Raw genomic sequence first — 57,671 nt, forward strand, 5'->3', positions numbered from 1 at the left:
GTAATTTTCCCCCTTGCCCCCCTGCCCTTCTGCCCCTCTGCCTCTTCTGCCTAATCCCTAATCCCCAATACAGATGCATCTTGTGGAAGTTCCTCAAATATCGATATCCATAGGAGACTAGAGAAAGAAGAAGAAAATTTATCTGACACGTTTTCAAGCAGTTAAGGAGAATTTATGCGTGCAGTACTGATGGCAGGGGGTTCGGGAACGCGGCTTCGCCCGTTAACTTGCGATGTGCCCAAACCGATGGTACCGATTCTAAATCGACCAATTGCCGAACATATAATCAATCTCCTCAAAAGACATCAAATTACAGAAGTTATTGCGACACTACATTATTTACCTGATGTCTTGCGAGATTATTTTCAAGATGGCAGCGATTTTGGTGTTCAGATGACTTATGCAGTCGAAGAAGATCAGCCTTTGGGTACAGCAGGCTGTGTGAAAAACATTGCCGAACTTCTGGATGAAACTTTTTTAGTCATTAGCGGTGATAGCATAACAGATTTTGACCTCACGGCTGCGATCGCATTTCATAAACAAAATAAGTCAAAAGCTACTTTGATTTTGACGAGAGTTCCCAACCCAATTGAGTTTGGGGTGGTGATTACCGACGAGGAATCACGAATTCGGCGATTTTTAGAAAAGCCCTCTAGTAGTGAAATTTTTTCCGATACCGTCAACACTGGCACTTACATTCTCGAACCAGAAGTTTTGGAATATCTGCCAGCAAACATTGAATGCGACTTTTCCAAAGACTTATTCCCCTTACTGCTAGCAAAAGATGAGCCAATGTACGGTTACATTGCTCAAGGTTACTGGTGTGATGTTGGTCACTTAGATGCTTACCGCGAAGCTCAATATGACGCATTAGATCGGAAAGTGCAACTGGATTTTCCCTACAAAGAAGTTTCTCATGAGTTATGGGTAGGTCAAAATACTTACATAGACCAGACGGCTGTGATTGGAAGCCCAGTAGTGATTGGTGACAATTGTCGCATCGGTGCAAGAGTCCAGATTGAGGCAGGAACCGTAATTGGAGATAATGTCACCATTGGCGCTGATGCGAATCTCAAACGTCCGATTGTGTGGAATGGGGCATTTATTGGCGATGAAGCGGCTCTTTCTGCCTGTGTGATTTCCCGTGGCGCTCGTGTAGACCGCCGCGCTCAAGTATTAGAAGCTGCTGTTGTCGGTTCCCTTTCCACGGTAGGAGAAGAAGCTCAAATTAGTCCAGGTGTGCGCGTTTGGCCCAGTAAAAAGATTGAGTCAGGGGCAGTTTTAAACATTAACTTGATTTGGGGAAACACCGCCCAGCGAAATTTATTTGGACAACGCGGTGTTCAAGGATTAGCGAATATCGACATCACCCCAGAATTCGCCGTGAAATTGGGATCTGCTTACGGATCTACCTTAAAACCTGGTTCTAAGGTAACGGTTTCTCGTGACCAACGTAATATTTCTCGAATGGTGACGCGATCGCTCATTGCTGGTTTAATGTCAGTAGGTATTGATATTCAAAACCTCGATGCTACAGCTATCCCCATCGCCCGCACGGTTATACCCACAATGTCGGTAGTTGGTGGTATACATGTGCGCGTCCACCCCGATCGCCCTGATTACATTCTGATTGAATTTATGGATGTTAAGGGCATTAATATCTCCAAAGCCCTGGAAAAGAAAATTGAAGGGGCTTACTTTAAAGAAGATATGCGGCGGGCGCTAATTCATGAAATTGGCGATGTGTCTTACCCCAGCCAAGTGATGGATCGCTACTGCACTGCTTTTGAGAAGCTTTTGCATGTTCATACACTCCGTAACAGTCGGGCAAAAGTAGTGATTGACTATGTTTATGCCGTATCAGGGGCAGTTTTACCCCAAATGTTGGATAAATTTGGTGCTGATGCAGTCGTATTGAATGCCAGTGTCAATAAAACAGCTATGTCCGTAGCTGACCGCGAAGGATTGTTGACTCAATTAGGTCATGTTGTGGAAGCATTGAAAGCTAACTTTGGTGTGCAAGTATCAGCTAATGGTGAACAGCTGATTTTAGTTGATGAATCAGGCTACCCAATTCGTGGGGAAACTTTAACAGCACTGATGGTAGACATGATTTTGACGGCTAACCCCAGAGGAACGGTAGTAGTCCCAGTTCATGCTTCTAGCGCTATTGAACAAGTCGCTCGTCGCCACGATGGTAGAGTGATTCGCACCAAAGCCAACCCGACAGCTTTAATGGAAGCTTGTCAAAAAAATCCCAATGTGGTGCTGGGAGGTAGTGGAGAAACTGGTTTTATTTTCCCACAACTGCATCCAGGCTTTGATTCCATGTTCTGCATTGCAAAGATAATTGAGATGTTGACTATACAGGAGCGGAGTCTCGCTGCTGCGCGAGCGGAATTGCCCCGTGTAATTCATAAAACTTATACAGTCCGTTGTCCGTGGACAGCCAAGGGTGCTTTGATGCGTTACTTGGTGGAAACTCACCCAGCCCAAAATCTAGAATTAATTGATGGAGTGAAAATTTGTCAACCTTATGATGATAGTTGGCTATTAGTTTTACCAGATGCTAGCGAACCACTGGTGCATTTGTATGCAAACAGCAACGATCGCGAATGGGTAGATGAAACTGTAAGAAATTACCGCGCCCGTGTGCAGTCGTTTGTGGAAAGACAACAAGAATATCAACCCGCCGAAGTGTAATTCGTAATTCGTAATTAATCAGTCGTGAAAAATTAGATCCCCGACTTCTTAAAGAAGTCGGGGATCTGGACACCGCGAATTTTCACAAATTAAATATAATTCCTATGGCTAACCCTCCTAGAATGCTTTGATAAAGGTTCAAATTTATTCTTGAACATTCGGACATTCTGGTAAATTTTTCTTATCGTATTTGCAATCAAAATAAATTAAAGCTTCACTAGTAGAGGTGAATGCTCTAGTTGTGGTGTATGGATTACTTTTTGGACTTGCTTCAGATGACCAAACTTTCAAATAGTAATAACTATTATCATCGGTAGACCATAATTCATAACGGAAATTACCTCCTATCCCCTCACTAGTTAAATAGTCAGCTAGTGCTGTATTTGATGTAGACACAAAGCTCAATACAGTCAAAACAGGAATTACGGCTAGTTTTAGTATTTGGATTAATTTCATAAATGCACACAAAACTTACTTCCTCTAGCTTGCTTTACCGAAGTGATTTTTGAAACCAGTAATTATCTGGAATCTTTTGTGAGGCGATCGTAAGGCACTTACAATAACTTGTCTTTTAGCCCACTCATTGTTTGGGTGAAATGAATCACCGCCCACCTTTTCGGTTTGTTTTCTGAAATCCTTTACAAAAGTTAACCTCTACTAATTGCTATATATTATCAATAAGTCTGATAGGATATCTTCAGGCTTTTTGAGATAGATATTCATTAAGCCACAGTAAATTTCAGCTATTTCATGTTGCGATCGCCTCTGGCGGGTGCTTTGCACCATCTCTAAGGAAAATTGCAAATCTATATACCAGGTGACAATATGTCGAAAAAAATTGGTCTGTTCTACGGTACTCAAACTGGCAACACTGAATCTGATGCTGAAAAAATTCGGGATGAGTTTGGTGGTGATGTTGTAACATTACATCCCATTTACGAAGCGGATACTAGCACTTTTGATGAGTATGAATTGCTGATTATTGGCTCTCCAACTTGGGATATTGGTCAACTTCAGAGCGATTGGGAAGGCTTTTTATCTGATCTGGATGAAATAGATTTTAAAGGTAAGCTAGTTGCCTATTTTGGTGATGGAGATCAATATGGCTATGCCGATAACTTCCAGGATGCAATAGGAATTCTGGAAGAAAAAATTTCCCAGCGCGGTGGTAAAACTGTTGGCTACTGGCCAACTGAGGGATATGACTTTGAGCAATCTAGAGCTTTAAAAAATGGCAAGTTTGTCGGATTGGCACTCGATCAAGGTAGTCAATCTGATTTAACAGATGAGCGAATTAAAACTTGGGTTGCTCAGTTGAAGACAGAATTTGGTTTGTAGAAAGTTAAGGCAATAGAATTCGCGTCTACACAAACAAAGTTTGCCTTTAAATCAAGGTTTTTTAACCCATGTAGACGCGGTTTCTAACCACCCTTTTAGCTGAAATTGATAATTTAGAATTTATAGGTTATTTATGTCTGATTCATTTGATGTTCTGTGGTTAAATGCTAGTCCTGTTTTGAAGCGTTTTGATGAACCATTACTCGATTACTTATGTGGGTATATGAGAATCGCCCAGTGGGAATACCAGCAAACCAAAGATGAAGCTAGTTCTATAGATAAAGCTGTGGAGTTGCTGTATGAGTTTTTAGAATGCCGCGATCGCCCCGTGCATTTAGCGGGACATGGCATGAGTGGTGCGATCGCCTTAACCTTTGCTCGGCGATTTCCTCAAAAAGTGCGATCGCTCACCTTGCTGGCTGTAGCTGCTCAACCTGCAAACAATTGGCAAGCTCACTATTACTTTCAACGACAACTTTTTAATATCAGCCGTGAGCTAGTTTTGGCAAGCAGTGTTCGCAGTCTTTTTGGAAATCAACCACCTCAAACCACAAAGAAATTAGTAGCCGCCTTAGATAAAGATTTAGAACAATCTCCATCATCACACTCTTTATTTAAGTTGGTTTATTTACCCAAGGGTGGAGTTTCTATGCCAATGATGGTATGTGGTAGCAAGAGCGATCCGGTAGTCAATCCAACTGCATTGCATGACTGGTTTAATTGGTTGAAGCCAGAAGATAAACTCTGGGAATGCCCAGAAGGATATCATTTTTTTCACTACTTCTATCCTCAACAGGTTGGTGAAGAGATTTTGAGTTTTTGGCAACGCCACCATCCGCATTTGGTAGAAGCATCTGCACTATCATTAACCACTTCTACAAATTAGTAACTTTGAGAGTGCGATGTCTGAAGACAAGCCTTACGGCTACGCACTTGTGAAATTTGGGTGTATTGAGTGCGTAGCTTGCCGCCGTAGGCATCGCTACTTTATAGTTGAAAGCACTTTTTTAGCAAATTGATTAATAAACTATTTTTACTAAAAATTAAGAATTTTAAACTTTTTTCTCAAAGTCGATTTTTGGTACATTCATACTATAATATTCACCAGATAAGCGTAAGTCTTCAAAACTAGCGATATGGCTGAATTAAAATTTTTGGGTTATAAGATAAGTCTTACAAACTCAGAATTCATTCTACCAGCTTACTCTGTTGGCTGCTGTTTAAGCGCCTCAATCTTCCAGGGTAAGTCACAAAATTGAAATATTTATAAACAGTGGTTGCATCATGACATCAAGACATTCTATTGAGGAAAGCTCAAATCCATTAGTAAAATTAGATTACATTCCATCACTAGACAGAGTTTTAGAATTAATTAAACAAAAACCACTATTTAAATTTTCTCCAGATAGAAAGAAACTCAGGATATCAGCTTATGATATTGCCTATGAAATTGCTACCAATCCCGAACTACGTCCACAAAGTCCTTTAACCCAGAATATAGGTGTTAAAGCAGCAACCGTAAATTTTATTTCGGATACAGAGTTTTATTCTAAAATCCAAGCTATTAGAGATGAATTGAGAAAACAACTTGATACTGCTTGTGGAGAAAACCAAACTCAATCTTCCTTAGATAATCTTTGCACACCATTATCTAATTTTATTAGTACTCAAGCTGAGTTACCATTTAACTATCCTTTTAACAAGCCTTATAGTTTTACATCTCAGCGATTAGTTATTGAGAATAGGTTGGCTCAAGAGAGGCGTAAGGGTACAGATTCAGTCATAAAAGCTCATCACTTGAACATCAAATTTGAAGGCATATCTAATTTTAATAGCAGGTTTTTAGATAGCCTGAAAAGCTACATAGATAGTATAACTAAACCCGATTCGCAAGATTGGCAACAACTGACAGAAATTTTAGATAATATATCAGATAAAGACGAATCTGAACTTACTGAATTCCAAAAAATAGTAGATACTGAATCTCTTCCGAGACTACTACGAGATATCAAAATAGATTATTTGGATTATTTGAGGATAGAATGTGCAAAAACTAATCCAGATAATTCCAATAAACAAGGTTTTGAATGTCTAGAAACGTTGATTAATCGGCTGAGATTATTGATAAATTACATCAACGATCCAAATTTAGATGACCCCCATTATGAAGTAAGTTATTTACTTGATAAGCCTCTTAATCTGCGGACAGCCTTTTCTCAAGCAAATGCCTTTGATATCTTGCCTATTATTCCTGAGTATGAAGGAATGATAGGAGAAAGCATAGATAAAGATAGAGGTATCAAAGAATTCAACTTGGGTGTGAGGTTAAAGCTCAATGGTTCTGTAAATTCTTATCATAAAAATTCAGTCCTAAATTATTATATGACTGAACTTGACCCCAACAGTCTGCGTCATATCGACCAACTAAAAGAGCCAGTCCAAGCCAAGAACTTTAAAGAGAAGGTTTTGAGAATTGCTTGTCTTTATTATTTTGTTTTCGCTGTCGATGAAGAAGGTAAGATACCTGATAAAGATTATAATCCTATTCCCAAATTTGAGACGGATGTTTTGAATAAATTGAAAGGGGGTGAAACTTCTGATGAGGAAGTCAAAAATTTATTAATCAAAATTAAAAGTTTGATATGTAATAAGGATATTAAGGATGTTTGGCAAGTCGAACGGAAATTAGCAGCTTTAAGAAATCTGTTGCAAACATTTCTTAATAAAAAAGAAATATTGCCATCTTTTTCTAAAAGAGTACAATTATGTATTAATAAAGAAATTTTGCAAAAAAGCGTCTCAAAAATTATCAATAATCGTAGTTTTTTGAAACTTGATTTAAATCAACAAAACCAATCACAGTTGAAAGCTAGAGCTAAAGAAGCTTTGGCTTATGTGGAGGTTTTACCACCTACAGTAAATGAACAATCTCTTAGTTCATTATCTGTCAGTTTTACTTTTGATGATGTTCGCTATTTTACAGATAGCGATAAGCAAAATTTGTCGATGGAGTATGATATCACAAGTATTAAAGGATTACCTGTAATATTTTCTCCAATCGGAGAGAAAGATGGTAAACCTATATCTCATGGAATATATGATAACTACTTTGCGAAAGAAAAAATCATAGTTATTTATTATAAATCCAAAGAAGTAAGAGAAGAAATATTTAAAAACACTCAATCATCAGAAGCTACTATATATCAGCAAGTCTTCACTTTATTAAGTTACTTGTGTATTAGTATTTGTCGAGAGCAAATTAGTCTAGATAGCGAAAAGCAAGAAAAACTCTTTTTTCCAATTTTTAGATTTCATCTCCAAGATACTCAGGAAACAACAGAAGATGAAGTTTTTCTCAATTCTTTATCAAAAGCATTAGCACATATTCTTCGTCGAGATTGCATGGCTGATGCTCAAGGACTAAATGTAAAAAATATAAAAAAAATAGATAAGTATAAAGAACAAAATGCCTTATCATCCTTGTACGCTTTGATTCCTAAAACTTTCGAGTTGAAAGAAGGTTATCAAGCTCAACTGGATAAACTGGCAATTATTGTTGTTTCTAGCTGGTTGAGTGATGCAGTTTGGGATGAGAAAGATAAACCTGTCACAATTTCAAATATATATGGCGAAATTATTGTTATTAATCAGGTATCTGACACAGCAGTAAAGGTTGAACCTATCAAAACATTTGCAGATAATCAACCTCATTCTAAAATATCTACAGAATCAGAGGTTGTTAGAGATGAAATCAGCAAACTTTACCAACAAGGTTATCGCCATTTTCTATACATAGCAAAAGCTCCTCATACCAGAAGTTTGGGTATAACTAAATTAGACTCAGACCCAGATTCATTATTTTTCATGTCTCAGGATGTAGTTCAGTATCTTAAAGCAGGTAAGCCAGATATCAAGCTGTATCCAATATTTATGGATAACTATCCTGCTATCAACTTGGTTGAAGGTAAAGCTGATTCCTTTTATATTCCTGATATTGAAGAATTAGAGAAGTTATCTTTGGATAAAAGCCAACAAACCAGAGTTTTTCTCAACCTGTTTACAGGACGTTCTGTAGATAAAAAACGTACTATATTTAATAATGTAGTTTGTTACAGTACTTTATTAAATATTTATGACGTAGGTGATACTAAAGATATTATAGAAGGGTTATTAGATAAAGATTCGCCTTTACAAAAAACTATTTTACAATACATTGCTTTATTTCATTTTTCTCGATACGAAGTAAATATAAACATTGCTCTCAAGCTGAACCCTTACAGTAAGCTAATTGGTGACGAAGGTATTGGTAAAATATCTACTTATACTTACTCGGTGAAGAATGTTAAGTTTAATAATTTAGCCTTTTTGACTGAAATTAGGAGTGCACTTTATGGCAAATGATTTAGGCATTAACTTAGGACGAGTATTTGAAATAAGTTTTAATATAGGAATTTTAACTTACTTTCAGCATTCCAAATTAAAACATTCCTACGGCGATGTTTATCTTCAGCCTTTAAGTAAGTTATCTTTGCATAATATCCAAAAGGCTATAGCTAATAATTTCATAGATAAATCTCATCAAGAAATTATTGGAGACTGGGTAAAATTATTTATTCAAAAAGGATGGACTTCAGGCTACAGCTTTGTGCGAGAATATATAGAAGCATCTGGCTGGCTAATTAAAAGCAAAATAGAAATTATCTATTTTCAGTGTGATTTTCACAATGAAAATGCCTTTGGCATCAAAAATTTAGAGAGATATCCTCATGACTGCTACAAGGAAATTTTAGAAATTCAGGGATTTGAAAATGTCGATATAAGTCGTTATATGGATGGTGGGGAATTTCTGAAAGCAGATACTCTCTTATTGCTGCGGTATATGGGTAAGTATCGAATTTTGGTTGTAGACTTATCCACTTTTACAACTTCAGCTATTCATTCTGTAACTGACTTAAATAACATTCAAAGTCTGGTAGAATCATTAAATACTGAGTTAAATTATGTGCGTTCCAAGTCTAGTTTTTGTGGACTCGGTATCGATACCGGAAATAGTAGCGACAATAACAATAAACTTAACGAGATATATTCTAAAGAATTGACTCGCTTCTTCTGTGCTTTCAAGACTAAAGACAAAGAAGCTGTCAAGGTTATCCAAGCTTGTAGTTATGCTTGGAGTTTTTATAAATTTTTGTTGTCGTCGGGTAAAATATTACCAACTGATGCAGTTAAGTTTAATTGCTTTGGCTATAGTGACAGAATGATTAACGGCATTGCTTTGACTAAAGAAAAAGACAATGCTCAAAATAGCCTGGAAATCTTAAAAAATTGTTATGAAATATATAAAAATAAGAGTGACAAAGATATAAACGATAGCCGCAACACGTTACTTGAAGTCATTAAAAGTAATGCAGCTAGAAATTTTCAGGATGGCAGCAGATTTGTCAAAGATATAGTTGAAATCAAAAAAGATACAATAAATTATATCCAAACTACTGAAGTATTTGAAGCGGGAAAGCATTTTTTTAATACAGCAGGTATTGTACCTGAATCTATTAAGCGATCGCTAGACCTCAAAGCAACAGAATTTAGAGACGCTCATGCAGAGTTGATACAACGAACCCTTGCAGACTCTAGAATACCATTGCTATTTTTGACTGGCAATCCTGGAATTGGTAAAACTACAGGAGTTGCAAACCAAATTATTGACAACTTACATGAGGGTTCACTCCTAATATATGTCAGTCCTAGAATTCAGGTGAACCGAGATATTATTGACAAGTTTACACAAAAAAATAGCTTAAATTTAGTTTCTGATAATTTAATCTGTATTAATACCAATAAAAGAATAGTTGATGAAGCCAATGGAGGTTATGTTGTTGAGTACTATAATAATAACCTGACTGAGGAACATCAAATAGGGCAAGTAAAATTTTTAGATGCTAGAACTTTAAAAGACAAAATATCTCACTCTCCCAGTCGCTTTGCTAGACGCACAGATAACTTGGTACAAGTAGAAAAAGGCCATGAGGTTGGAGTCCTAGCAAGTTTGTGTGAAGCAATTCACACCTGTATCATTAATCCTGACTTACCTAATAATATTATTGCTACAGCCTCAATGCAATCTTTAAAGGAAACTCGGTACGGTAATACTTTAAAACATCTGAACAGAATATTTAGTAGTGCTTATAATTCCTCCAAAAAGCCTCCTGGAGTTATTTCAAAGAAAATGAAAGAAATCGCCAGTCGGATGAAAAATATTTTCATTATGATTGACGAAATTACAGGTTCCCAAGAGGGAGTTGCTTTTTTACATGGCGTTTTAGATTTTGTTGATGAATATGATTTGTTAAACCCTGAATACGGCTTTAATTTGAAAGTGATTACTGCTGACGCATCACTGACAATACAAGACGTAGTTGAAAATCATCTTTCTTTCAATCAAATTCAGGGAGATAAAATATTTGTTAGACAAGTTTCAGATTCCATTGGTCAATCTTTATCGTTTAATGAATTTGAATTTTTGAGTAAGTCTGCAACTCTGATAAATGCAAATTCTTACCCAGCTGACAAGCTAATATTTAATTATCACGTATTTATCCAGTCATTAAGCTCAGACAATATTACAGATGAAACTTTTACTTTAGATACTAAAGTAGCTGAAAAAATTGAAGAAGATATTTTAAAACTGCTAGATGGCAATGATGGACAAATTATAGTTTATATCCAAAATAAAGATACTCTCAAGCAATTAATTAATAAAATTTCTCAGCGAAGATCCAACTTTACTCTGCATCAAGAATATTTAGAAATACATGCTAGTTTATCAGATAAAGAAGAAGCTGAAATTCAGAAATACCAAAATACAGTCAAAGTAGTTTTTATGACTGCTTCGGCATCACGAGGTTTATCTTTCCCCCAAACAAAGCATATTCTTGTACAGATACCTGGCTTTCAAATTGAGCAAAATTTGATGGAAATTATACAAGTAATTTATCGTGGGCGAGGTGGCGAACTAGACCACGGTAGTAAATATTTAAATTTTTACTTGTCTGACAAAGCGATATACTACCCAAAACAAGTAGATGAAAATGGCAAAAGTTTAAGTGCTGCTGAATCAGAAAATCTTGCAAAACTTTCATTACAAGAAGCTTGCCTGAATGTATTAAATATTTTGATTATCCTGAAGGCATCTATTATGACCCGGATTATGGGGTCAGGGGAAATTGGTAGAAAACGATACGTCATTATTCCTATTGGTGGTAAAGCTATTAGCCAAGCAGGGGAGACATTTATTGGTACGTTGGCTACTTTATTACGGCACATTCAGAAAGAGGTCAAAAAACAACCTGGAGATAATATATTAAAAAATATAGAACAAAATTTATACGAATTACTTTCGGTTCAAAAAATTCAAATCAGCCCTCATTCTCAAAATAAATCACTTTCGGAGGTCGGAAACGTATCCTATCTTTCAATAGGATTTAATTTCTTATCAAAAATAGAGACTAGCCTTGATAACTTACTGAGTCTGCCACCAATTGAAAAAACCTATGTTAGGGGTAGTTTACTTATTGTACCTTTATCAGAAAAAGTAATTAAAGAAACTAATTATATTGACTTAGAAAAAATTATCGATAAGGAGCGAAATGAAGAGTTTATTAAACAAGTTCAATTATTAGTAAAATCAGGAAAATATCCACAACAAATTATTAGTTCCGCTTATTCTTTAATAGATTTAACTAAAACGCTTTTTAGTGAATTAGAACGTTCACAAAAATTAACACAAACTTCTCTTTCGCCAGAACGTTATTATGCTTTACCTATACAGACATTTTTATCTTTCCAGGCTTTTGAAGACTATTTTGAAAATGAGAGAAGAATTGATAATGTGTCTTTACGGGATATTTTAGCTCGGTACGTTTCTACGCTTGCTTTAGCATATAATATTTTACCCATTGACTCGAATTATCAAAATATTCCTTATCTGGTTTTCAATAGTGGCGCAATGGATAAACTAGGAAAAAACCTATTTAATGAAAATCAAATATTTCAATCCAAAGAAATGAGTATTTTGAATTTAATTCTTTCTCAAGAAGATTGATTTACAATGAAATGCGATCGCATTTATGATGAGGTATTGTGGGAGCGATCGCTTTAAACTTCGGTTCCCTACTAGCTGCGACAGGTGTCGATACTCCCAGCGTCAGGTTCACACCCAGGATGTTTTGCCAAACAGTATCGAAAATCTAGTCATTTCAGCCCTGAATGAGTTTGAGTCTTCACTAGAGACAGGCGCATTGGTCACTGTTGATCAAACCCAATCCAGAGTTCGTATTTTACCAATTAGACGTGGATAGTTTTAGGGAAATATCGCTAACTCAGTTTCCGGGTCGAAAAAGTGAATTTTCTCTGGAGTTAGCGATAACCATAGTTGCTCACCAGGTTGGACAAATCGGTCTGGTGGGATTCGCACTTGTAGGTAATTGGCTGTAGTGGCAGGTTGAGAACCAGGTTCGGCAATCTTAACAGCGAGAAAGGAATCGTTGCCGAGATTCTCTACCAAATCTACTTGTACTGGTAGATTTTTGGTAGCAGGCATACTCAAGTTTAAGTGTTCTGGACGAATACCTAAAATTAGAGTTTTCCCATCATATTTTTGTAAAGCTTTTGCCCAGACTTCTGGGAGGGTGAAACGCAACTGGGAATGAGTAATCAACTGTGGGGCATGAAATTCTACAGGAATAAAATTCATCGGTGGTGAACCAATGAACTCTGCGACAAAAAGATTGGCAGGGCGGTTGTAAAGTTCTAAAGGAGAAGCAACTTGCTGAATTTTACCCTCAGACATAATTGCAATGCGATCGCCCATTGTCATCGCTTCTGTTTGATCGTGGGTAACGTAAATCGTCGTTGTCCCCAGTTGGCGCTGCAATTTGACAATTTGAGCGCGGGTTTCCGCCCGCAGTTTGGCATCTAAGTTAGAAAGCGGCTCATCCATTAAGAATACTTGGGGGTCACGCGCGATCGCTCGTCCCAATGCAACTCGTTGTCTTTGTCCCCCAGATAGCTGTTTGGGTAAGCGATTCAACAATGTTTCCATTTGTAACAGTTGAGCAACACTACGCACCTGTTGATCCACTGCCCGTTCTTTGTCAGAAATGTAGCGCAGTCCTTTAGGTAACTTTTTTGTCGCCCCCACAAAAAGATTTTCTGCCCACGCCCGAAGATATTGAGATGAGGGAGTACTTTCTCCTCTGCTCCCCTGCTCCTCTGCTCCCCTACGGCGTAACCCAAAGGCGATGTTGTCATATACCGTCATGTGAGGATAGAGGGCGTAATTTTGAAACACCATTGCGATGTCGCGTTCTTTGGGTGGTAGGTCATTGATTAAGCGATCGCCTACCCAGATATTACCGCCAGTCATCGTTTCTAACCCAGCGATTAATCTCAGCAGAGTGCTTTTACCACAACCAGAAGGGCCTACCAGCACCATAAATTCGCCATCTGCGATCGTCAGGTTAATCCGTCGCAAGACATTAACACTTCCCGCACGTTCTTGCACTACATCAGTTTTATCCTCAGACATGAGAGAAGATTGGGTTTGTGAACTTACACCTTCCCCTTTCCGCGCGGAAAAACTTTTATAAACGTTTTCTAAAATAACTTGGGACACAATTAATTATTGTCATTAGGAATTGGGGATTGGGCATGGGGCATTAGACTAATGACCAATGACCAATGACAGTTTAGCGCCAATCATAATACACCTTCTATGTAAATACGAAAAGTTAAAAAAACAGATTGGAGTATAAAAAGCAAACTATCCTGAATTTTAGGGCTGTCAGGAGGTGTTGTGATAACTACCGATGTACCTAAAAATCTTTCCCAAGACCCAAGGGTTAACCCTATCCATGACATTGTAGACCTACAAACCACAGATTGTTGCATTGTGTGTGGGGGGGACAGCAGGAGCAGTTATGGCGCTGTTGTTGGCGCGTCAAGGCATTTCTGTGATGCTGCTGGAAGCACACAAAGACTTCGATCGCGACTTTCGCGGCGATCCGATTCATCCGTCGGTAATGGAAATTATTGCACCTTTGTCCCACCTGCGTTTTTGCGCTTACCCATCTTGCGCGACCTCCCAGGAAGGTTAATCGCCTTGGGTGTTTTTCCAGTTCACGTCAAGACTTAATTTTTGCAAGAATTTTTGATATTTTTTCAATGAGTGGTACAATTATACTACTCAATGCAGAATTCAATGCTCATTTAGTCAAGCGAAGGTGGCGGGCGGCATACACAATGCTGTTCAAAGCGATCGCTTGGCTTTTATGCTAGAAATAACTAAAAACTCAGGCATTATTAAAAAATGCGAACAATTAAACATATCTAGATATTAATTGGCACTACATAGAAAAACCCCCTCTTTCTCAATCAGTACTTTTTGCAGTCAGGAGTAATTTTAATGAACAGCTGCGTTTTGATGGTGGAAATTATTAATGAGCCGCAACTCCGCTATACAGCCGATAATCTGGGAGTTACGGAAATGCTGGTGCAGTTTCCCAATTCCCTAAAACCAGAAGATCCGCCAGCCACGCTGAAAGTTGTCGGCTGGGGGAATTTAGCGACAGAAATTCAGCAAAACTACCACCAAGGCGATCGCGTCATCTTGGTAGGACGTTTAACTATGAATACTGTTGAACGTCAAGAAGGTTTTAAAGAAAAACGTGCTGAATTGACGGTGCAACAGATTCAACCTGTTGGAGGTAGTTTTAATACCGATCCATTGCCTTCAGCAAACATAACCCCATCATTCACTGAAACTGCTTCCCAACAACCATCTTCAGCATCTCGTCCTCCACAAAAAGACGTTCCTAATTACGAGTCACCACGTCCAGCACCTACCCCGGTTACAAATCCTGTTGGCGTGGCTCCCCAAGCGACAAGTTACGAACCCATACCCCAATCCACAAATTATGAGCGAACTACTTATCCAGCAGTGAAAGCGGAAGAACCAGATCCAGATGATATTCCCTTCTAAAGTTGGTAGTTGAGCATGTATTCAAGAAGATAACTAACAATTACGATTAGACAATTTCTACAAATAGCCATCCTTTAGGATGTGCTATTTTTTTGTCTGTGTTGACGCTTTACGTCTTGTCGTAAACATCATTGACTTCAGTGGGAAGTCAAGGATAGAGAACGATATACTTTTTTTGAACAGCATTTCAGTTTATAGTAAATGACTACATCTGACGAATTAGTTGGCATATTTGACCGTATCCGCGATGGGATTCAAGATGATAAAGATATTTTACTATTAGGACAATTGCTGAAAAATAGCAATAATCAGAAAGTCCTACAAGTCGGCAAAAATATTATAAATATTGCTGATGGTAAGGATATTCATATTGGCGATCGCACTTACTATAATACAGATGCCCAAACGATCAAAGCTGTTATTCAAGAAGTATTAACGGAGCTAATTCATGGTATTAATCCAGAAAAAATTCTTCAAGAAAATTATGTTAAAACTAATTTTCTATCTCAAACTGGAAATGAAGATTTACTAGAAAAAAGCAATTTACAAAAACAACAATCTACTCCTTCAATCCTACCAGCTATTACACAATTCGAGTTTGAAGTCATAACTGTAGACATTCAAGGAATAGAAACTAAGCGTTGTCTTAAACAAGCTGAGTATTTTATAGAAAATTTATTAGATGGCATTGTATTGGAAATGGTTTCTATAGCTGGTGGTAAATTTCAAATGGGCGCACCTCAAGGTGAATATCAATCACTTGAAGATGAACGTCCCCAGCATATAGTCACTTTAAATCCCTTTTTTATGGGTAAATATCCCATTACTCAAGCACAGTGGAGAGTTATTGCAAAGCTGCCAAAAATTAAACGCTGTCTTAAACTGGAACCATCTTGTTTTAAGGGAGATAACTTCCCTGTAGAAAGAGTTTCTTGGTATGATGCACAAGAATTTTGTGAGCGACTTTCACGAGAAACAGGAAGAAAATATCACTTACCTAGTGAAGCTAAATGGGAATATGCTTGTCGCGCCCAAACATCAACTCCATTTCATTTTGGCAAAATAATTACACCGAATTTAGCAAACCATTTTGTACAAAGTGAAAATATTAATAGTATTTTTCAGCAGCAGACAACAGAGGTTGGTAGTTTTCTACCCAATGCATTTGGAATCTGTGATATGCACGGGTTAGTCTGGGAGTGGTGCGCTGACTGTGAACACGAAGACTATCAAGGCGCACCATTAGATGGTAGTTCTTGGCTGAATGATGGAAATTCAGAATACCGAATTTTGCGGGGAGGTTCCTGGGATTCTCCGCCTAACTTGTGTCGTTCTGCATCTCGCTTTTCTGAAAATTCGAGTGTGAGTGATAAAGAATTTGGTTTTAGGGTTGTCTGTTCTTAGATGTAAATATAGTTAATTTTAAGTAGGGTGTGTTATTGCTAAAGCCTAACGCACCCTCGACAAAATGGTGTGTTAAGCGCTTGAAACAATATTTTTAATAACGAAATGTATATCGAAAATATATGCTTAACATACCCTACAATAATTCTCAAAATATTATGTAATTAATTGAAAAACTCTCGCTTTTATCTCCTCGATAGACAATGAATCAGAAAGTTGTATGCTTGTCTCTCTGCGGATTTGAACCTTGGAATTTATTGATGCTCTACTACACTGCTTTCTATAAGGATGAGAAAGCCAATTCCAGCTTCCGACAATAGCAAATTTAGTGTCGCAAACCAATATTTTTTCATTAGTTCCCCTACTTTCTATATGTATTTTTTTGCCTAAACAAGTTAAATGCGAACCTGGATATTGAGAAAACAATTTATCCAAATCTTTTTCAATTTGAGCATCATTTCCATCATTCTCTTCACTACCTTTACTACCATAGATTAATCTGACTTTCACTCCTTTTTCCAAAGCTGAAACAATATCATTCACAAACAGTTTTGATTCATTACCCCAGATCCAAGGCGTGACAATTGCCAATTCTTCTTCAGCTTGCTCAAGAGCTTCTCTAAAAACTTTTAAATGCTCACAATCATAAACTAGAGTAGCTCCAGGCTCCTGCGGAGGTATTTCAGCTTCAGTTTTGTAATCTAAAATATCTCCATACTCTCCAATGTGTTCAATAAGCTGACGAGTAAGCTTACCTTTTTCTAATCTGTGAAGATTTCCAACTAAAATAAATAGTTCTTTTGCTCTGGATACTGCAACATTAAGTAGGTTTGGGCGCTTATTAAGCCAGTTAACATTATCTTGTCTTTCGCACACTTTTGTAGATAAAATAATTACCTTTTTCTCAGAACCTTGAAAAGTGTGAATTGTCCCAACAGATTTTTTGTCTAATCCAGAGAATTTTTGAGTTAGCTCCTCTCTTAAAGCCCTAGCATGAACATTGAAAGGAGAAATAACACCGATATCTTGTAATGAATAACCTTGCTTTTGCAAGTGATGGATTACATCTATTACAGCCGAAATTTCTTCATCATTAACATTATTTCTAATATTTCCTTCAACATGGTAAGCAACTAAGTGTGAGTTTAATAAAGAAGTAACTGATTCTGTTTTTACTTCTAATCCATAGTTAGCAATAGTATTGCAATATTCAATAATGCTAGGTTGACAACGGTAATGCTCAATCAAACAAATCCCTTGACCTTTATCATTGTCTTCTCCAGTTGCTCCAGCAGCACGATGATAGCTAGTAGCGCTATGTTCTTCCTCTGGGCTGTAACGATGGTAATCAATTTCAGTTAATCCCCTGCCAATAAACGCTGTTTGGCAATAATCATCGCGTCTTTGGTTACTGAGAGTGATTACAGGCTCTATTTGTAGAGGATCACCTACAATAATAGCTTTGCGCGATCGCACCAATAAGGGAAATGTTTGATGCAGAGGAATCATTCCCGCTTCATCTACAATTGTGCGGTCAACACATTCCTTAACCCAAGGGAGTATATTTCTGATGGAAAGCAATGTGCCAGTAATGACAGGAAAAAATAAACTCACATTTTTAAGATGCTCATTTAGATTTTCTGCCATTTTATTTTTATCTTTCCAATTTCCAGAAAGAACATTTGAATATAATTCCAAAGAAGGTTTTACACGATCTTTATAGCATAGTGCTTGTTGAGTAAGCAATTTCTGCGATAACTTAAATAGCTCCTGCTGCTGCTTATGAAACTTTTTATTAAAGTAATCATAAAAATCTTCTAGTTGAGTAGTCAATTTATTTCTTAAAAAAACTAACTCTTGATTTGCCTCATCTCTTTTTTGCTCTGTAGTTACAATATCTCCAGAAATGTTTTGTAATCTTCCTGCTACAGTCTTTAACTCATCCGCTTTTACTAGTCGTTCATTAACTAACCATGATTGTTGAATTAAATCATTGCGAGTTTCAATAACTTTGATAGGAAATATAGTGTTAACAGTGTTTAAAATTGCTGGTTGACAGATTTCAGCCGTTTTTGTCAAAATCTGTCTTTCTGTTCTGCCAGAAAACCAAAGTAATATCTTCTTCCACCAAGATATTTTTCCTTCCGGTAGTCGCATTTTAGCATTATTTAGTATGACCTCAAGTTGTCTATAAGCTTCTACTGGAAGTTTGTCATAGTCGGATAATTGTGCTGCTCGTCTCTGAAAGCTCGTTCTGGCATCTAATATTTCTTCTAAATACTGTTGAAATGTTTGTATTTTTTCTAAAATTTCAGTAAGTCTTTTTTCATCTAAGATTCTTTGGCGACGTTTTTCTAAAAAATTAGATTCTTCAGCCTTTAACTCATTTTTAATTTGTTTTATTTGCTTTTTTAGAGTATCAAAACAGCTTCTGTCAAAATTATTCTTTTGTAAATAGTCTAGTGCTTGCTGTAAATGTTCTAAAGCGCCACCAGTAGATTGGATATTAACTTTACTTCCTCCTTTAAGATAGAGAAAATCATGTTCTAAAGATTCATCTTTTAACCAATCATCTAACTTGTCAATGACATTTTCAACAGCTTTGTTATTAGTACTACTAATAACAGTTAAGTTATTAATGTCTTGGTCGGTTTCAATCAGACCGAGTGCGCGTTGGACTACCTGTTGAGCAATGAGATGAAGGATAAGAGTGGTTTTCCCAGAACCTGGTGGCCCTTGGACAGCCGTCATCGGTTCGGTTTGGGCGTGTTTGAGTGCTGTTGATTGCGATTTAGTTGGTGCGTGGGTTGGGAAAGCACCCATATAAGTAACTTCGTGTTTTGGGATTTGAGGCAAACCGAACAAATATTCATAAGCTGGATGTCTTAGTTTTAACCAATTTTTGGAACCTGATTTAATTTCTTTCAAGTCTTGCTTGAGATTCCTAGAATATATTGCTCCTGTAAACGCAAACAAGTATGGCTGTCGTTGAATTTGGTAGCGACGAGGTATCGTAACGTGTTGCATCCACTCCTCATATATCTGAAATTCTTGCCCAAATGTGGTTTCAAGAAATCGTCGTAGTCCATCTTGGGTAATCAACTGTTCACGTTGTTCATCATCCAATCCAAGAAAGGTGGCTAGGTTATCTCCTGCTTCCATTAGTTTTAACTCATCAAGACTCCACCCAGTTTCTCGGTACTCTCCTTTGAGGATAGATGTTACATCCAAACTAAACAGAGGACAGAAAAAAGATTTTCCCTTGTCTACATCAATAAATTGGGGGAAAGACAATGCCCACACCGTTTCCTGTTGACCTTGTTGCACTTTGGAAACTTTTTGTTGCAGTTCTAAAAAAATGGTTGACTCAATCAATACATGGTCGTTCGCTAGCTTGACACCACGCTGTTTTACCGTATCCTGATTAGCTGCTTCAATCCTAGCGTTGCTGTAATCATCCAAAGCAATGTAATCGAACCACGCATTGATAATTGCATCTACTTTGCTAGCTGCGTTCAAAATTACCTCCAGATTGCCTTACTGATTTAAGTTTTCTATGTATTATTAATTAACTGGGATACTAATAAAAATTACGCCAAATATATATTTTACGCAGCAGTTATTTGTTGTACACATCACCAATATGCAGATCATGAGCTTCATTAATATTCGTGATAAACTTTCCATACTGGTTTATCGTCTCGGCAATTTTATTAATCTTTTGTGTAGCTTGGGGTTTTACTTCATCCCATCCCTTATCAGGTAAACCTTTACCACCCCAAAGTTTGGCAATTACAAAATCTCCTGCATCCATATCAAAATGCGGAATTTGTTCTGCATTGAACAGCTTACGCGCACTTTCAGGCACAGTTTTACCTAAATAATTCATTAAATTAGAAACCCGAACTTCTGTATCACCGGGCTGATTTCCAGCACCTTGCAAAGCTTCGAGAAAGTGATAAGTATAGATGCTGCTTGATTCATCTTTTACCCAAGATTGTTGCTCACCTTCAGAAGAAGTAAAAACTACTCTACCTTTGCCTTGTTTCAAATCATCAATCAAACTTTTAGATGGAGCAACGCGAATAAAATCTTCAAATTCTTCTTCTAGTTCTAAATCAGCCTCTTTAGAAGTTGCCATTCCTGCTGCATGACAACTATCAATCACAACTAATAAACGTTCTGCTTTTATTTGCCTTAATGCATTAGTGAAAGTTTCGGCTGCAAGTGCAGAACTAGAAAGTTTATTTGGTCTAACATCATGTTGTAGTAAATAATAATGTTGTGTATTTTTATCTATCCAGCCATGTCCTGAATAATAAACAAATACCGTTGCATTTGGGTCTGTGGCTGATTTTTCTTTTAACCAATTCAATCCATCTAGAATAGCTGCTTTATTTGCTTCTTGATTATTTAGCACCCGAATATGATCTTTATCATCTTGATAGGCACATAGTTGCGGGTCAATTAAAGCAGCATAAATTGCTTGAGTATCTTTTACTGTTACTGGCAGTGAAAGCTTACTATATTTAGACTCCCCTACACCAATTAATAGTGCATAACCGTGAGTAAATTTATCGCTCACTTTCATTTAACTCCATGTATACAAGTAATACTTAAGTGATTTTACAGAGGATATCTGCTATTTATCTAAATGTAACAAAGTATTAACTAAATCACTGGCATTTACAACATAAACACCGCCAACCTCATTGCTAGGAATATCGACATTACCTTTTGTAAAACAAAGCAGTGCAGTTACCCACCGTGCAGTTTTTAAGTGTTTTACTTCTGTTGCTTGGCCTTTAACTTTGCCTATCAAATCACCTTCGTCAAAATCAAAGGTATTTCTGCCGTAGCGTTTACGCAGACGACCACTTTCATAAACTTTAGTGCCGCTATGAGATTTAACATCGATTACATACCAGTTATTTTGAGGAGAATGCAGCACCACATCTGCATCTCCCCATCTCTTAATTCGGAGGTTGTATTCTAATTGCCATCCTCGATGTTCCAAAGGGCGCAATAATATAGCTACTTCAGTTTCGGCTTTAGCACCGCGTTGAGCATCACCCGCTCTTTTCATCAAGTATTGCCCATTACGATACAGCTTGTATGAGCCTACCAATGCCCCCAGCGAGAGCAACATCCCCACAAAAGAAGTTCTGAAGATGCTGAATAACAGTACCGCCCCCATTAGAACAACCACTGCAAAAGCATAACTCAGCATTGCAGACTGGCGACGCTCCTTAAGCAATTTACGGATTTGCTCTCCTGGCTGTTTTGTTCGTGGTGGCAATTTTATGTAGTTAATGCTGTTATTTAAAGACTGGAACTCTGAAAAAAGAGGATACCATAAGCCAATGACGATTTGGAAAAATTACAACCCGTTCTACATCGCAAATGTGTGTATATTGTGGAAGTATGTGATGTCAGTTGTGGGTGAAAAACTGCCAAGGAGCGTAAAAACCAAATTTACCGACATAACACATCAAAACTATTGTTAAAATCGAATAATTTTAAGTTAATATTTCTACCCAACTCCTATGAGAGAAACTGTCCTAGAGGTTTGCAATTTACAAGTTGAATTTCCCGGTGATGGCAACACAGTCAGAGCTTTGGATGGTATTTCCTTTGGGCTGCATCGGGGTGAAACTCTAGGAATAGTAGGAGAATCGGGGAGTGGTAAATCAGTGACAGCCCTAGCTGTAATGGGTTTGTTGCAAACTCCCGGTATAGTTACTGGCGGTGAAATCTGGTTTCGTCCGCAGGAGAATGGCAGCCCCATCGATTTGGTAAAATTGCCTCCTGAGCAAATGCAGTTACACCGGGGTGGCGACATTGCGATGATTTTTCAAGAGCCGATGAGTTCGCTTAATCCGGTTTATAACATCGGGTTTCAGCTAACAGAAGCGATTATGCGACATCAAAATGTGTCAGCAGCCCAATCACGACAAGTTGCGATCGCAGGTCTACAAGAGGTAAAACTTCTACCTAGTGATGAGGAGATCCAGCAGCAGTATACCGAAACTTCACCGAAACCAGAGCCATCAAAGTTGGCACGGTTGGTTAAAGAACACAAAGAAGCCATGCTGGAACGCTACCCTCATGAACTTTCTGGGGGACAGTTGCAACGGGTGATGATTGCAATGGCAATTTCTTGCAACCCTTTAATCTTAATTGCCGATGAACCAACCACAGCTTTAGATGTGACGGTGCAAGCGACTATTTTGGATTTGTTGCGAGAATTGCAGCAAAGCCGTGATATGGCAATGATTTTTATCACCCACGATTTGGGGTTAATTTCAGAAATTGCTGACGAAGTAGCGGTGATGTATAAAGGCAAAGTTGTCGAATCTGGTACTGCTGAACAAATTTTTAGCACTCCGCAGCATCCATATACTAAAGGTTTGATAGCTTGTCGCCCTAAACTTGACCGCCGTCCCCAAAAACTACTCACTGTTTCTGACTACATGAGTGCAGAAGAAACAGCAACGGGAGAAGTAGTAATTCAGGCGAAAGAACCCGCACAACCCATAGATGTCACCACCGAAGAGATTGCTACAAGATTGGCAAACTTCAACGAGAAGGAACCCCTGCTGCAAATCCGTAATCTGAAAGTTGGTTTTCCAGTGCGCGGGGTGTTTGGTGGGACAAAACGCTACAATATGGCGGTTAATGGCGTTTCTTTTGATGTCAAACCAGGGGAAACACTAGGTTTGGTGGGAGAATCTGGTTGTGGTAAAACTACTCTTGGTAGAACCTTGCTGCGCTTAATTGAACCAATGAGTGGTCAGATTATTTTTGAGAAACAAGATATTACTAGCCTCAAAGGAGAACCGTTGCAAAAACTGCGGCGGGAAATGCAAATAGTCTTTCAAAATCCTTTTAGTTCACTCGATCCCCGGATGAAGGTTGGGGACGCGGTGATGGAACCGTTGTTAATTCACTCTGTTGGTAAGAGCAAGCAACAACGAAAGCAGCGAGTAATCGAACTTTTAGAACGGGTGGGGTTGAGTGCAGATGCGATTAACCGCTATCCGCATCAGTTTTCTGGCGGTCAACGCCAACGGATTTGCATAGCCCGTTCTTTGGCGTTAAATCCTAAATTTATCATCTGTGATGAATCAGTTTCAGCGCTGGATGTTTCAGTACAGGCGCAGGTATTAAATCTTCTTAAAGAGTTACAGTCAGACTTTCAGCTTACTTATATTTTTATTTCTCACGATTTAAGTGTAGTGAAATTTATGAGCGATCGCATTTTAGTTATGAATCGCGGTCAAATTGTTGAAGAAGGGACAGCCGAAAGCATCTACCTGGAACCCAAAGAGGAATACACGCAAAAATTAATTGCTGCGATTCCTACCGGTAGTGCTGAACGGGTACGAAGTCGTCATCTACGAGCTTTGTAGTTAAAATTGTAGTGGCAATTCATGAATTGCCACTACATGAACACGGGCCGAGCATTTTCTTTTCAACAGATATTTGTGCAAACAAAGTTAATTACATCTGCAAGTCCTGACTGAGTTTTCAAATTAGTAAAAATAAAAGGTTTATCACCGCGCATTTTTTTAGCATCCCGTTCCATCACACTTAAATCTGCACCAACATAAGGTGCTAAATCAGTTTTGTTAATCACTAATAAATCAGACTTGGTAATACCGGGGCCACCTTTGCGGGGAATTTTATCACCAGCAGCAACATCGATGACATAAATTGTTAAATCTACCAATTCTGGACTAAAAGTAGCAGCCAAATTATCGCCACCACTTTCCAAAAAGACTAAATCCAAATCGATAAAACGTTCCTCTAACTGTTCAATTGCCGCCAAATTCATCGAAGCATCTTCGCGGATAGCAGTATGAGGACAACCACCAGTCTCTACACCTAAAATGCGATCGCTTGCCAACGCCTGAGAACGCACTAAAAATTGAGCATCCTCCTGAGTATAAATATCATTCGTCACCACCGCAATCTGATACTGCTCGCGCAATCCCTTACACAAAGCATCCACCAAAGCCGTCTTCCCCGAACCCACCGGGCCAGCAACTCCTACTCGAAATGCATTCATTGTCATTTATCCTTTGTCCTTGGTACATGGTTATTAGTTGTAAGTTCTATAAGGAATCATATTTGATTTAAAGATTTATCTTCAAATGAGCAATTTTCAAAATAGAGAGATAAGTATAATTATTTGCCCTGGAATTCATGAGCCAGAATTAACTGAAAGCTTTACAGTCGGATTATTAGATATGGTTGCTGATGGTGCGATCGCCTACGACTCCGCAAATATACTGGTTTATCCGGGTAAAGATGTTTTAGTTTTATCAGCTTTGCACATTTTGCAGTTCTTGCGCGTTAGCGTAGCTCACCGCAGGTATCGCTTGACCGACAAATCACCAATTATATTTATTAGCTTTAGTGCTGGCGTAGTCGGGGCAATAGGAGCAGCACATTTGTGGCAACTCTTGGGTGGTTCTGTCAAAGCATTTATTGCTATAGATGGATGGGGAGTACCACTACAAGGTAATTTTCCTATTCATCGGATGAGTCATGATTATTTTACTCATTGGAGTTCTAGTTTGCTGGGTAGTGGGCAGAATAACTTTTATGCACAACCAGCAGTCGATCATTTGTCTATGTGGAAATGTCTGACAAAAAGCCGCTCTGCATCTACCCTCAAAACTGTACAAGGCTGGTGGGTAGATTCATTAATTGAAATTTATCCACCCAAAGGTTATCTGACAGCAGCTGAGTTTTTGCTTATGCTGTTAAAGCGCTATGAAGCAAATTAGTCCGGACAATAGAATTAGGAGTTAGGAGTTAGGAGTTAGGAGTGTGGAAGGGAAGAGGTTACAGGTGACAGCGTACAGGGGACAGTCAATAAAAGCTATACCCAATGCCCCATGCCCAATGCCCAATGCCCAATGCCCAATGCCCCATCTACCCAAAGAAAGTATCTAAATGTTTCCAACTGAACCGGCTGCTGTTAATAACGGGTTTGGCGCACTGCTAAAAAACCGTAGTTTTATGCTTCTGTGGATTGGGCAACTAGTGTCCCAGTTAGCAGATAAAGTCTTCTTTTTAATGTTGGTCGATTTGGTAGTAGACAAAAACAGTATCTACCTTCCTCCTTTGGGAGTAGGAAAAGAATCGATGTACCCGATTTTAATGGTGGCGTTTACTATACCAGCAGTTTTATTTGGTTCAGCCGGAGGTGTATTTGTCGATCGCTTACCAAAAAAGCTAATTATGGTAGGCTCTGATATTTTACGCGGATTATTAGTCATCGGACTTGCCTTTTTACCCAGGAATTTCCATATACTTTTTCTCATTACCTTTGCAGTTTCCACCATTACCCAATTTTTTGCCCCAGCCGAACAAGCTGCAATTCCTTTACTGGTGCGGCGAGAGGGTTTAATAGCAGCCAATGCGCTGTTTACTAGCACAATGATGGGTGCTTTAATAGTCGGTTTTTTGTTAGGAGATCCTCTGCTGAGTTTGGCTGAAACTGGTATAGCTAAAGAGTATGGCCCAGAGTTAGTAGTGGCGTTGTTATACCTGTTCTCGGCTGTAATTATGCTCCCGATTCACTTTCGGGAGAAAAAATCACCGAACGAAGCTTTGGGCGATCGCATCGATCTTTGGGCTGACTTTAAAGAAGGCTTACGCTACCTGAAGAAAAACCGTTTGGTATTAAATGCCATGTTGCAAACTACAGTTTTATACTGCGTCTTTGCAGCTTTAATGGTACTTGCCCTTCCCTTAGCAGAAAAGTTTGGTTTACAAGGCAAACAATCTGGACGCTTTATCGCCGCAGTCGGAATCGGTATAGTCATTGGTGCGGCCATTTTGGGTCATTTGGGCGATAAAACACATCACAAACCTTTACCTTTGATGGGCTTTTTAGGTATGGCGCTGATTTTAGCTTTGGTTCCCTTTAGCAATAGTCAAGTACTAGCAATCGGATTTTGTATCTTATTGGGTGTGAGTGGTTCCCTAATTGGTGTACCAATGCAAACTCTAATTCAACAACAGACTCCACCAATTATGCATGGTAAGGTCTTTGGCTTTCAAAATCATGCAGTTAACATCGCCCTTTCTGCACCACTGGCGATTACAGGCTGGTTAAATCAAGAGTTTGGCTTACGAATTGTCCTGATCGCAATGAGTTTCGTGGTTGCAGTTGTCGGTGTTTGGACTTGGAGAAATACCCGCAATGTCTTGCAAGACGTAATTTAATTAATGTAGGCTAATAATCTATATTTATATTTAATATAAAAATTAATCAGATTTTGATTGAAGTTTTCAATTAAAATGAAATCTCAACTACAGAAATTCAGCATTAACTTTAGCTATAGTCTGAGGTTTGACCGTGCGATCGCTTTCCCAAATTAGTTTCCCACAAACTGAGAATCACAAACAGTCTCGTGCTTCTAGCCCGCCAGTCTTGCCCAAACGTGCATCTGGCGGTTTTGCCCTAATTGACAGCCTTCATCGCCACGGCGTTGATTACATTTTTGGTTATCCTGGTGGGGCAATTCTCCCAATTTACGACGACCTGTATAAGGTAGAAGCAACTGGTGTTATTAAGCACATTCTAGTGAGACACGAACAAGGCGCAGCCCACGCCGCAGACGGTTACGCCCGTGCTACTGGGAAGGTAGGAGTATGCTTTGGTACTTCTGGCCCAGGAGCAACTAACTTGGTGACGGGAATCGCTACCGCTTACATGGATTCAATCCCGATGATTGTGGTTACAGGGCAGGTAGCGCGTCCGTCCATTGGGACAGATGCCTTTCAGGAAACCGATATTTACGGGATTACACTACCCATTGTCAAGCACTCTTATGTAGTGCGTGACCCCAAAGATATGGCGCGAATTGTCGCCGAAGCGTTCCACATCGCTAGTACTGGGCGGCCTGGGCCAGTTTTGATTGATGTCCCCAAGGATGTTGCTTTAGAAGAATTTGACTATATACCTGTAAAACCAGGTTCAGTAAAATTACGCGGTTATCGTCCCACGGTGAAGGGAAATCCTCGACAAATCAACGCCGCCATTCAATTGATTACTGAAAGTCGCCGGCCGCTATTGTATGTCGGTGGTGGCGCGATCGCATCTGGTGCCCATGAAGAAATCAAAGAACTAGCTGAATTATTCAACATCCCTGTCACTACAACCTTAATGGGGATCGGTGCATTTGACGAACATCATCCCTTAGCTTTGGGAATGTTGGGGATGCACGGCACTGCTTACGCTAACTTCGCCGTTAGTGATTGTGACTTGTTAATTTGCGTCGGCGCTAGATTTGACGATCGCGTTACAGGCAAGTTAGACGAATTTGCCTCCCGCGCTAAAGTAATTCATATAGACATCGATCCGGCAGAAGTCGGCAAAAACCGCGTTCCTGAAGTGCCCATCGTCGGCGATGTGCGGAACGTATTAGTAGACTTGTTGCGTCGCTGCCAAGAAACAGGCGTTGCAGCGACACCTAATCAAAACCAAGAGTGGTTAAATTTAGTAAACCGTTGGCGCGAAGAATATCCTCTAATAGTGCCGCACCATCCCGACAGCATTTCGCCCCAAGAAGTAATTGTAGAAGTCAGTAGCCAAGCACCCCATGCTTTCTACACTACAGATGTCGGACAACATCAAATGTGGGCAGCACAATTCCTCAAGAACGGCCCAAGGCGCTGGATTTCTAGCGCTGGTCTAGGGACGATGGGTTTTGGCTTACCTGCGGCAATGGGCGCTAAAGTAGCGTTTCCTGATGAGGAAGTGATTTGTATCAGTGGCGATGCCAGTTTCCAAATGTGTTTGCAGGAATTAGGAACCCTTGCACAGTATGAGATAAATGTCAAGACAATAATTATCAATAACGGCTGGCAAGGAATGGTGCGCCAGTGGCAGCAAGCCTTCTACGGTGAGCGTTATTCATGCTCAAATATGGAGGTAGGGATGCCAGACGTAGAGTTATTGGCAAAAGCTTACGGCATAAAAGGCATGATAATCAGCGATCGCAGTGAATTGAAAAATGCGATCGCCGAAATGCTGGCACACAAAGGGCCAGCTATCTTAAATATCCACGTCACCAGAGACGAAAACTGCTATCCAATGGTAGTCCCTGGCAAGAGCAACGCTCAAATGGTTGGCTTACAGAAACAAGTGCCAAAAGCCGCATCAGAACCAGTGTATTGTAGCAACTGCAACGCCAAAAATGCACCTACCCACAACTTCTGTGCTGAGTGTGGGACAAAGTTGTAACACTTTTTGAGAATTAAACTGTTTTTATACGCAGAGGGATATCTCTCTGCGTATTTTTCATGAAGAAATATTCATATCAATGTATTTTTCTGCATTCTTTTGGGAATCCTAAATTTTAGGAAGCATCAGAAACCACAAGGTATTGCTTCCTGAAATATCACGTAATTTTACAGGATAATTATGTCTCAACGCAAATTGCCCAAAGGACGTAGTGTTAGTTCAGTTGCTCTAGAACCAGAAGTTGCGATCGCAATCCTTGGACTCTTTTCCGCAGCTGCTGATGGTGAAGGTATTTCTTCAACAGAAGAATATGCTTTAAGTGAATTTCTCAGTCGGGTTGGCTTATTTGAAGATTATTCTGACGAAGACTTTGAAGAATTGACCGAAAAAGTCGTCAACTTGATTGAAGAAGAAGATTCAGAAGATTTAATCGCCCAGTCCATCGAATCCTTGCCCAATAGAGGTTATCGGGAAGCTGCATATATCGCAGCTATCTTAGTGGTGGGGATTGACGAAGAAGTACCTGAAAGTGAGCAAGATTATATCTCTGAGCTTCAGGAAGCCTTAAAGATTTCAGACGAGCGAGCACAAGAACTTATAGACGGAGTGTTCGGGGAAGAAGAAGAGGAAGAGGAAGAGGAAGATGAAGAGGAATAAGATTTCCTCTGATCGAACTGACGTTAAAAAGATGCCACACAAAGGTATTATCATCAAGTAGTTTTACTAACTATGTGATGACTAGAAAAATTTCTCTTGGCTTAATGCTGCTGTTTCTGGGTACTCAAATTGGTGTTACCCAGCCAGCAGCTAAAGCACAAACCCCATTTGCACCAACAACTACCACAAAATCAATTTGCTCTACCCAATTGGGAACAGCTATAGATGCTGTAATCAATCGTCCTTTATTTAGTCGGGTGCGCTGGGGAATTTTGGTACAACCTCTGTCAACGGGATCAACTCTTTATAGTCGGGATGCTCAGAAATATTTTATTCCCGCATCTAACCTCAAGTTGCTGACAACAGCAGCTGCATTGCAGCAATTGGGTGCTAATTTTCGGATTCGCACCTCTATTTATCAGAACGGCAATGGTATTTTAAGTGTTGTCGGTAGGGGAGATCCCAGTTTTAGTGATACTCAACTGCAAACATTAGCACAGCAGCTAAAACAGAAGGGTATTACTCAAATTCAGCGATTGATAGCTGATGATAGTTATATTCAAGGTGATATTGTTAACCCCACCTGGCAATGGGAAGATGTGCAGTCAGACTATGGCGCACCAGTCAGTAGCTTTATTCTAAATCAAAATATTTTTAGTTTAAAACTTGTACCGCAGGCTGTAGGTAAATCTTTACAAGTGGTGTGGATCGATCCTGGCGAGGCAAAACAGTGGCGGATAATTAATCAGTCAGTAACGGTTGCCCAAAATCAACCAATCTACGTCAACGTTACCCGCGAATTATCAGGAACAGCATTACGAATTCAAGGACAACTGACAACGAATTCTGAACCTTCTTTAATAGATTTGCCTGTAGTTGACCCTAATTATTACTTCTTACGGCGCTTCCGTGCAGCTTTGGCAACAGAAAAAATTGCTTTGGGGCAAACATTAGTCGTAACTGGTGGTGTTCATCAAGAAGAAATAGCTTTTGTAGAGTCGCCACCTTTATCTGAATTATTAATGGAAACTCTTCAGAATAGTAATAATCTTTATGCTGAGGCACTACTGAGAGCATTAGCTGGGGAAAAACCCAGAGTTAAAACTAAGACTAGCACTGATGTCGGTTTAGAAGTTGTCAAAGCAAATTTAACTCGATTGGGAGTTGATCCAACAAATTATATTTTAGTCGATGGTTCGGGTTTATCACGTCGGGACTTAGTGACACCAGAAGCTTTTGTACAAACTTTGCGAGGAATGGCAAGAACACCGGCAGCATATATATATCGGGCATCTTTACCTATGGCCGGTAAAAGTGGAACTTTGAAAAACCGCTTTCAAAACACATCTGCTGAGGGGATTGTCCAAGCAAAAACGGGTACGTTAACGGGTGTTGTTTCTCTATCTGGATATATGAATGCCCCTAAATATGAGCCGTTAGTTTTTAGTATTATTGTGAATCAATCAGAGCAGCCTGCAACTGTTGTGCGCCAAGCTATTGATGAGATTGTTGTGTTATTAACGCAATTGCAGCGTTGTTAAGAAATGTTTGGAGATACAAAATATTGTGTCTCTACATTTGCTTATTTATAATGTTCGCTAGTTTAGCGCAGTTGCAGTCTGCTTTATAACAACAATTATATTACTACTACTTAACAAAAAATCTTTCGCATAAATACCAGAGTTTTTGAGATTACGTATTTTTCCTGATTACACTGCTTTTAAATGTGACTACGATAGAGCGCATAACAAATATGATATGTCTTCAATTATGTGATGTGTTATTACTCAACTTGAAGTAGATAAACTCATTAGTTAACCATGACAGATAACCGAGATTACACAATTACTAAAAATTGGTAGCTTTATTTGGTATTACTTGCTTTAATGCATCATGATTGTTGATATCAACCTGATTGCACCAAAAGTAGTAAAAATGAACAAAGTTCAAAAGCTAGAAAAACTCTCAATGAGCGCTGATACAAACAGCTAGAAAATCAAATACCTGAAAATATTAGCAATCTGAATATATTTAAGATAATCACATGGGAATCAACCTACAAAAAGGGCAACATATCTCACTTTCTAAAGAAGCTCCTGGGCTAACAAAGCTGATGTGTGGACTAGGCTGGGATATAGCCAAACGTTCTGCTGGTTTCTTTGGGGCTTTCAGTAATACTCAAGACTGTGACTTGGATGCCTCAGTAATCTGTTTAGATCAAAAGGGCAAAATAACAGATATAGCTAACGTTGTTTACTTTAGAAACTTATCCCATAAATCAGGAGCTATTACCCATTTGGGTGATAATATTACAGGTGCAGGAACAGGTGATGACGAGCAGATTATTGTAGATTTAACTCAACTACCAAAAGAGATTGTAAAACTAGTTTTTACGGTTAATATTTACGACTGCATAGCTCGTAAACAAGAATTTGCACAGGTACAAAATGCCTTTGTGCGACTCGTAAATACATCTAACAATCAAGAAGTTGCCAAGTATAATTTATCCGGTTCTGAATACAAAGGAATGACTGGGATGATTATGGCTGAAATTTACAATCACAATAACGAGTGGAAAATGGCAGCTATTGGTAACGGCATTAATGTTAATGGTTTACAAGGACTTATGAAAGTCTATGCCTAACTACTTATTGAGTTACTCGACTCAATAACACTCTGCATAAAATTCGTTTTGTAAAAATAGGGAGTCATTATGTCAATTAACTTAAGTAAAGGCGAAAGAATTAATCTTTCAAAAGAAGCACCAAGCATGAAAAATGCTGGAATTGGTTTAGGATGGGATGTCAACGTTACAGATACAGGTACAGTTTTTGACCTTGATGCTTCTATATTTATGTTAGGTGCTAATGGGAAAATTCCTAATGAAAAATACTTTGTATTCTATAACAACTCACAATCACCAGATGGTTCTGTAAAACATGAAGGAGATAGCAGAACAGGAGAGGGTATAGGAGATGATGAAACAATTCAAATTGATTTGAGCAAAGTTGACGCTTCAATTCAAGAAATAGTTTTTGTCGCCACCATCCATGAAGCAGAGCAAAGAAAGCAAAACTTTGGACAAGTCAGAAACTCATTTATTAGAATTTATGACAACGCCACAGAAAAACAAATTGCTAAGTATGAATTAGATGAAGAGGCTTCCACAGAAACTGCAATTGAATTTGGTAAGCTTTATCGAAAAGATGGGGAATGGAGATTCCAAGCTGTCGGGGCTGGTTATAAATCAGGGCTTCAAAGTTTTGTAGATCGATATGCTGCTTAGTAGCAATCTCAAAAGGTAATAAAAAGGAGGTAACAGTAATGAATACCTCCTTTTTTTTATAAATTAATCAACAAAAATAAATTTACAGGATGTATATAAAATGGAAATTGAATTAAGCAAAGGTGGCAGATTTAATCTTTCTAAAGAAGCTCCTAATTTAAATAAAGTAGCTATTGGCTTGGGTTGGCAAATAAATCAAGCCGGACAAAGTTATGATATTGATGCTTCCGTATTTATGTTAGACGCAAATGGTAAAATACCAGATGAAAAATATTTTATTTTCTATAATAATTTGCAATCAATCGATGGTTCCTTAAAACACTCTGGAGATAATAGAACTGGAGAAGGGAATGGAGATGATGAGACAATTTATGTTGATTTGGCAAAAGTCAATCCAGCTATTCAGGAGATAGTTTTTGTTGTAACTATTCATGAAGGACAAGAAAAAACCCAAAACTTTAGCCAAATAAAAAATGCGTTTATCAAGATTTACAATTACGAAAGTAAAAATTATCTGGCTCGGTATAACTTAAGAGAGGCTTTTTCTCAAGAGACATCTTTAGAATTTGGACGTTTGTATAAAAAGGAAAATGAATGGAGGTTTCAAGCAGTAGGAGAAGGCTATAGTTCCGGGCTGCAAAGTTTTGTAGATAAATATATTAGAGAAACTAAACAGGAAGAAAAGAAAGAATATCCTAAATTAACCATTCCTGAAGATAGCCATAAAAACCAGAACAATATGACTATTCAACTTAAAAAAAGTGGTGATTCACACAATATCGACCTCAATAAGTCGAGCGATTCTACGCAACTGATTATTCATGTCAACCTTAACTGGAATCGGCAGAAAAGCAATATTGGTGGATTATTTAAAAACATACTTGGTGGTAACAAAGCATCAGACCTTGACTTAGGGTGTATGTATGAGATGGTTGATGGTCAAAAAGGAGTTATTCAACCTTTGGGAAACAGCTTTGGCTCGAAAAATTCTTCACCATATATTTTTCTTGATAAAGATGACCGTACTGGAGCAGCGGCTAATGGCGAAAATATTTACATTTTTAGACCCGATTTGATTAAACGGGTCATGTTCTTTGCCTTGATATACCAGGGGACACGCGACTTTAAATCAGTGCAGGGGCGTATATTTTTCAAAATAAGCAACGGCGAAGAAGTATTCCTGGAACTCAATAACCCAGATAATAATCGACGTTTCTGTGCTGCCGCGATGATTAAAACCATCAAATCACAGGTTATCATCACCAAGGAAGAAAAATACTTTTTAGGGCATGAAGAAGCTAGTAAAAACTATAGATTTGGTATTAATTGGACTGCTGGATCTAAATAAATATCTCTTTCCGATCGCCTGAATTGAACCAAACCAAATCGCAAGCTCAAAGTCCCTATTTGGCAACGTATAGACTTGAGTAGACCTCCCAAAGTCCGTTGTCAGGGATGTCAATCAATAGATCGCTGAAACCTTGCACTCCCAGAACTTCAAGCTGTAGGAGTGTCAATAATTCTAAGTCCCATAATGACTAAATCCCGTTCAACGTTATCAATTTTGGCAACTTTAGGTAAATGTCCCCAAGGTTGAAAACCGAATGTTTCAAAAAGGTTTAAACTGGGCTGATTGTGGGCAAAAATGAAACATAATAGGGTATTTAAACCTAAACCAGGGCTTTCGCTAATTGCTTGTGCTAATAGTTGTCGTGCCAAACCACAGCGATGAAATTGAGGGGCTATATAAATACTAATTTCGGCAGTCGTATTATAGGCAGGCCGCCCATAAAAGGATTGGAAACTAAGCCATCCAGCAATTACTTCCTCTACTTCGATTACCCAAAGTGGACGTTGTGAAGGCGATCGCGCCTGAAACCAAGGAAGGCGACTCTCCACAGATATTGGCTCTAAATCAGCAGTTGCTATGCGGCTAGGAATTGCAGCATTATAAATTGCCACAATTGCAGGTAAGTCAGTTTCAGTCGCATGGCGAATAGTCATTGCTATCGGTTCGGAGAAAATTTTGAGAAAATATTCAAAAATAATACAGCCTTACGGAAGCCGTAACACACCCTTGTATCTTATGAGAAGTGGTAGCGCCGCTTGGATAGTTAGTACTAAAACACAGAAATCTTAAACCTGATAGCTTAACGTTGACGACTAATGTTACATCTAGTATCGTTGAGCGGGAAAAACCAACGTGAAAGCACAGGTATTTAGAGGCGTTAATCAACTGTCTTACGAAGATATCCCAGTTCCAACCCTAGAACCAGATGAAGTACTGGTACAGGTGCGGGTTGTGGGGTTGTGTCAGTCAGATATTAAGAAAATTCGTTATCCACTATACGAACCACCGCGCATTTTTGGACATGAAACTGCCGGCACGATCGCAGCGTTAGGTAATAATGTCAAAGGTTGGCAAGTTGGACAACGGGTAGCGGTGATGCACCACATCCCTTGTATGCGTTGCGCCTACTGTCTAAATGATAATTTCTCTATGTGCGATGTCTACAAAAACATCTCCACTACCGCAGGCTTTAACGCCAGTGGCGGCGGTTTTGCTGATTATGTCAAGGTTCCAGGACATATTGTGGAAAACGGTGGGTTGATTCCCATCCCCGATCGCATCAGTTTTGAAGAAGCGAGTTTTGTCGAACCGACTAACTGCTGCTTGAAAGCTGTGAAAAAAGCCCAAATTACTCCAGGACAAACTGTATTAGTTACTGGTGCAGGGCCGATTGGGTTAATGTTTATCATGTTGGTAAAGTATTTTGGAGCAAAAGCGATCGCTACCGATTTACTACCCTCTAGAGTTGATAAAGCCTTAAGTGTCGGTGCAGAAGCGGCTTTTGATGCCCGTGATGCGGATTTACCAGCAAAAATTCATGCCTTAACTGGTGGACTAGGTGTTGATGTCACCCTACTAGCTGTTCCTAGTGAGAAAGCTTTTTTTCAAGCACTTGATTGTACCCGCAAAGGCGGTAAAATCTTATTTTTCGCCGAATTCCCTGATGAGGTGGAAATTCCCATCAACCCCAATATTCTCTACCGTCGAGAAATTGACTTGATCGGTAGTTATAGCTCATCTTATCGGCTTCAGAATTTATCAGCCGATATTGTATTTAATCAGCGAATTGATGTGCAAGCGTTGATTAGCGATCGCTATCCATTAAAAGATTTATCAGCAGCTGTTGAGCAAGCGATCGCACCCACACCGGATACTTACAAAATCCTAATTTATCCGTAAAATAACTTAGACATGGGGGTACAGGGAAATTATTCTCCATGTCCTCATGTCTTGTTTCCTCATCTTTCCATTAGCCCAAACAAAATGCTTATTACCATACTTTTCGTCGCTCTACTAGCTTTCTACGTCGCTTGGAATTTGGGAGCAAACGATGTTGCTAATGCGATGGGAACCTCTGTAGGTTCCAAAGCTGTTACTCTCAAACAGGCATTAATTATTGCTGGTGTATTAGAGTTTACGGGTGCTGTATTGTTTGGGCATGAGGTAACGGAAACTCTCGCAACGAAAATTGCCAATCCCGCTTTATTCGCAGCTACACCCCAAATATTTGTTATTGGGATGGTAACGGTGCTAATTTCTTGTGGCGTGTGGTTGCAAATTGCCACATCACGAGGTTTACCAGTTTCATCTTCTCATGCCGTTGTTGGTGCGATCGCTGGATTTAGTTGGGTAGCTTTGGGAGTAGGTGCAATTGATTGGGCATCAATTGGCTTAATTAGCATTGGCTGGGTTTTAACGCCGTTAATTAGTGGTGCGATCGCTGCTTTATTTTATAGTCTAATCAAGCACTGGATTTTGGATCAACCCAATCAATTAGTGCAGTTACAAGAATGGATTCCCTGGTTGAGTACTGCGCTGCTAGGTGTATTCGGCGTAATTGTATTACCATCGCTAACTGAACCGCTAACCAACTTGCTCAATGACAAAGTTGGTTTTACGATCCCTCCTTACGACATCCCACTGTTAATGGGTGCAGTAGCAGCAGTTGGACTCACAATCATTAGTTGGCGACAATTAGAAGAGACGGGAGACAAGGAGGATAAGGGAGAACTACTTCTCACTCTCCAGTCCCCAGTCCCCAATCCCCAATCCCCATTACCCCTTATCCCCAGAGAGGGCCCCACCTTCCCCAATCCCGTAGAAAGATTATTCGGACGATTCCAACTGCTAAGTGCTTGCTTTGTCGCCTTTGCTCACGGTTCCAATGATTTAGGAAATGCGATCGCTCCTTTAGCTGCGATCGTCTACATCAATCGCACTGGTAGCGTACCTATGGATGGTATAACTATCCCCCTTTGGATTTTAATCCTTGGTGGTGCTGGTATTGTTGGTGGTTTAGCTGTCTGGGGTAAAAAAGTCATCGCCACTATTGGCGAAAACATTATTGCCTTGCAACCTAGTAGTGGATTTTGTGCCGAACTTGCTACTGCTACTACCATCCTCATCGCCTCGCGGCTAGGTTTACCTGTCTCCACTTCCCACGCTCTCGTCGGCGGTGTAGTTGGTATTGGACTAGTGCAAAATATCAAGTCGATAAAGTTTCAAACACTAAAAAGCATTGCCGCCGCATGGCTAATTACAATCCCTATGAGTGCTTTACTTAGCGCTGCCATCTTTAGCATCGCCCAAATTTTATTCCGCTAAGAATTATTAATATTTTTCTAAGTTTTGTTTACTAAATCTACTCAAAGTACAACCTAGACTGCAACAATGCCAAAAAAGCATGTTTTTGCAGAACTGCTGCTCATTCTATTAGAATGTTGTGCAGGGGATAGCGTAACTTTGAATTTCCACAGAAAGATACTTTAATCTCCATTTAGAGATATAAACTGTCACACAAGTTACATTCCACAGAAATTTACAGCTAATTTCGCAAGTCAGATAACTTTCCGCCTAAGCCACGCATCTGCATGGTAACAAAACAATAAATTATTTATTTGGAGTGAGATTTATAAAGTAAAAATCTCATTGGCAAATAATTAATGTAAATTAAACCGAGCAAAAACAAAAAAGGTGTCATTTCAAGCTACTTACAGCCATAGCGACGACAATCCAAAATCGTTCGATTGAGGGAAGTTGTTTGCGTAGCGTTCCGCAGGAAAGTCCAAAATCGAATGGCTAGATACTTAATCAATGCTGAAAAAAACACAGAGGATTAAGTAGTAGGGCAATTTGATGCTTTGCTAAGTTGTGTTCAGTATGACAGAATTACGTTGAAATGCGGAAGTGCTGTTAAAATTTTTAATTTATCTGACAAAATACAGGAAATTAGGATGAGCGCCAATAAAGCGTACCGGAAGCAGCTTTATCGTCAAGGTGTTAGAGGTTAGAAGCTAATGGGGCGATTCGAGAAGCAACCAGAAAACCAAAACCCAAGAGTCAGAGGCGAGCTATCTAGAGCAGCAGAAAATGCTCTTTGGGCTGTAGTTGAAGACTTAGAAAATCTTCAGCAGAATGTCCTTAGAGCATTGCAGGAAGATGTAAAGCGCCTTCAGTCAGAAAAAAATCGGTTATCTGATGAGATTCAAAGCTTGGTAGAGGAAAAAGAGCATTTACAACAAGTGCGCCAAATCACTGAGCAGCAAGTCTTAATTCGTCAACTGGCAGAAGTTCTGGCAAAGCACATATCTTCACAACTGCAATCCTCTTTGGCAACTTTAGCTAACCAAAGCATAGAGGGTAAGTCTTACGAACAAGCTGCGCTAAAGTCCGCTGAAGTGAGCAGCAACGTAGTAAATGTAGTAGGTGAAATCAATGAAAAAGTCGAACACATGTTTGACAGCCTGGATGACACCGTTACTGTTACTTTTAACTCGCTACAACAGGAGCTAAAAAACTATCAAAGTAATCTTTCCCAACAGTTGTCACGCATGTATAGCCAGCAGCAGCAAGGGGAAACGATTTTGACGGAGTTTGTTAACCGCCTGCATGGAGAACTAGAAAAAACTATAGAAGAAACTTCACGCAAACCAGCAGCAGGTACGCCTACTGTTTTACAGTTTACTGAGCCAGAAAAAAACAATTCTTCTGAGACATCTCTGCCAACCTTTAGCGAAGTAGTAAGAAATTCCTCTGAGCCAATTTCCGCGATCCCGAATCAATTTTTAGAAGAAAGAGAAACTAGATTAGAGCCTCCCGTTGTTAGAGAAAACACCGCGAACCCAATTTCTCTTTCCATCAAAGACTTGTTGGAAAGAGAAATAACATCAGAGCCTCCCATTGTTAGAGAAAGCGCTGCGAACCCGATTTCTGTCCCTAGCAAAGACTTGTCGGAAAGAGAAACAACATCAGAGTCTCCCGTTGTTAGAGAAAATGCTGCGAACCAGATTTCTGTCCCTATCAAAGACTTATCGGAAAGAGAAACGACATCAGAGCCTACTGCTGCCGTAGTTCCACCACCACAGGAAAACGCTACTGAACCCATTTCTGTCCTCAATAAGGATTCGTCAGAAACCGAAACTACGTCAGAGCCTCCTATTGGATCTGTGCCACAACCGAGAGTAATACAACCTCAACCTTTACGACGGAGAAACGCTGCTGAACCAACTTCTGTTATCCGCAGGGTTTCGCAGAGCAAACCCGAATCACCACCTTCTACTGCGCTAGAGCCGCAGCCGGAAGCAAAACCCCCAGAATCGCGATCGCCTAATTCCTCCGGCTTTTCGCAGTTGCAAATCGGTTTCTTGTTGATTGTCTTATCGGCAGTGGTATCGTCGCTTTACAACATAGCCATTAAGATAATTTTCCATGAAGGTTCCCAGATTTTTGGAGTAGTAGATGTAGAACGCTTGCTACCGCCGACTTTGGGCAATACTCTGTTAATTTTGACGCTCCGGTTTATGGTAGTAGTACCACTGATGGTACTGCTATCTCCCATGTTGCATCCAACACTATGGCAAGATTTAGAAAACTTGGCTGCTTCAGTGCGAGGAAATCCCACAGCTGCTAATACAGCTACCAAGCGGATTTTGCTGTTGTCAGTTGTGAGTGGGTGCTTTTTGTTTTTGTCTCAGGTGCTAATCTACATTGCGATCGCTCAAGTCACAACTGGAATGGCGATCGCACTGTTCTTTATCTATCCAATGGTTAGTGGGTTATTGTCGTGGTTTCTATTCCACGATCGCCCCACCACATTCCGCTTCGCTGCGATCGCCGCCATTTGCTGTGGCGAATTGTTGGTTTTAGGAGGTTCTCCCAGCACCAGTATAGGTAATAGTTCAATGGGAAGCAGCACCGCCATTCTTTCGGGCGTAGCTTTTGCTGCCTACATAATTCTGACACGGGTATGTGCTAGCAAACTGCATCCTGTGACTTTTACCTTAATTAACTTCGCTACCATGTTGGTGTTGAGCTTTATTTGCTTAATGCTACCTTTACCAAGCAATTGGAACTTGATAGTTTTTGACCAATCTAAGATGCTAGAACTGGTTTTGAGCGCATTTATCTTGGGTGTACTGACTCTTGCCGGCTATCTACTAAACAATGTTGGTATCAGTAAATTAGGTGCTTCGCGATCGGCGATTATCGGTGGTAGCATCCCAGTTTTAACCGTGATTTTCGCTGGGTTAATCATTCAAGAAAATTTAGATATTGTGCAAATTTTGGGAGTGTTGTTAGTAACCTTTGGCGCGGCTGCTTTCAGCCTGGAAACCATGCGAAATCAGGCTAAATCCTCCAGTAACACGAATTAAATGGCAAGTTCAATCAGTTTAGGTGTGTGGGTGCTAGTTTACGTTCTATCGCTCTCAGCATCAATCCTGACGCTAATATACCTGCTTGGAACTTCTCTACATCAAAGATCCCCGACTTATAAAAGAAATCGGGGATCTTTAGTTTTCAAGGATAATTTAGGGCTGTTGTATAAGTGCAGATAAATATAGCGATCGCTCATTTAGGTGCAATACACTTTAACCTCTCTCCGACTCGGCTTAGGATTGAGAACCGCTATAGTTGATGACTTGTAATATATTTTTGGGGATTTAGCCTGATACAGATAGGGAAAACACGTATATATAACCAGTATGAGTAGTGCTGACTCAAGCAATTGAGTCCGAGTACTTGCTCAAAAAGGAAATTTGCAAGGAGTTAAGACCATTGCAGCACATTTTGGAACTAAGAGATAAAGAAGTAGTAGAAGAGTTTAGAGTAACCCGTTTTTTAAGGTATGTGAATATATGGAGCGATCGCTCATGAAACACCTTGTATTTTTATTCTACGAAAACCCCTGCGGGTAACGCAAAATTCCAAAACCCTCATTTTTATGTTCTTGAGGTTGGCGAAATGGTATCTTTATTAATGCCTTTGTATACTAGTCAACTTAGTCTGCGTAGGCGTAGCCCACCGTAGGTATCGCCCAGATCCTTAGAGAAAGACGCTTATTTCGTAGCCTGCGGCAAATTCTCATCCTTTTTCAGCAACAAACTATCTATGCAATTCTAGTCTCTCAAGTATATAAAACAGCAATGTAAAAATATACTTTAAAGTAGCCAATGAATTAGTTAAATCATGAAAATTTAAAATTTTTTCATGAAAGAAATATAATTTCATTGCAAAACAACCTCTAAATAATCATCAGACGGAATGCGATATGTTTTATTATATATACCTAGTCACTAATTTCTAGTTTATTAACACAAGCGAAAAAGCATGATAGCTATGCGGTTCAGTCTGAACTAATCGCAGCTTTCTGTGTCAAATTATCAACATAAAAGATAAATCAGACTTAGGTTTAAGAGTCAAAATAGAAATATCATCAAACCTTGATTTAGTCATAATATAAAATATTTAAATTTCAATTATTTATAAACTTTAAAATACATATTTTTATTCCAAAACCAAAAAATGATGGTATGATAAAAGACGATATTTGAAAGAAGAATAGGTATTTTGAAATTGGAATTAATTGCTCTACTTGATGTCTACTATCTTCCCTCAAGCCAACGGCTGAGACTGCCGAGACATCACAGGAGGTTATGAACAAAATGATAGTTCCCAACGAGCCGTTTGGCTCAACCTCTGAATGTTGCTACACCTAGTAAGCGGTTTCTTTTGAGATTACTCCCAAGGATCTCCAGCCACCTGTGTACTACAAATAATTCACCAAAGCTGAATAAAAACCATCTTTTTTGAGTAACAAATACCCCAGATGAACCGCGCAAACTAGTTTTTACTCCGAGTCGGTATAGTGCCATAATTAGGTGTAAGCAGCTTGACGTTCTTGCTCTTGAAAGATGAGAATAGTACCAGAGAAGTTAGAAACTTTGTAGATTATTTGCAACACAGTTAACTTTTGGGAAGTAAACCGCCATCAAACTGGACTTGATAATATCTGTAATTTTCCAGGCAGATGCAGAGACAGTTATAGTAACAACAACTGAATCTGCTTGTGTACTAGAAAATATGCGAGAATGGTAGTTTGGGCTACCACCAGTTTTATGGTTATCGCATACTAATATAGTCTGAAGTGAAAAAATCGCTTTCAGCCAGGTGTATACTACCTATTCTCACTCGATTAAAAACTTTGTAAACGTGCTATTCAATTGTCTGTAATATGAGTAACGACATAGATCTGATCAAACGTCTTGACCCCAGTGCGATGGATCAGATCATGCTTTATCTGGCTTTTAGTGCCATGCGGACGAGTGGGCACAGGCATGGGGCATTTTTAGACGCAGCCGCAACAGCAGCAAAGTGTGCAATTTATATGACCTATCTAGAGCAGGGGCAAAACCTGCGAATGACAGGGCATCTGCACCACCTAGAGCCAAAACGCGTAAAAATTATTGTAGAAGAAGTCAGACAGGCGTTAACAGAAGGCAAACTGTTAAAAATGTTGGGTTCTCAAGAACCTCGATATTTGATTCAATTGCCTTACGTCTGGCTAGAAAAGTATCCTTGGCAACCAGGGCGATCGCGCGTACCAGGTACGAGTCTGACAAGTGAAGAGAAAAGACAAATTGAGCAGAAACTGCCAAGTAACTTACCAGATGCCCAGTTAGTTAGCTCTTTTGAGTTTCTGGATTTGATCGAGTTTTTGCATAGGCGATCGCAAGAAGACTTGCCAACCGAACACCAAATGCCTTTGAGTGAAGCTTTGGGCGAGCATATCAAGCGCCGTTTACTCTACTCAGGCACGGTAACACGCATAGATTCTCCTTGGGGAATGCCCTTCTATGCACTTACCCGTCCTTTTTATGCTCCAGCAGACGATCAAGAACGCACTTACATCATGGTAGAAGATACCGCTCGGTACTTCCGCATGATGAAAAATTGGGCAGAACGGCGACGAAATGCCATGCGTTTACTGGAAGAACTTGATATCCTGCCAGAAAAAATGGAGCAAGCTATGGAAGAATTGGATGAAGTTATCCGGGCTTGGGCAGATAAATATCATCAAGACGGTGGTATTGCAGTGGTTTTACAGACGGCTTTTGGTGAAAGAGAAGACTAGTAGCGCTACGCACAACTCAAAAAGCTTACTTTATAAGCTTTTCACCTCTTTTGTCCCTTGCTTGAAAGTAGAGGGATGGTCGGTCTATTTACATTGTAATACTGTATTAGTAGTACAAAAGTCACAAAACTACTTGTGACTTTTGTCTTGCAAGTTTCTAGTTTGCATACTTTGCAAGCAGAAGGCAATTATAGCGGATTTTATATAGATATTTTATTTAAGTCATAGTAGTCTATCGCATTAAATATGATATGTGAATTAGTATTTTAAATTTCTTTTATTACCTCTTAACTTGGCGCTCTTTGTGCGCTTTGCGGTTCGTTCTCTTAACCCTCAAAACTAATGACATAGACCACTAGTTTTGAGGATTAATTCCTTATATAGGACTAGTATTTGATTTTTGAAATATGCGTAGGGTGCGTTACGCTGACGCTAACGCACCAAAAGGAGTCAGGTGCGTTACGGCTTACTTATATTTTTTCAAAAATCAAATATGATTCCTATACCTTACGAACTTGCTTATCCATAAATTAAAACTTGAAAGACTAATAGGGTGGGCGTTTTGATGCCCACCCTATTAATTAACCTGTATTCTCAATCCATTACAAAGCACTGAAATTTAATTAGTGCCGGGTTGTGTTGGAACAATCGGTTGCGTTGGAATAGTCGGTTGTGTTGGAAATGGTATGGTGTCAGTACTTGGACTCGATCCCGCAGGAATTATGATCGGCGGTGCAGACGAAGATGAAGCGCCAATAATACTATCACCAGCACTGATACAAGTATCTAACGCCTGAGCAGGGGGGAAATCGATTTGACTACGCAAGCCAACCACACACTGCCCAAAACGCACGGGTAACAAACTACGTCCACAGTAATCTAAAACTGCCGGATCAGCTTCTTCCTTAGTACTTAAGCTCACGCCAACTACACAGGTAGCTAACTCTTCAGGTCGCCGGGCCTTGCCACAAGAATAAAGTGCATCTGTCGCGGCAATTTGGGTTTCCTTCTTGATTTTAACCACACAAGCAGCCAAATCCCTTGGACGCAGTGCTGCTGCACAACCTTGTGATGCCCCTTGTGCTGTTACACCTACGCTCAAAAGGCGACCTGCACAGACACTATAATCATTGCTGTAGGAAGCAGCGATCGCTGGATTAGGTAATATCGTTGTCAACCATCCAGCTATAGCCAAAACTGGTACTATTAAACTTCTGGAGGTGGAACTGGCTTGTTTGTTCTTACCTCTATTAACCGCTTTATTGCTCATTAACATTGCCATTCTCCAAACACCCAAGGTTATGCTAACTCAAATATTTTAAAAATCCTCTGTAATTCAAGAATTTCAGCGTCAGCAAGGTATAGACATAATTAATTATGCCGGAAATTGTGTTAATATAACTGTTTGAAAGATAAGTAAGCAACGCAAAAAGTATTTCAGAGTAAGAATACTGCGTAAACCAATCTGATGATTGAGTAGCCTACGAAACTAAATAAACACAAAAAACTTATGGGCAGGAGTACGGCGTGACAGGTCGGAATTCAGGCTTGGAGGCTAGTTTGTCGGGTTTACCGATTAAAAGCAACTGGCGCAAAAATCGATGCGTCTACCTTGGTGAGATACGTCTTACCTCGGTAAGCAGCTTCAAAAAACCAAGAATCCCCTGATTAAAAATTAGGGGAGTGTCAAAATGGAATGTTTCGGTAAAGTTTAAACAGGATTAGATTAAGGAAACTCATGTCCCGATATAGAGGGCCCCGCCTCAGAATTGTCCGTCGCTTAGGCGACCTACCAGGATTAACTCGTAAAAGCGCTAGACGCGCTTACCCACCTGGTATGCATGGTCAGAACCGTAAAAAACGTTCTGAGTATGCCATCCGTTTAGAAGAAAAGCAAAAGCTCCGCTTCAACTACGGTTTGACTGAAAAACAATTGCTCCGCTATGTGCGTAAAGCCAGACGTGTTACTGGTTCTACCGGACAAGTGTTGCTGCAATTGCTAGAAATGCGTTTAGATAATACCGTTTTCCGCTTGGGTATAGCCCCAACTATCCCAGCAGCACGTCAACTGGTAAATCACGGTCACGTAACTGTTAACGGTCGTGTAGTGAATATTGCCAGCTACCAATGCCGTCCTGGTGAAGTAATTGCAGTCAGGGATCGCGCACAATCACGGAAGTTGGTGGAAGCTAACTTGCAATATCCCGGTTTGGCCAACCTCCCCAGTCATTTGGAGTTTGACAAAGCTAAGTTGGTTGGTAAAGTCAACAGTGTTATTGAGCGCGAATGGGTGGCACTACAAGTTAATGAACTACTTGTGGTGGAATACTACTCACGACAAGCCTAATAGTCATTTGTTCTTAAGTCATTTGTCCTTAGTTATTTGCAAGGGACAAATGACCAATGACTAACCACCAATTTGTGACATAGTGCGAGTATATGTACCGATAATGCCAGAATCACGCCCTTTAAAGTTAATTTCTGGCTTGATTTGGAGTAAATGCCTCACCTGCTCTTGTAATTGAGCCGTGCTAGTACCAGAACGCAAAGCAGTTTTTAAATCTATTTGGCCAGTTTCATTCAATAAACAAGGACGCAGCCAGCCATCAGCACTCAGGCGCATCCGGTTACAACGATCGCAAAAACATTCCGACATTTGACTGATAAATCCTAGTGTCCCCTTCGCACCAGGAATTTGAAAGACATCAGCCGGGCCAGCACCACGAACTTGTGATTCTGTCAAGCCCCAGCGATCGCGGATTTGTTGCCGTAAATCGGCTGAAGATATCCAACCGCGATCGCCAAATAAATCTACATTACCAATGGGCATAAATTCAATAAATCGAACATGCCACTGTTTATCAATTGTTAGGGCGGCTAAATCTAGAACTTCGTGGTCATTAACGCCAGGAATCACCACCACATTCAGCTTCAGGGGGTCGAATCCCACCTGATGGGCTGCTTGAATGCCCTGCCAAACTTGTTGCCAACGAGAACGTCCTTGATTACCTATAATTTGGTCAAAAATGTCAGGATCGAGAGAGTCCAGACTAATATTAATTCTTCGCAGACCAGCATTGTAGAGGTTTTGTGCCATCGGAGCCAGCAAAAAACCGTTGGTGGTCATTGAAATATCTTGAGTTTGGGGAAAAGATGTGATCGCGCTGACCAAATTTACCACCCTCGGACGCAATAAGGGTTCACCCCCAGTCAAACGAAATCGGGTAAAGCCGACTGGAATAAATACCTCTTGAATTAAGGTAAGCAGTTCCTCATCAGTTAATAGCTGTTGCTTGAGAATATAGTCCAGTTCTACTCCCTCTGGCATACAGTATTGACAACGAAAATTGCAGCGATCGATTAAGCTAATTCGGAGGTAATCTACCTGGTTCATCGTTTTATTTTTATTGTCTCTGATTAATTAAAGACTTTACAAAGGTGGTTTACCCCTTCCTACTATCTTTGTTGTAACTCAAAATACCGTACTCCCCCTTAAGTATGAGACCACAGATTGTGGCATAATAAGCCGATCGCATCCACTAGTTAGTCATCAATCGTGCAAGACACCGACTCCATCAACGACCTTGCTGCTGCTTTACTACAGCCAGCAGATATCAGCTTTGAACTGCCCGATCCAGAAGATGAACAGATTCTAGAGTCAGATTTTCAACAGCAGCTAGAAATAGCTTGGCAGGTATGCGATCGCTTTGATTTGCAAACTGAAATCTGGCGGGGGCGAATTTTACGGGCGATCCGCGACAGAGAAAAAGTAGGTGGTGACGGACGCGGTACTGGCTTTTTGCGATGGCTAAAAGAGCGGGAAATCAGCAAAAGTCAAGCTTATGCCTGGATTCAACTGGCGAATAGTGCTGATACTCTCATCGAAGACGGTAAACTCGATCCAGCTTCTGTAAACAACTTCAGTAAACGGGCTTTTGTTGAAACCTCCAAAGCATCGCCAGAAGTGCAACAAATGGTGAGCGAAGCGGCCCAAAAAGGCGATCGCATCACCAGACGCGAAGTGCGTCAACTCAGCGATGAATGGACAGCCATGTCCTCAGATTTATTACCTGAATCAGTCAGAGAAAAAGCAGCAGATAACACTCTTCCACCGCGCTACATTGCCCCATTGGTGAAGGAAATGGAAAAACTGCCAGAATCGCACCAAAAGTTTATCCAGAAGGAAATTGCTGCTAATCCTGATGTGGATACTCTGAAACAGGTAACTAGCGAGGCGCGTAACTTAGCAAAATATCTCAAAGGGGCGGCTCAAGTTCAGGCGCTGACACAGGAAAATGTTGATATTGAAACAGCCTTAGAAGAAGCGCAAAGAGTCGGCTGTTTGAGCATTGCTGCTGATTTGGTAAATCAAGCATCGCAGATTGAACAAACGATCGCTAAACTCTACATGACTTGGAAACGGATCGGGAATTTAGCAGATCGATTATATGTAGATACTGGCGCAAGTACACCCAACTTGCGATCGCTCCTCACTTGCTTGGAACCTCTAGGTGGTGAAATCATGGAATTGCAACTTAGTGGTACGACTGAACACACTGTACGTCTGCAAATTCAGGAGACGAGTTAGAGCATAGAGACGCGATTAATAGCTTCTCTACAGGAGTTAGGAGTATTATTACTCCAACTTCCCCTCACTGGCGTTGAAGACTGTCTTAGCTACTTCAAAGCTGATGCGGTGCTTATTGGGATTTAGACTAGCTTTTTGGTTATCCCACTCAAATTCTAAAATTATGACCTTATATAAGGCTACTGGCAATGAAATCAAAAGTTCGGGACAGTAATTGCGATCGCAATTACTGCAAGGTTACGGGAATTGAAGGTTAATTCAGAGACTGTTTAACTTATCTCAAATTCTAATGAGCAGCGCAAGATGTAGCTGTAAGCGAGGAGTTATGAGGCGATGCAGTGGGTACTTGAGCAACTAAAACCACATTACCATTGGCATCTGTAACCCATCCTTGGGCTTCTACAATTTGAGTAGGTTCGTTCACAGAATCAACCTTCTGTGACTTTTCTTCTGTGTTTCGCTGCGCCTGAAGAACCGCTTTTTTCTGAATACCGCCAACACGATTCTTACTCTCTGGCTGTAGTGCTATCCAATCTGCCAGCACCGCATCATCAGCTATCAATGGCTGGGTGGGATCGGCTACTAGTCCTCCACGCCCAGTGCTAATAAATGAACTACTGGCTATTTTTCCACCAGAACTACAACCAGCAGCAATTTGCTGGGAAGCATCAACTAGATTTTCAGGCAATTCCACTAATCCTTTGCTGGGGTCAGCATCTGGTGAGTTGATTTGGACTGTGCCATTTAATGAAGGGTTTTGCTGAGAAAACGCTGTAATGTCACTTGTTCGCAGGTTCTTTGGGTTGATTTCACCTGTTGGGTCAAGTCTCTCTACGTCTGCACGGGTGCGGGGCACAAAACCAAAGATATTTCTAGTGGTGATTGCAATCTTACCACCAGAGCCAGAGAAGGCATTGGCGGTGATATCGTTATTTCCGAAGAGAGTGGCGATAAGGAAGCCATTAGGTACTTTGATGGTGATGTTGCCGCCATCTCCATCACCCCCTGCATTAGTGGATATTTGACTATTGCGGAGCATCAGTAATAAATCTCGCACCTGTAGCGAAATATTTCCGCCTTTACCTGATTCACTATTAGATGTGAGTATTCCTTTATTGTCTAAAAATATAGACCGAGCATTTACATTTAGTTCGCCTGCTGCTCCTAAATTGCTTACATTCCCCTGATAGATTACACCCTGTGAAAGTTCTGGAAGTTCGCTACTCACAGTTATTGTAGCCCCATCCCGGATAATTAATGTATTTGTATTTATTGTCACTTTCCCTGCATCCCCAGGGCCGTTAGTCAAAGCAAACAAGCCGCTGGGTGTAGTACCATTAGGTGAAATTCCAGTTATTTCTACAGATTTGGAGGCGTTTACAGTCAAATTTCCTCCTTTTCCTGTAGCTGGGAAATATTTGTTAGGATCTGATGATGATAACGTTCCTGAAGACTCTGTTGTTACTCTTGCGCCACCCTGGATACGTAACTTCCCAGTGTTGATCGTTATATCGTCAGCATTTCCAACATCGGAAGTTGCGCTAAACAATCCACTGAAGAAAAAATTACTCCCAAAGGAGAAACCACCGATCAAGTCTACAGAATCTGAGGCGTTTACGGTTAATTTTCCTCCTGAACCCAAGCCTTGTAGTCCATTCCCTACTTTCGCTCCATTTCCGACTTGCGATCCATTTCGCACTTGTGCTCCATTCCTGACAATCAACTTCCCTGTTGTAATCGTTAAGTCTCCAGCGTCTCCCGCACCAAAAGTCACAGCCGTCAACGGTGTACCAGGGCCAATTAATTCCACGGACTCTGAGCTAGTGAGCGTTAAATTTCCTCCCGATTGGGAACCCAAGGTATTAGCTAAAATCTGTGAAAAACCATTTAACAGAATGCGCCTACCCTGTACTTGGATATCGCCACTACCTTCACCACTAACATCTACCTGAGATGGCTTTCTAGATCCGTTAGCAGTTCGCTGTATTAGTTGAATGTTCTGAAAATTTTGAACACCTTCATAACCTAAAACCCAACCTTGGTTTTTTGGCTTGAGACCGACTAGACTATTGCCAGCAACGCTTCCTAGCTCAATTCGTCCCCCTTTTGCCGTTAAATTTCCACCCGCCAAAGTTATATCACCGCCTACAAGTGCCAATGTTTTACCTGGCTGCACTTGTAGACCAACGGGAGCTTTTAAGCGATTGGTTGCTTGATTTGGACTAGCTTGGGATTCATTGCGGATGAAACCCCCATTTGCTCCGAATTGTAAACCAGTGGGAACACTTACTGTTAGCAGAGGTATGGTTCTGGGATCTGTGGCACTAAATTTAGTACCATTAGCAAAATTCAGACTACTCGCGGTACTTGCTACAAATGAACCATTGATGTTTAAGGAAGCATTGGGCCCGAAAATAATCCCGTTAGGATTAATCAAAAACAGATTAGCTTGATTATTAGCTTTAAGGATTCCATCAATATTTGAAATAGATTTACCTGTTACGCGGGTAATAATGTTCTCAATATTTGCGGCGTTATTGAAATAAGCTGCGCTTCCAGTGCGAACAGAAAACTGTTCAAAGCTGTGGAAAAGGTTCGTACCGCGAGTTGCTCCACCATCGATCTGGTCGGTAGGGATGCTATCGATCGATTTGGGTGTAACAACTGAATTTTCAGATCCCAAGGTGCGATCCGGTGTAATTTGAGACAAAGCACATCTTCCAGAAAAAGTAATTGCTCCAGTAAATGCTAAAACACTTACTAGCTTTAATTTCCAGTACCAACCGCTTCGGCTCTGATACATCATAGAATTTGCACCTTAATCAATTTACACCGGATATGAAATAAGAAAAAACGTGGGGCAAGCTAAGAAAAGTTACCAGCTTTGCAATTCAGATTTCCCCGATCGCTAGTATAGAGTTGATAAGAGGTTTATCTCATCCGATGGGCAAGTTGTAATTGCAAAGCTTCTATGCCTAAATCTTTATCAATAAGTAGAGATTAATAGGATATTGGTAAAATTGTTGAGATTTTGATGTTTTTATTGACACAATGCGTTGCCCCCGCTTGATGCCTTAGCAGTCTGACCAGCAACCATCAGGATTGTTGTCATACGGGCAAGGCTTACGCAATACCATGCACAATTTATGCAATTTTAGGTCTGGAAATGCTTGCAGAAAGCTCTTGGTTTGCTCATGTACACCAACGTCATTAGATTGAAGGTGGTTTAGGTCGAGTGTACACTCAAGTTTAAGAACATCTTGTGCTGGTATACCGTATTTTTCGAGTACATTTCTCAAGTTAGAGTTACTCACTATATTTTGCATTTCCTGCTTAATTTCGTTTTTTAACTCCTGTAATGTGCGATCGTCTAAGACTGTTGACTGTACTATTGGAGATTCCATAAATTTTGCTCTTCTTGCAGACTGGTAAATGTATAAACTTATCTTGTGATGTACTAAATTAACGTGAGTTTGATTAGTACAATTTGGCAACGAACGAATCAAGGATACAGAGTCTAGAGTGGCGCGAAAGCATTAAATTTCTAAAGCTCTTGCAAACTCCGATAATTATGACTTCAGCTTGGTTAGTTATAATTACGCATTGCGTAACAAAGCTTCATATATTTTTGCCGGATTTCCTTAAAGCATTCATGAATCTGGCTACTGACCTGAGGAAGAAGCGATACTTTCTCTACGAGATGCTACGCAAACGCCGGGTTACGCCAATGTACCCACAGATGAGTCGAGTACAAGAGGCGGAGCGATCGCTTGTCTGAAGGTTATTACAAAGAAGCGATGGCAAAAAACTACCCCTCTCCGCCACCGGAAAGGGGTTAATCACTGATGAAACTCAGGATTCTTTAATAAGCGTCTTGCAACTCGTAGAAATCAGGCGAGATATAATCCTTCCGCAAAGGCCAACCCACCCAATCTTCCGGCATCAAAATCCGCTTGAGATTTGGGTGTCCTTCGTAGATAATGCCGTACATATCGTAAGATTCGCGCTCTTGCCAATCTGCGGTTTTCCAAATCCAATACACAGAAGGCACTACGGGGTTTTCTCGTGGTAAGAACACCTTAACTCGGACTTCTTCGGGGCGATCGCTATTATCACCCACTTTAGTCAAGTGATACACACTTACCAATTCCTGTCCTGGCCCAAGGTCAACACCACCTTGAAACTGGAGATAATTAAACCCATAAGCATAAAGGGCTGTAGCGGTAGGAAGCAAGAAATCTGCCGCCACCTTAATTATCTCTACACCATTTTTATCTGGTGCTAAAAACTCATGGTCAAAACCATTTTCCGTCAACCACTGGGAAATTTTACCCGCTTGTACCAATGACTCTTCTTTCGCTGCTGGTACTGGTTTAGATTCTTCTTCAGCCACGAATTTGTTCCTCCTTTTGCGCCTTTTCTGTCAGTAGTGCAGGTGGTATTGGCATACCGATCGCTTCCGCCAATTCCTTCGGTGGTGCATAGCGAGTTTCTGACTGTAAATACTTACCAGTTAAGATTTCCTCTACTGGCTTCAAATTATGAGTCGTGCTGTAGTAGCGGTGGGTTTGCTTAATTTTATCCCGCTCTTGCATCGATTCATTGGAGATTTTCTTCCGCAGCTTAATAATTGCGTCGATAATTGCTTCGGGACGAGGAGGACAACCAGGCAAATACACATCCACAGGAATCAGTTTATCGACTCCGCGCACTGCTGTAGGGGAATCAACGCTGAACATCCCGCCAGTAATTGTGCAAGCTCCCATCGCAATTACATATTTCGGCTCTGGCATTTGTTCATAAAGACGCACCAGTTGGGGAGCCATCTTCATCGTAATAGTCCCTGCCGTAATAATCAAATCGGCTTGGCGGGGGCTAGAACGGGGAATTAGCCCAAAACGGTCAAAGTCAAATCGGGAGCCAATTAAAGCTGCAAACTCAATAAAGCAGCAAGCAGTACCAAACAGCAACGGCCACAGACTCGAAAGCCGCGCCCAGTCATAGAGGTCATCAACCGTCGTCAAAATGACGTTTTCTGAAAGGTCTTGAGTGATTGTAGTCCGCTCAATAGGGTTGATGATTCGCTCTTTGTCCTGAGTTGTTAAATTAGAATTCACGACCATTCCAAAGCTCCTTTACGCCATGCGTAAACTAAAGCGACTACAAGAATTGCAATAAAGACTAGCGCTTCAATAAATGCTAATAGCCCCAAACGGTGGAAAGCTACCGCCCAAGGATACAAGAAAACAGTCTCCACATCAAAGACGACGAAGACTAGAGCAAACATGTAGTAGCGGATGTTGAACTGAATCCAGGCTCCCCCGATGGGTTCCATACCAGATTCATAGGTGGTGCGACGTTCTGGACTGTAACCGCTGGGTCGTAGGAGCTTGGAAGCTGAGAGCGCTAAGGCAGGTACTAGGCTACAGATAATGAAGAAGCCTAGAAGGTACTCGTAACCGCTGAGGACAAACACAATGAGTATCTACCGCTTATGGAGTATTTTAAGTAGTGACTGGGGATTGGGGACTGGCAATTTGGGATTGGGGACTGGGGACTGGGAAATTCTTCTGAATTGATAATCCCTCATCTCTAATACGAAATTATTGATTTTTAATTCCCAATCCTCAATGCCTAGTCCCCAATCCCTTCAATTACGTTACTTTCTTTTACATTATATCTGTTTGGTTTTTCTGAAATCTGGGAAACAGATACACTTCAAGTATTTAATTAGCTTTTGATAGTGATAGAAAAGCCAAACAATTATGTCATAATTTTTAACGTATATTTAAGAATTCTCCTCTGCGAGGCCCTAGCCATGAGCGAACCAGCTGTTGAAACTCCGGTATTAGACCGCTACGAGTGTCGCGCCTGCGGTTATGTTTACGAACCCGAAAAGGGAGATGACAAAGGTGATATTCCTTCTGGGATAATCTTTGCAGACCTACCTGTGAGTTGGCGTTGCCCAGTTTGTAGTGCTAAAAAAACCGCTTTTGCCAACATCGGCCCGGCGGGTACTGCATCCGGGTTCAAAGAAAATCTCGGTTACGGTTTGGGTGTCAATAACCTAACGCCAACCCAAAAGAATATCCTAATTTTTGGCGCATTGGCTCTTGGCTTCTTGTTTTTTATCAGTCTCTACGGCTTACAGTGACAGCCGTTATAGCGGTTCTCAGTTGAGTGAGGTATAAGAACCCCACCCCCAACCCCCTCCCCGCAAGCGATGAGGGGACTATGATGTACCTCATGTGATTAGGAAACGCTATAAGCAATTAAAAATTCCAAATGAAAAACCCAGGATTGCCTAGCATCCTGACTGACGACTTCTACAAAAATTTAGAAACAAATAAGAAATACTGATGCATTCAATTGTAAAAAGCTGGCAACGAATAGCTGCCTTATTCATAGTAGTCGTCATGTGCATAGGTTGTAGCAAAATCCCCTCTGTTAGCTACAATCCCTGGAAAATCATTTCTGTGCCAACAGACTCGAATCTATTGGATATTGCTTTTACTAATAACCCTGAGCATGGCTACTTAGTAGGTAGCAATGCCACCTTATTAGAAACCAATGACGGTGGTAATACGTGGAAACCAATAATTCTGCAACTGGATGAGCAAAAGTATCGCTTTGACTCAGTAAGCTTTACAGGTAAAGAAGGCTGGATTGCCGGAGAACCAGGACTGTTACTGCATACTACCGATGAAGGTGCTTCTTGGTCGCGTATTCCCCTGAGTGAAAAGCTACCAGGTAGCCCGATCGCAATTAAGGCACTAGCAGACAATACGGCTGAAATGGCTACTGATGTGGGAGCCATATATAAAACCACAGACGGCGGTAAAAACTGGAAAGCCCAGGTGGAATCAGCAGTCGGCGTGGTGCGTAACATAGAACGTTCTGCTGATGGTAAATATATTGCGGTTTCGGCTAAGGGTAGTTTCTATTCGACTTGGGAACCGGGACAAGATGCTTGGGTTCCCCATAACCGCAATAGTTCTCGGCGGGTAGAAAACATGGGCTTTGCTGACAATGGGCAATTGTGGTTGCTAGCTAGAGGAGGTCAAATTCAGTTTAGCGACCCAACTAAACCTGAAGAATGGCAAAAGGCAAAATATCCAGAGTTATCCACCAGTTGGGGTTTACTGGATTTGGCATATCGTACACCTGATGAAATTTGGATCGGTGGCGGTAGCGGTAATTTGCTACGGAGTGGTGACGGTGGCCAAACTTGGGAAAAAGACCGTGAGGTAGAAGAAGTTGCTGCTAACTTGTACAAGATTGTGTTCTTAGAGCCAGAACGGGGATTTATAATTGGCGATCGCGGTGTTTTGCTCAAATATCTACCAAACCCTGAAGCAGCTTAATGGGGATTGGGGACTGGGGACTGGGGACTGGTGAATTGGGAAGAGTTTTCTCAATACCCAATACCCAATTCCCGCTACCTTATTTCTGAGAAGAACTTTGCAACTTGTAACTCTTTCTTAACTTTGTAGGATAATAAACTCAATAACACTCTATGTATAAGGTAGGGATCTAAATGTCAGGTACCACTGGAGAACGTCCGTTTTCGGACATCATTACTAGCATTCGTTACTGGGTAATTCACAGCATCACCATCCCAGCATTGTTTCTTGCGGGTTGGCTATTTGTTAGCACCGGGCTGGCTTATGATGCTTTTGGTACACCTCGTCCCAATGAGTATTTCACACCAACACGGCAAGAAGTGCCCATTGTGAAGAACCGTTTTGAAGCTAAAAAACAAGTTGAACAATTTATTGGAAAGTAGTTTGAAATCATGACTAGCGGCAATAACATCAATCAACCAGTTACCTATCCAATTTTTACCGTTAGATGGCTGGCAGTACATACATTAGGTGTACCAACTGTATTCTTTTTAGGCGCGATCGCCGCAATGCAATTTATTCAACGTTAGGAGCAACTATGGCAGAAAGATCGCCCAATCCCAATAATCAGCCGGTTGAACTAAACCGGACTTCGCTATACCTGGGACTACTACTAGTTTTCGTTCTGGGGATTCTGTTTTCTAGTTACTTCTTTAACTAACTGGAACCACTGTTGTTAATTTCTGTTTATTGAACCTGTGTTGATTTGTTGTTAAGGGAGGAGAGAAGCTGTGTCTGGAAGTGGGAGAATTCCCCTGTGGGTCGTCGCTACGATCGCAGGTTTAGGTATAATTACAGTCTTGGGCATTTTCTTTTATGGTGCCTATGCCGGACTCGGTTCTTCGATTTAACATTAGTTAGTTTGAACCGAATAGTATAAGTTAGAATTTTTCTAGCATTTGTTGAGAAATCAACGTTAAAAAAAACCGCCTGTCTCTATGAGATAGGCGGTATTAATTTTTACCATTAGTTATTAGTCCTACCCTGCGGGAAGCCGCTAATGCGTCTATGGATATCATGTGCGCTAAATTACCCATAAGAAAAGAACCCCACCCCGCCAAAGCTATGCTTTGTCTCCCCTCCCCGCAAGCGGGGAGGGAATTAAGGGGTGGGGTTCTTCGGGTCTAATAAGCAATCAAGCGGACATGATATGACTCATAACTCATGACTAAATTAGCTGATATCGTCGCTTTCAATGTATAAAAACAGAAATGCGAAGGTTATAGCTGGCAAAACCCAACCAATGATGGGAACCAAGATAGAAGGCAAAAAGGAAGCTGCCATAGTAAAAGTTCCTGCTAAATAACACTACAATTCAAAATGAGCTTACTGCAAATCCTGCCAGATTTTTGAAATTATTTCATATTTTTAACACAGCCAACTTTGGGAGAGCAGGGGGTAGGGGGAGCAGGGGGAGAAGAATTAATAACCAAATGCCCAATCCCCAATCCCTAATGCCCCATTCCCTAAATTACATACCCAATAGTTCATCTAGCTGCAAGTTTGGCAAGTCTGGAGGAATCACAGTCCGTACTATTGTGACTTTGTGACTTTCTTGTAGGGTTGTCAAATCAAGTGCGATCGCTTCTATGCGAATTTCCAAACAGCCAAAGGGAATCTTTAATTGGGTCATCACTTCCAACCCTCCTGATGCATTAGGTAGTAAATTTGTCAATAAATGTGGCCCATCTAGTAACCAGCGAGTTTGATAGTCCTCAACCCATAATTTCACAACCACTTGCGGAGGTACTTCAGGCAGTACTACGCGCACTATGATAAATTTATCGGCTATTAGTTCACCTTCTGGTACATGTAGTTGCGGAATTGGCAAAGGCTCAATGGCTACCGCACTTATGGGTAGAGAAGGGGATAAACCTAACAGTGGTTGCGTCTCTTCTTTCAAAGAGTAATTATTTGTTGCATCGGCTTCCAGTTCACTATCTGTATCATCTACAACGATTTCTTGCGCCAACCAAGCTGACGCTATATTTACTTTTATCGGAGGAGGGGGAGGTGGTAGTTGTCTTACCAGAGCCGTTGAAAGTGTTGGTTCAGATACTTTTTCTACTACAGTATCTTTTGCTACCTCTAGATCGGTTTCCTTTGCTGTGTCTGCGTCTTCCTCCAAATTCCCAAGCTCAAAAACCGACTCTTGGCTTTCTTCCAACGTTCCTGTGTCATCATTGAGGCTTAATGGCAAGTTGACATCTACATTGGGAGTTCCAGCACTCAGCAAAAGCTGAGTCTGCTGAACTGGAACATAGCGATCATATTCTTTAGGTTCTGGTTCATTGATGGATTCAGGCAAAGAGTATCCTTGGCTCTGCATCCACTTCCTGAGTAGGGGAGATGAGTAAAGGTTACCTGTTGTAATAAGTTGTGCATTTGACTGGGTTTCTACCTCAGCAACAGGTTCTTCCTCGAATTGTTCATTTAACTGGGTTTCTACCTCAGCAATAAGTTCTTCCTCGAATTGTACATTTGGCTCGGTTTCTACCTCAGCAATAG

The 57,671-nt window shown here is 40.3% G+C and carries 46 protein-coding genes and 1 pseudogene (1 of these 47 running past the window's edge); 30 read left to right on the forward strand and 17 right to left on the reverse strand.

What is annotated here, in order from left to right:
* Positions 1-174: 174 nt before the first annotated feature.
* The gene (locus V7K55_RS05210; RefSeq protein WP_334828894.1) at positions 175-2,703 is read left to right on the forward strand and encodes a mannose-1-phosphate guanyltransferase; all 2,529 of its coding nucleotides are present in this window, start codon (positions 175-177) and stop codon (positions 2,701-2,703) included.
* A gap of 144 nt (positions 2,704-2,847) precedes the next feature.
* Here the strand turns inward: V7K55_RS05210 and V7K55_RS05215 are convergent, their stop codons facing one another.
* On the reverse strand, positions 2,848-3,099 hold the full coding sequence (locus V7K55_RS05215) for a hypothetical protein (protein ID WP_334828896.1): 252 nt from the start codon (positions 3,097-3,099) through the stop codon (positions 2,848-2,850).
* A 261-nt stretch (positions 3,100-3,360) separates the two neighbouring features.
* Positions 3,361-3,507 (reverse strand): hypothetical protein, encoded by a 147-nt coding sequence (locus V7K55_RS05220; RefSeq protein WP_334828898.1) that lies wholly within the window; start codon positions 3,505-3,507, stop codon positions 3,361-3,363.
* A gap of 21 nt (positions 3,508-3,528) precedes the next feature.
* On the opposite strand from V7K55_RS05220, the gene fldA reads away from it, so the two are divergent.
* From fldA to V7K55_RS05240, 4 genes are all read left to right on the forward strand, one after another.
* Positions 3,529-4,041 carry a flavodoxin FldA gene (gene fldA / locus V7K55_RS05225; RefSeq protein WP_334828900.1) on the forward strand — a complete coding sequence of 171 codons (513 nt, stop codon included), beginning with the start codon at positions 3,529-3,531 and terminating at the stop codon, positions 4,039-4,041.
* A gap of 133 nt (positions 4,042-4,174) precedes the next feature.
* A complete protein-coding gene (locus V7K55_RS05230) occupies positions 4,175-4,927 on the forward strand; it encodes an alpha/beta fold hydrolase (protein WP_334828902.1) in 753 nt (250 codons plus the stop codon).
* A 398-nt stretch (positions 4,928-5,325) separates the two neighbouring features.
* Positions 5,326-8,442 (forward strand): hypothetical protein, encoded by a 3,117-nt coding sequence (locus V7K55_RS05235; protein ID WP_334828904.1) that lies wholly within the window; start codon positions 5,326-5,328, stop codon positions 8,440-8,442.
* Positions 8,432-12,142 (forward strand): helicase-related protein, encoded by a 3,711-nt coding sequence (locus V7K55_RS05240; RefSeq protein WP_334828906.1) that lies wholly within the window; start codon positions 8,432-8,434, stop codon positions 12,140-12,142. The genes V7K55_RS05235 and V7K55_RS05240 overlap by 11 nt, the downstream gene beginning before the upstream one ends.
* A 258-nt stretch (positions 12,143-12,400) precedes the next feature.
* Here the strand turns inward: V7K55_RS05240 and V7K55_RS05245 are convergent, their stop codons facing one another.
* Complete coding sequence (locus V7K55_RS05245) at positions 12,401-13,714, reverse strand: ABC transporter ATP-binding protein (RefSeq protein WP_334828908.1); 1,314 nt, start codon at positions 13,712-13,714, stop codon at positions 12,401-12,403.
* Between the two features lie 183 nt (positions 13,715-13,897).
* On the opposite strand from V7K55_RS05245, the pseudogene V7K55_RS05250 reads away from it, so the two are divergent.
* The 3 genes and pseudogenes from V7K55_RS05250 to V7K55_RS05260 form a co-directional block, all read left to right on the forward strand.
* Positions 13,898-14,141 (forward strand): annotated as a pseudogene (locus V7K55_RS05250) (FAD-dependent monooxygenase); the annotation flags it as partial.
* Positions 14,142-14,503: 362 nt separating this feature from the next.
* Positions 14,504-15,079, forward strand: coding sequence for a single-stranded DNA-binding protein (locus V7K55_RS05255; RefSeq protein ID WP_334828910.1), 576 nt, complete (start codon positions 14,504-14,506; stop codon positions 15,077-15,079).
* Positions 15,080-15,280: 201 nt separating this feature from the next.
* Entirely contained in the window at positions 15,281-16,483 is a 1,203-nt protein-coding gene (locus V7K55_RS05260) for an SUMF1/EgtB/PvdO family nonheme iron enzyme (protein ID WP_334828913.1), read from the forward strand.
* A gap of 156 nt (positions 16,484-16,639) precedes the next feature.
* On the opposite strand, the gene V7K55_RS05265 is transcribed toward V7K55_RS05260, so the two are convergent.
* The 3 genes from V7K55_RS05265 to V7K55_RS05275 form a co-directional block, all read right to left on the reverse strand.
* Positions 16,640-19,810 (reverse strand): AAA domain-containing protein, encoded by a 3,171-nt coding sequence (locus V7K55_RS05265; RefSeq protein WP_334828915.1) that lies wholly within the window; start codon positions 19,808-19,810, stop codon positions 16,640-16,642.
* Between the two features lie 292 nt (positions 19,811-20,102).
* The gene (locus V7K55_RS05270) at positions 20,103-21,068 is read right to left on the reverse strand and encodes a caspase family protein (RefSeq protein WP_334828917.1); all 966 of its coding nucleotides are present in this window, start codon (positions 21,066-21,068) and stop codon (positions 20,103-20,105) included.
* A gap of 57 nt (positions 21,069-21,125) precedes the next feature.
* Positions 21,126-21,782, reverse strand: coding sequence for a nuclease-related domain-containing protein (locus V7K55_RS05275; RefSeq protein ID WP_334828919.1), 657 nt, complete (start codon positions 21,780-21,782; stop codon positions 21,126-21,128).
* A 247-nt stretch (positions 21,783-22,029) separates the two neighbouring features.
* Here V7K55_RS05275 and V7K55_RS05280 point away from each other — a divergent pair, with 247 nt between their 5' ends.
* Positions 22,030-23,895, forward strand: a complete 1,866-nt coding sequence (locus V7K55_RS05280; protein WP_334828921.1) for an ABC transporter ATP-binding protein — start codon at positions 22,030-22,032, stop codon at positions 23,893-23,895.
* Positions 23,896-23,957: 62 nt separating this feature from the next.
* On the opposite strand, the gene ureG is transcribed toward V7K55_RS05280, so the two are convergent.
* Complete coding sequence (gene ureG, locus V7K55_RS05285; protein ID WP_100901384.1) at positions 23,958-24,554, reverse strand: urease accessory protein UreG; 597 nt, start codon at positions 24,552-24,554, stop codon at positions 23,958-23,960.
* A gap of 85 nt (positions 24,555-24,639) precedes the next feature.
* Here ureG and V7K55_RS05290 point away from each other — a divergent pair, with 85 nt between their 5' ends.
* From V7K55_RS05290 to V7K55_RS05325, 8 genes are all read left to right on the forward strand, one after another.
* On the forward strand, positions 24,640-25,278 hold the full coding sequence (locus V7K55_RS05290) for a hypothetical protein (RefSeq protein ID WP_334828923.1): 639 nt from the start codon (positions 24,640-24,642) through the stop codon (positions 25,276-25,278).
* 169 nt (positions 25,279-25,447) lie between these two features.
* Positions 25,448-26,725 (forward strand): MFS transporter, encoded by a 1,278-nt coding sequence (locus V7K55_RS05295; RefSeq protein ID WP_334828925.1) that lies wholly within the window; start codon positions 25,448-25,450, stop codon positions 26,723-26,725.
* 133 nt (positions 26,726-26,858) lie between these two features.
* Positions 26,859-28,748, forward strand: coding sequence for a biosynthetic-type acetolactate synthase large subunit (gene ilvB, locus V7K55_RS05300; protein ID WP_334828927.1), 1,890 nt, complete (start codon positions 26,859-26,861; stop codon positions 28,746-28,748).
* A gap of 180 nt (positions 28,749-28,928) precedes the next feature.
* Positions 28,929-29,405 (forward strand): tellurite resistance TerB family protein, encoded by a 477-nt coding sequence (locus V7K55_RS05305; RefSeq protein ID WP_334828929.1) that lies wholly within the window; start codon positions 28,929-28,931, stop codon positions 29,403-29,405.
* 77 nt (positions 29,406-29,482) lie between these two features.
* Positions 29,483-30,946: a D-alanyl-D-alanine carboxypeptidase/D-alanyl-D-alanine endopeptidase gene (gene dacB / locus V7K55_RS05310; protein ID WP_334828931.1), complete on the forward strand. Its 1,464-nt coding sequence runs from the start codon at positions 29,483-29,485 to the stop codon at positions 30,944-30,946.
* A gap of 503 nt (positions 30,947-31,449) precedes the next feature.
* On the forward strand, positions 31,450-32,049 hold the full coding sequence (locus V7K55_RS05315) for a TerD family protein (RefSeq protein WP_334828933.1): 600 nt from the start codon (positions 31,450-31,452) through the stop codon (positions 32,047-32,049).
* Positions 32,050-32,118: 69 nt separating this feature from the next.
* Positions 32,119-32,691 (forward strand): TerD family protein, encoded by a 573-nt coding sequence (locus V7K55_RS05320; protein WP_334828936.1) that lies wholly within the window; start codon positions 32,119-32,121, stop codon positions 32,689-32,691.
* A gap of 100 nt (positions 32,692-32,791) precedes the next feature.
* Positions 32,792-34,039 (forward strand): TerD family protein, encoded by a 1,248-nt coding sequence (locus tag V7K55_RS05325; RefSeq protein ID WP_334828938.1) that lies wholly within the window; start codon positions 32,792-32,794, stop codon positions 34,037-34,039.
* Positions 34,040-34,188: 149 nt separating this feature from the next.
* Here the strand turns inward: V7K55_RS05325 and V7K55_RS05330 are convergent, their stop codons facing one another.
* The gene (locus V7K55_RS05330) at positions 34,189-34,695 is read right to left on the reverse strand and encodes a GNAT family N-acetyltransferase (RefSeq protein ID WP_334828940.1); all 507 of its coding nucleotides are present in this window, start codon (positions 34,693-34,695) and stop codon (positions 34,189-34,191) included.
* 199 nt (positions 34,696-34,894) lie between these two features.
* Between V7K55_RS05330 and V7K55_RS05335 the strand changes: the two genes are divergently transcribed.
* The 4 genes from V7K55_RS05335 to hetR all read left to right on the forward strand — a co-directional run bounded on the left by V7K55_RS05335 (position 34,895) and on the right by hetR (position 43,172).
* The gene (locus V7K55_RS05335; protein WP_334828942.1) at positions 34,895-35,941 is read left to right on the forward strand and encodes a zinc-dependent dehydrogenase; all 1,047 of its coding nucleotides are present in this window, start codon (positions 34,895-34,897) and stop codon (positions 35,939-35,941) included.
* An 84-nt stretch (positions 35,942-36,025) separates the two neighbouring features.
* Positions 36,026-37,366, forward strand: coding sequence for an inorganic phosphate transporter (locus V7K55_RS05340; protein ID WP_334828944.1), 1,341 nt, complete (start codon positions 36,026-36,028; stop codon positions 37,364-37,366).
* A 692-nt stretch (positions 37,367-38,058) separates the two neighbouring features.
* Positions 38,059-40,413, forward strand: coding sequence for an EamA family transporter (locus V7K55_RS05345; protein WP_334828946.1), 2,355 nt, complete (start codon positions 38,059-38,061; stop codon positions 40,411-40,413).
* Positions 40,414-42,272: 1,859 nt separating this feature from the next.
* Positions 42,273-43,172, forward strand: a complete 900-nt coding sequence (hetR, locus tag V7K55_RS05350; RefSeq protein ID WP_094332006.1) for a heterocyst differentiation master regulator HetR — start codon at positions 42,273-42,275, stop codon at positions 43,170-43,172.
* A gap of 619 nt (positions 43,173-43,791) precedes the next feature.
* Here hetR and V7K55_RS05355 read toward each other — a convergent pair.
* Positions 43,792-44,442, reverse strand: coding sequence for a hypothetical protein (locus V7K55_RS05355; protein ID WP_442949065.1), 651 nt, complete (start codon positions 44,440-44,442; stop codon positions 43,792-43,794).
* Between the two features lie 468 nt (positions 44,443-44,910).
* On the opposite strand from V7K55_RS05355, the gene rpsD reads away from it, so the two are divergent.
* The gene (gene rpsD / locus V7K55_RS05360) at positions 44,911-45,519 is read left to right on the forward strand and encodes a 30S ribosomal protein S4 (RefSeq protein WP_094332004.1); all 609 of its coding nucleotides are present in this window, start codon (positions 44,911-44,913) and stop codon (positions 45,517-45,519) included.
* A 60-nt stretch (positions 45,520-45,579) separates the two neighbouring features.
* Here rpsD and moaA read toward each other — a convergent pair whose 3' ends face one another.
* Positions 45,580-46,566 carry a GTP 3',8-cyclase MoaA gene (moaA, locus tag V7K55_RS05365; RefSeq protein WP_334828951.1) on the reverse strand — a complete coding sequence of 329 codons (987 nt, stop codon included), beginning with the start codon at positions 46,564-46,566 and terminating at the stop codon, positions 45,580-45,582.
* Positions 46,567-46,728: 162 nt separating this feature from the next.
* Between moaA and V7K55_RS05370 the strand changes: the two genes are divergently transcribed.
* Entirely contained in the window at positions 46,729-47,760 is a 1,032-nt protein-coding gene (locus tag V7K55_RS05370; protein ID WP_334828953.1) for a hypothetical protein, read from the forward strand.
* Positions 47,761-48,046: 286 nt separating this feature from the next.
* On the opposite strand, the gene V7K55_RS05375 is transcribed toward V7K55_RS05370, so the two are convergent.
* Entirely contained in the window at positions 48,047-50,563 is a 2,517-nt protein-coding gene (locus V7K55_RS05375; protein WP_442949066.1) for a filamentous hemagglutinin N-terminal domain-containing protein, read from the reverse strand.
* A gap of 271 nt (positions 50,564-50,834) precedes the next feature.
* Positions 50,835-51,164, reverse strand: coding sequence for a hypothetical protein (locus V7K55_RS05380; RefSeq protein WP_334828956.1), 330 nt, complete (start codon positions 51,162-51,164; stop codon positions 50,835-50,837).
* A gap of 248 nt (positions 51,165-51,412) precedes the next feature.
* On the opposite strand from V7K55_RS05380, the gene V7K55_RS05385 reads away from it, so the two are divergent.
* Positions 51,413-51,538, forward strand: a complete 126-nt coding sequence (locus V7K55_RS05385; protein WP_334828957.1) for a hypothetical protein — start codon at positions 51,413-51,415, stop codon at positions 51,536-51,538.
* 84 nt (positions 51,539-51,622) lie between these two features.
* Here V7K55_RS05385 and V7K55_RS05390 read toward each other — a convergent pair whose 3' ends face one another.
* The 3 genes from V7K55_RS05390 to ndhC are packed head-to-tail and all read right to left on the reverse strand — an operon-like array spanning position 51,623 to position 53,236.
* Complete coding sequence (locus tag V7K55_RS05390; RefSeq protein WP_334828958.1) at positions 51,623-52,153, reverse strand: NAD(P)H-quinone oxidoreductase subunit J; 531 nt, start codon at positions 52,151-52,153, stop codon at positions 51,623-51,625.
* Positions 52,146-52,883: a photosynthetic/respiratory NAD(P)H-quinone oxidoreductase subunit K gene (gene ndhK / locus V7K55_RS05395; protein ID WP_334828960.1), complete on the reverse strand. Its 738-nt coding sequence runs from the start codon at positions 52,881-52,883 to the stop codon at positions 52,146-52,148. Before ndhK ends, V7K55_RS05390 begins: the two co-directional genes overlap by 8 nt.
* The gene (ndhC, locus tag V7K55_RS05400) at positions 52,874-53,236 is read right to left on the reverse strand and encodes a photosynthetic/respiratory NAD(P)H-quinone oxidoreductase subunit C (RefSeq protein ID WP_094333328.1); all 363 of its coding nucleotides are present in this window, start codon (positions 53,234-53,236) and stop codon (positions 52,874-52,876) included. The genes ndhK and ndhC overlap by 10 nt, the downstream gene beginning before the upstream one ends.
* A 342-nt stretch (positions 53,237-53,578) precedes the next feature.
* On the opposite strand from ndhC, the gene V7K55_RS05405 reads away from it, so the two are divergent.
* The 6 genes from V7K55_RS05405 (at position 53,579) to V7K55_RS05430 (ending at position 56,014) form a co-directional block, all read left to right on the forward strand.
* Positions 53,579-53,914, forward strand: coding sequence for a rubredoxin (locus V7K55_RS05405; protein WP_334828962.1), 336 nt, complete (start codon positions 53,579-53,581; stop codon positions 53,912-53,914).
* 205 nt (positions 53,915-54,119) lie between these two features.
* Positions 54,120-55,124 carry a photosynthesis system II assembly factor Ycf48 gene (locus V7K55_RS05410; RefSeq protein WP_334828964.1) on the forward strand — a complete coding sequence of 335 codons (1,005 nt, stop codon included), beginning with the start codon at positions 54,120-54,122 and terminating at the stop codon, positions 55,122-55,124.
* Between the two features lie 173 nt (positions 55,125-55,297).
* Positions 55,298-55,546 (forward strand): cytochrome b559 subunit alpha, encoded by a 249-nt coding sequence (gene psbE, locus V7K55_RS05415; protein WP_334828966.1) that lies wholly within the window; start codon positions 55,298-55,300, stop codon positions 55,544-55,546.
* Between the two features lie 9 nt (positions 55,547-55,555).
* Positions 55,556-55,693 carry a cytochrome b559 subunit beta gene (gene psbF / locus V7K55_RS05420; protein ID WP_015115279.1) on the forward strand — a complete coding sequence of 46 codons (138 nt, stop codon included), beginning with the start codon at positions 55,556-55,558 and terminating at the stop codon, positions 55,691-55,693.
* A gap of 8 nt (positions 55,694-55,701) precedes the next feature.
* Positions 55,702-55,824 carry a photosystem II reaction center protein L gene (locus tag V7K55_RS05425; protein ID WP_094332364.1) on the forward strand — a complete coding sequence of 41 codons (123 nt, stop codon included), beginning with the start codon at positions 55,702-55,704 and terminating at the stop codon, positions 55,822-55,824.
* Between the two features lie 70 nt (positions 55,825-55,894).
* Positions 55,895-56,014, forward strand: coding sequence for a photosystem II reaction center protein J (locus V7K55_RS05430; protein WP_012411803.1), 120 nt, complete (start codon positions 55,895-55,897; stop codon positions 56,012-56,014).
* A gap of 322 nt (positions 56,015-56,336) precedes the next feature.
* On the opposite strand, the gene V7K55_RS05435 is transcribed toward V7K55_RS05430, so the two are convergent.
* The gene (locus V7K55_RS05435; protein WP_334828968.1) at positions 56,337-56,447 is read right to left on the reverse strand and encodes a photosystem I reaction center subunit VIII; all 111 of its coding nucleotides are present in this window, start codon (positions 56,445-56,447) and stop codon (positions 56,337-56,339) included.
* A gap of 187 nt (positions 56,448-56,634) precedes the next feature.
* A protein-coding gene (locus V7K55_RS05440) for a hypothetical protein (protein ID WP_334828970.1) crosses the window boundary here: on the reverse strand, positions 56,635-57,671 show its final stretch. The gene runs 2,068 nt beyond the window's last position; 1,037 of the gene's 3,105 nt are visible here — the last part of the coding sequence; its start codon lies beyond the right edge, outside the window — the gene reads right to left on this strand; its stop codon occupies positions 56,635-56,637.

The organism is Nostoc sp., assembly GCF_036919895.1.
GTDB lineage: Bacteria > Cyanobacteriota > Cyanobacteriia > Cyanobacteriales > Nostocaceae > Nostoc.

What these genes read in the sequence shown, in the direction of transcription:
- V7K55_RS05240 (WP_334828906.1), top strand. Translation starts at nt 8,432, where the DNA reads ATGGCAAATGATTTAGGCATTAACTTAGGACGAGTATTTGAAATAAGT.
- V7K55_RS05325 (WP_334828938.1), top strand. Translation starts at nt 32,792, where the DNA reads ATGGAAATTGAATTAAGCAAAGGTGGCAGATTTAATCTTTCTAAAGAA.
- V7K55_RS05380 (WP_334828956.1), bottom strand. Translation starts at nt 51,164, where the DNA reads ATGGAATCTCCAATAGTACAGTCAACAGTCTTAGACGATCGCACATTA.
- V7K55_RS05315 (WP_334828933.1), top strand. Translation starts at nt 31,450, where the DNA reads ATGGGAATCAACCTACAAAAAGGGCAACATATCTCACTTTCTAAAGAA.
- dacB (WP_334828931.1), top strand. Translation starts at nt 29,483, where the DNA reads ATGACTAGAAAAATTTCTCTTGGCTTAATGCTGCTGTTTCTGGGTACT.
- ndhK (WP_334828960.1), bottom strand. Translation starts at nt 52,883, where the DNA reads ATGGTCGTGAATTCTAATTTAACAACTCAGGACAAAGAGCGAATCATC.
- fldA (WP_334828900.1), top strand. Translation starts at nt 3,529, where the DNA reads ATGTCGAAAAAAATTGGTCTGTTCTACGGTACTCAAACTGGCAACACT.
- V7K55_RS05230 (WP_334828902.1), top strand. Translation starts at nt 4,175, where the DNA reads ATGTCTGATTCATTTGATGTTCTGTGGTTAAATGCTAGTCCTGTTTTG.
- V7K55_RS05410 (WP_334828964.1), top strand. Translation starts at nt 54,120, where the DNA reads ATGCATTCAATTGTAAAAAGCTGGCAACGAATAGCTGCCTTATTCATA.
- V7K55_RS05435 (WP_334828968.1), bottom strand. Translation starts at nt 56,447, where the DNA reads ATGGCAGCTTCCTTTTTGCCTTCTATCTTGGTTCCCATCATTGGTTGG.
- V7K55_RS05375 (WP_442949066.1), bottom strand. Translation starts at nt 50,563, where the DNA reads ATGTATCAGAGCCGAAGCGGTTGGTACTGGAAATTAAAGCTAGTAAGT.
- V7K55_RS05255 (WP_334828910.1), top strand. Translation starts at nt 14,504, where the DNA reads ATGAACAGCTGCGTTTTGATGGTGGAAATTATTAATGAGCCGCAACTC.
- V7K55_RS05280 (WP_334828921.1), top strand. Translation starts at nt 22,030, where the DNA reads ATGAGAGAAACTGTCCTAGAGGTTTGCAATTTACAAGTTGAATTTCCC.
- V7K55_RS05290 (WP_334828923.1), top strand. Translation starts at nt 24,640, where the DNA reads ATGAGCAATTTTCAAAATAGAGAGATAAGTATAATTATTTGCCCTGGA.
- ureG (WP_100901384.1), bottom strand. Translation starts at nt 24,554, where the DNA reads ATGAATGCATTTCGAGTAGGAGTTGCTGGCCCGGTGGGTTCGGGGAAG.
- V7K55_RS05320 (WP_334828936.1), top strand. Translation starts at nt 32,119, where the DNA reads ATGTCAATTAACTTAAGTAAAGGCGAAAGAATTAATCTTTCAAAAGAA.
- V7K55_RS05340 (WP_334828944.1), top strand. Translation starts at nt 36,026, where the DNA reads ATGCTTATTACCATACTTTTCGTCGCTCTACTAGCTTTCTACGTCGCT.
- V7K55_RS05345 (WP_334828946.1), top strand. Translation starts at nt 38,059, where the DNA reads ATGGGGCGATTCGAGAAGCAACCAGAAAACCAAAACCCAAGAGTCAGA.
- rpsD (WP_094332004.1), top strand. Translation starts at nt 44,911, where the DNA reads ATGTCCCGATATAGAGGGCCCCGCCTCAGAATTGTCCGTCGCTTAGGC.
- psbF (WP_015115279.1), top strand. Translation starts at nt 55,556, where the DNA reads ATGACTAGCGGCAATAACATCAATCAACCAGTTACCTATCCAATTTTT.
- hetR (WP_094332006.1), top strand. Translation starts at nt 42,273, where the DNA reads ATGAGTAACGACATAGATCTGATCAAACGTCTTGACCCCAGTGCGATG.
- V7K55_RS05385 (WP_334828957.1), top strand. Translation starts at nt 51,413, where the DNA reads ATGAATCTGGCTACTGACCTGAGGAAGAAGCGATACTTTCTCTACGAG.
- V7K55_RS05405 (WP_334828962.1), top strand. Translation starts at nt 53,579, where the DNA reads ATGAGCGAACCAGCTGTTGAAACTCCGGTATTAGACCGCTACGAGTGT.
- V7K55_RS05305 (WP_334828929.1), top strand. Translation starts at nt 28,929, where the DNA reads ATGTCTCAACGCAAATTGCCCAAAGGACGTAGTGTTAGTTCAGTTGCT.
- V7K55_RS05425 (WP_094332364.1), top strand. Translation starts at nt 55,702, where the DNA reads ATGGCAGAAAGATCGCCCAATCCCAATAATCAGCCGGTTGAACTAAAC.
- V7K55_RS05260 (WP_334828913.1), top strand. Translation starts at nt 15,281, where the DNA reads ATGACTACATCTGACGAATTAGTTGGCATATTTGACCGTATCCGCGAT.
- V7K55_RS05330 (WP_334828940.1), bottom strand. Translation starts at nt 34,695, where the DNA reads ATGACTATTCGCCATGCGACTGAAACTGACTTACCTGCAATTGTGGCA.
- V7K55_RS05295 (WP_334828925.1), top strand. Translation starts at nt 25,448, where the DNA reads ATGTTTCCAACTGAACCGGCTGCTGTTAATAACGGGTTTGGCGCACTG.
- V7K55_RS05355 (WP_442949065.1), bottom strand. Translation starts at nt 44,442, where the DNA reads ATGAGCAATAAAGCGGTTAATAGAGGTAAGAACAAACAAGCCAGTTCC.
- moaA (WP_334828951.1), bottom strand. Translation starts at nt 46,566, where the DNA reads ATGAACCAGGTAGATTACCTCCGAATTAGCTTAATCGATCGCTGCAAT.
- V7K55_RS05235 (WP_334828904.1), top strand. Translation starts at nt 5,326, where the DNA reads ATGACATCAAGACATTCTATTGAGGAAAGCTCAAATCCATTAGTAAAA.
- psbE (WP_334828966.1), top strand. Translation starts at nt 55,298, where the DNA reads ATGTCAGGTACCACTGGAGAACGTCCGTTTTCGGACATCATTACTAGC.
- V7K55_RS05210 (WP_334828894.1), top strand. Translation starts at nt 175, where the DNA reads ATGCGTGCAGTACTGATGGCAGGGGGTTCGGGAACGCGGCTTCGCCCG.